Here is a 56,442-nt window from a genome sequence, read left to right as displayed (position 1 = left end):
AAGCTTTCGCGGCGCTTCAATCGCTCGGCCAGATCGTGAAGGCTTGCCGGGAAATCGCCGGTTTCCCAGTTCGCGCCGGCAATGAGCTGAAGGAATGGCATGCCTTCGATCTCGCGCGGTTGCTTGCCGAGCGCGAAGGCGAAACGCGGCGAGACGGCGCGGACCCGGCGGGTGGTGTCGATCTGCCAGAGCCAGTCGGCCTCGCCTTCCTCGAATTCGCGCAGCAGCAGCGAGACCACTTCGTCCCGCTCGACCATGCCCGCTTCGGCCACTTTGCCGGTAAGGAACTGCCGGGCGGACTGGATGGCGCCGGCCACGACCACGGCGATGAAGGCGGAAGCGACCAGCGCGACGTCGTAGAGGCCGAGCGCGAGGAAACAGGCGATGGCGGAACCGCCGGCAAGCCCGGTGAAGACGAGTGTGCCCATCGGCACGCCCGGGATCAGCACTGCGAAAGCCGTCATCAGCATCGCCAGGACGGTCCAGAGCTTCACTTGCACGTCCGCAGCCAGGAACGGCCCGAAGCCGCAGACCGGGATCGACCAGACCAGGCCCTTGACGATGGTTGCCGCCAGATAGGCGCGGGCCTCGCCGGGCCGCAGGTTCCGTCCCTCGGCTGCGGAAACGGCGTTGTCGATTCGGGCACCGTACCAGGCCGCGGCGCAGACGAGCACGGCCCAGCCCAGGATCAGCCGGGGATCAAGGCGCGGCGCCAGCAGTCCGGCAGCGGCCAGCATGGCGGCGAATTGCGTGACGAATCGGGCGACAGGCGCGCGGGAGAGGCACGAATATTGAATGCCGCGCAGGCGCGCCCAATCCCCCTCCGCCGGCTGGGTCAGCCCAAGGATAGCGGAGACTGGCAGCTCCTTCGGGAGCGGTTGAGTGGGTTGCGACCGCTTTCTCACGCGGAGAGCCTATCGTGTGAAGGTTAGCGCGGAGTAAACCATCAGGCTGTTTTCGGGCGTCGTGCAAGATGGCCGGCAGCCGGGAAAATGCGCGCTGCCGCCATGATGGCCGCCGGGCTTCGGCACGACCTGCGGCAAGGTCGAGCCGAACCGGCCTCTATTCGACGGTCACGCTCTTGGCGAGGTTGCGCGGCTGGTCGACGTCCGTGCCCTTCACGCAGGCGACGTGGTAGGCCAGCAGCTGCACCGGCACCGCATAGACCAGCGGGGCGATGAGCGGGTGGACGCGGGGCATCTCGATCGTGGCGATGCAGCCTTCGCCGGCTTCGGCAATGCCTTCGGCGTCAGAGATCAGCACGACCTTGCCGCCGCGTGCGCGCACTTCCTGCATGTTGCTGACGGTCTTCTCGAACAGCGGGCCGGAGGGGGCGAGGACGATCACCGGCACGGCTTCGTCGATGAGGGCGATGGGGCCGTGCTTCATTTCGCCCGAGGCATAACCTTCGGCGTGGATGTAGCTGATTTCCTTCAGCTTCAATGCACCTTCCAGAGCCAGCGGATAGTCGGGGCCCCGGCCGAGGTAGAGCACATCGCGCGCCGGTGCGATCAGATGCGCCATGGCGGCGATCTCTTCGTCGAAGGCAAGCGCGGCGTTGAGGCTGGCAGGCGTTTGCAGCAGGTGGTGGACGACGTCCATCTCCTCGGCCCGGTCCATGCGCCCGCGCTTGACGGCGAGGTGCGCGGCCAGCGCCGCCAGCACGGCGAGCTGGCACGAGAAGGCCTTGGTGGAGGCCACGCCGATTTCCGGCCCGGCATGGGTCGGCAGCAGCAGGTCGGCCTCGCGCGCCATCGTGCTGGTGGGCACGTTGACGACAACGGCGATCGTCTGCCCGGCCGCCTTGCAGTGCTTGAGCGCGGCGAGCGTGTCCGCCGTCTCGCCCGATTGCGAGATGAACAGGGCAAGGCCGCCCGGCTCCAGCACGGGGTCGCGGTAGCGGAATTCGGAGGCCACATCGATGTCGACCGGCAAGCGGGCGAAAGTCTCGATCCAGTATTTCGCCACCATGCCCGCATAGAAGCTGGTGCCGCAGGCGACGATGGTGATGCGCTTGATCGCGGAAAGGTCGAAATCGATCTGCGGCAGGGCGACCGACTGGTCGACCTGGTGGATGTAGCTGCGCAGCGTCTGCGCCACCACGGTCGGCTGCTCGAAGATCTCCTTCTGCATGAAGTGGCGGTAATTGCCCTTCTCGATGGCGACGGCCGAGGCACCCGAGGAGACGATCTCGCGCTCCACCGGGTTGTTGTCGGCATCGAAGATCTGCGCGCCTTCGCGGGTGATGACGACCCAGTCGCCCTCGTCGAGGTACGTGATGCGCTGGGTGAGGGGGGCCAGGGCGAGGGCGTCGGAACCGAGGTAGGTCTCGCCTTCGCCGTAGCCGACGACCAGCGGCGAGCCGAGGCGGGCGCCGATCAGCAGGTCGGGGTGCTGGCGGAAGGCGATCGCAAGCGCGAAGGCACCGCGAAGCTGCGGGAGGACGACTTTCACGGCCTCTTGCGGGGAAAGCCCGGCCTCGACCTGTTCGGACACGAGGTGGGCCACCACTTCGGTGTCGGTCTGGCTCTCGAAAGTGCGGCCGCGCGATTCGAGGGCTTCGCGCAGCGGCTTGAAGTTCTCGATGATGCCGTTGTGGACCAGCGCCAGGTGCTCGGTGGCGTGGGGGTGCGCGTTGGCGGCCGTCGGCGCGCCGTGAGTGGCCCAGCGGGTGTGGGCGATGCCCATCAGGCCCGGTGCGGGATCCCGGGCCAGCTCGTTCACGAGATTGACCAGCTTGCCCTGCGCGCGGCGGCGGATCAGCTGGCCGTTCTCAACCGTGCAGACGCCCGCGCTGTCATAACCGCGATATTCCATGCGCCGAAGACCGTCGACCAGCCGATCCGCGACTTCTTCCTTGCCGACGATGCCGATGATTCCACACATTGTGCTTGCGTTACCTTAGTTCGAGCCGAAACTGACGTGCCGTTACACCGATAATGGTTGGCGTTTGGTGGCGCCACCATGAAGGCTTGGTAATGTGTGCAAATCGGATGGGTTTTCGGATGTAATCCGAAGCGGTCAATCGTCCCCGCCGATCATCGCCGCAAGGCCGCCTACGGCGCCGAGGCCGAGCATGGTGCTCTCCCCGCGGTTCTGCCCGCCGTAAGGCACGGCGGCAGCCATCATCCGCCCGGCCAGGCGCGAGAAGGGCAGGGACTGGATCCAGACGCGCCCGGGCCCGCGCAGCCGCGCGAAGAACACGCCCTCGCCGCCGAAGATCATCGACTTGACCGAACCCGCCCGGATCACGTCGAAGTCGATGCCCGCGGTGAAAGCGGCAACGCAGCCGGTATCGATATGAAGTTCCTCGCCCGCGGCCAGGGTGCGTTCGATCACGGTGCCGCCCATCTGCACGAAGACCCAGCCATCGCCTTCGAGGCGCTGCATGATGAAGCCTTCGCCGCCGAACAGACCGGTCATGATCTTCTGCTGGAAGTGCACCCCGATCGAGACTCCGCGCGCGGCGCAAAGGAAGGCGTCCTTCTGGCAGATCAGGCGGCCGTCCACGTCATCCAGCTTGATCGGCAGGATCGAGCCGGGGATCGGCGCAGCGAAGGCCACGCGGGCCTTGCCGCGGCCCTCATGGGTGAAGACGGTGGTGAACAGGCTCTCGCCCGTGACCAGCCGCTTGCCCGCGCCGAGCAGCTTGCCCATGAAACCGCCGCCCTGCTGCTCGGAACCGTCTCCGAACACGGTCGACATGGCGATCGAGGAATCCTTCCACACCATCGCTCCTGCCTCCGCCACCGCGCTTTCGCCGGGATCGAGCTCGATCTCCACGAACTGCAGCTCGTGGCCCTTGATCTCGAAATCGACATCGTCCGCGATCGCGGAATTTCGGCTGTGGCTCCAGGGGTTGTTGGACATGGATACTCCGTAGGCGGGAAAGATTCGGTGCCTGATATCTGGGTTTCGTGAAAGTTCTTGTCAAACCGCGTCCGTCGGATAGTCTGCAGGCTTCGACGAACACTGTTCCGACGACAATCGACCGGCAAAGACCGGCACACGATCGGTGTTCCTGGAGAGGATGTTCCTGGAGAGGATCGGCCGATGAACTTCATCAAGAAGTCGGTTTCATTTACTTCTATCGGTCTGGCCGGTGCTTTTGTCGGGATGGTCGCTACGGCTGGTTCCGGAGCTGCTTTCGCGCGTGACATCGGCGGCAGTGCCGCGGTGGTGAACACGGCGCTTCATGTCGAGAGCCAGAACGGCGTCAGCAAGGGCTTTGCCCTGATCCGTGCCGGCAAGCCCGCGCAGGCGGTTAAGATGTTCGATTCGGTGATCCTGGCCAGCGAGCAGGCGCTGAGCGGCGATGCCCGGCCGCGGCTCTGCCAGTCCCAGGCTGCGGATGCGCCGGTGGCCGCGGGCAAGGCGGTCGCGGTGAGCAGCGCCGTCTGCGATGCGCACTTCGGCAAGGGCTTCGCGCTCGTCGATCTCGGCCGTGGCGACCTTGCCGAAGGCGAGCTGCGGCGCGCCACGGAGCTGGCGCCGGACAATGCGCATTTCGCCAACGAATATGCGGAACTGTTCAAGTCGCGCCGTGAATGGCAGCGCTCTTACGATCTGTTCTCCCATGCCTGGGCGCTGGTGGACAAGGACACCAAGGGCACTGACGCATCGGTGGCGGCGCGCGCGCTGCGCGGGATGGGCTACAACAAGATCGAGATGGGCCAGTTGGACGATGCCGCCAAGCTGTTCCGCCAGTCGCTCGATTACGATCCGAGCAACGCCGGCGCCAAGAGCGAACTGGACTTCATCGCCCAGAAGCAGGCCATCGGCGCCTGATCGGCCGGTTTCCCCGCTGACATGACGACGGGCGGTCCATGACCGCCCGTTTTCGCATCAGCCTGCCGACTTTTCGGCCTTTTTCTTCTTCATCGCATCGTGGAAACGGTCGGCCCAGCCGGGCTTGACCAGTTGTTCGCCGCGCACCAGCCGCAGCTCGCCGTCAGCGACGTCGCGGGTGACCGTGCTGCCGGCCGCGACGATGGCGTCGGCACCGATCTTGACCGGGGCGACGAGGGCGCTGTTCGAGCCGATGAAAGCGCGCTCGCCGATGACGGTCCGGTGCTTGAAGTAGCCGTCGTAATTGCAGGTGATCGTGCCTGCGCCGAGGTTGGCCTTGGCGCCGATCGTGGCATCGCCCACGTAAGTCAGGTGGTTGGCCTTGGCGCCTTCGCCCAGTTCGGCGTTCTTCACTTCGACGAAGTTGCCGACCTTGGCGCCCTTGCGCAGCACCGCGCCGGGGCGCAGCCTGGCGTAGGGACCGATGGCGACGCCGCTTTCGAGGGTCGCGCCTTCGAGGTGCGAAAAGGCGTGGATGACGACATTGTCCGCCACGGTCACGCCGGGGGCAAAGACCACGTTGGGCTCGATGGTGACATCGCGGCCGAGCACGGTGTCCCAGGCGAAGAACACCGTTTCGGGTGCGATCAGGGTCACGCCGTCCGCCATGGCGGCGATGCGGCGCCGGGCCTGCCAGCGGGCTTCGGCCTCGGCCAGTTCGCCGCGGCTGTTGATGCCGCCCACTTCATCGGGATCCGGCGTGACGATCACCGCGCAGGCGCGTCCTTCGAGCGTCGCCACATTGACGATGTCGACCAGGTAATATTCGCCCTGGGCATTGTCGTTGCCGACGCGGGCGAGCAGGTCGAACAGGTCTGCCGACTTCACTGCCATCAGCCCGGAATTGCAGAGGCGGCAGGCGCGCTGCTCTTCGGTGGCGTCCTTGTATTCCACCATCATCGCGATGCGCCCGTCGTCATGGGCGAGCACGCGGCCATATTGCAGCGGCTCGTCCGGCTCGAACCCGAGCACGACGACAGCCGGCGAATCGTCGGCATGGAGCCGGTCGATCATCGCGCGCATCGTTGCGGTGCTGACGAAAGGCACGTCGCCGTAGAGAATCAGTACGTCGCCCGCGAATCCCGAAAGCGCCGTTTCGGCCTGCTGCACCGCATGCCCGGTGCCGAGCTGGGGTTCCTGAACGGCAATCGCGGCACGGCCGCCAAGGGCCTTTTCCAGCTGTTCGCGGCCGTGCCCGGCCACCACCACCTGCCGCTCTGGCGCCAGCGCCGCTGCACTTTCGAGCAGGTGTTCCAGCATCGGCCGCGCGGCTATGGGATGGAGAACCTTGTGCAAGTCACTCTTCATGCGAGTGCCCTTGCCGGCAGCGAGAACGACGATAGCGAGGGGCGTTGAATGTTCGACCATGTGCATCACTTGCCAGCAAATTGTTGCGGTTTCCACAGCGACAAGCCACTGATCGGGGAATGACGGACTTCCCTTTCGATATCGTCGGTTTCGATCTGGACGGAACCCTGCTGGATTCGCTCGGCGATCTGGCCGTAGCCCTCAACCATGCCTTGTCTCTGGAGGGGCGCCCGGCGATCCCCTTCGATGCCGTGCGCGACCTTGTGGGCGGCGGCGCCAGGAAGATGCTGGCCCGGGGGCTGGAAGTCACCGGCGGTCCGGTTTCGGACGAGCGGCTGAGCGCGCTGCACCAGGCGCTGATCGATTTCTACAGCGACCATGTCGCCGTGCAGACCCGGCTCTATCCGGGCGGAGAGGCCATGCTCCAGGGGCTGGCGGCGCGCGGCGTCAGGATCGCGGTGGTGACCAACAAGCTGGAGCACCTGGCCGTGAAGATCTTCGCGGAGCTGGGCCTTTCGCATCATTTCTTCACGGTGATCGGCGGCGATACGCTCGGCCCCGGCCGGGCCAAGCCGAAACCGGATCTGATCGAACTCATGCTGGAGCGGGCCGGCAGCGCCGACAGGCCCATCCGCGCGGCCTTCGTCGGCGATACCACATACGATACCGGCGCGGCGGCCGCGGCAGGCATTCCCTGCGTGGCAGTGAGCTTCGGCTTCAACGATCGCCCGGCGCAGGAGCTTGGCGCGGCCGCCGTGATCGATCACTTCGACGAACTGATCCCCACGCTCGAACGCATCGGCGCGGCCGCGGAAGCGGTGTGATCGCAACGCCCCGCCGATAAGCGGGGCGCCGGCGGCCCTGGGCATGCCGGGCGGCTTGTCCGCTCCCGGCAATCGTGCGAGCCCTCGCTCGACAAGAGCGGGAGAGAAACGCGATGCCGACGCCGGGTGAGAAACTGCGCGCGCTGATCGAGAACGGTGAGCACTTCGTCGCGGCCGAGGCCTATTCGGCCCTGACCGGGCGCATCGTCGAGCATGTCGGCTTCAAGGCGGCCTATCTCGGCGGCCACGCCTGCTCGGCGTTTCACTATGCGGTGCCGGACAACGGCGTATTCAGCCAGGTCGAGATGATCGAGCAGTCCGCCCGGATCGCGCAGGCCATCGACATCCCGCTCATCGTCGACGCGGATACCCTGGGCGAGACGGTGGCCGACGCCTATCATTTCACGCGCCGTTACGCAGCGGCCGGGATCGCGGGCTACCATGTCGAAGACGAGGTCAATCCCAAGCATTCCAAGCATGTGAACGGTCTCTGTTCGGTCGAGGACATGCAGCTGCGAATCGAGGCCGGGGTGAAGGGACGGGGTGATTCCGGTCTGGTCATCATCGCGCGCTGCGACGAACTCTATACCAGCGCCAATGGCGGCGGCGGGGGCGGATCGGTCGAGGAAGCCATCCGCCGCGGCCACGCTTATGCCGAGGCCGGCGCCGATGCCATCGTCTTCGCCAGCGCACCGCCCGAGCAGCAGGCCGAAGTGATCCCGCACATGACCATCCCGGTCTGCACGCTGGGCTTCAACCTGCCTGACACGGCCTTCACCCTCTCCACCGCCTGGGGCTGGGTCTCGGCTGCAGTGGGCCATCTTGCCATGGCCCGCGAGCTGATGGAAACCGGCGCGGTGAAAAGCGCGATGAACGCTTTCACCAACTTCCCGGAAAAATACGACCTGATCGACCAAAGCCTCTACGACGACCTCATCGCCGAATGGGCGGAGCGCACCGGCCGGCCCACCCGCCCCAACCACGCGCGCTAGAGGACGGGGCTGCACTGGCCTTGCAGTTCGGGCGGGCGGTTAAGGCCCGATCCCTCAAGGCCTGGGCGATTCGACGCCCTCGGGCAAGGCCAGGACCTCCAGGCCCTTGTTCGGATCGAGATAGCGCTGTGCCATCGTCTGGAGGTCTGCGGCCGTGATCCTGGTCAGCCGCTCGCGGGCCTGGGTGAAACGGGCGATGCGGTCGGGCTGGCTCTGTGCGCGGTCGACCAGCGAGAGCCAGGTCGCATTGCCTTTCAGGGCGTTCTGGTAGGCTTCGAGCAGGGGTGCGCGGGCGCGCTGCAGCACGTCGTCGCTGACGGGCGCGGCGCGGAGATCGAGCAGGACCTTGCGGATTGCCTCGCGGCTGGCGGGAACGTCGGCAACGTCGATCGAGGCGGCGATGGCGAACGTGCCGTAACCCTTCCAGTAATGCGACAGCGAGCTGCCGGCCGAGGGTGAATAGGCCTTGCCCAGGGCTTCGCGCAGACTGTCGGTCAGTTCGATGCGGACGACACGCTCGAGCATTTCCAGCCTGAGCGTGTCGAGCGGGTCCGAATCGTCGCGCGTGGGCCAGGTCAGCCGCAACAGGGCCTGATCGGCAGGGCCGGTGTGGCGAACCACCCGGGCGCTGCGGTCTGCCGTGAAGGTGCGCGGCGGCTGTTCGTCATAAGCCTGGAACGCCGCTTCACGCGGCGGGAGAGCGCCCAGCGTCCCGGCCACGAAGGCGATGGCCTTGTCCTCGTCGAAATCGCCGACGAGGCCCACTTCCACGGCGCCATGGGCAAGGCGATCCGAAATGCTCTTCTGCAGCCGGGCATAAGTCAGCCGCCGGTAGGTCTCGACCGGCTGGAGGCTGAAGCGCGGGTCGTTGTCGGAAACGATGCGGCCAAGATCCGCGCTCATCGCCGAGGAAGGCGTGGCGCGAAGCCGGGCGAAAGTGTTGTTCACCTGCTGGCGGTACTGCACTTCACCCTCGGCGCGGTAGCCGGGATCGGTGACCAGGGCGGTGAGCAGCTGGAGTTGCAGTTCCAGGTCGCGCGGGGTGGTGACCGTCTGCGCGTCGAAGCTGGCCGTGCCGCTCGACAGGCCGAAGCCCAGCGTATGGCCCGCCATGATGCTGTCCAGATCGTCGCGGCTGTGCTTGCCGAGGCCGCCCTTTTCGAGCCAGCCCACCATGTCCGTGGCCAGGGGGTCATCCCGCGTCTCCAGCATGTCGCCACCGTCGATGGAGAGGCTGACGCGCACGCGATCCTTTTCCAGTTCGGTCTGCTTGAGATTGAGCATGACGCCGTTGGAAAAACGCAGCTCGCGAATGCCCAGCAGGGGATCGCGGGTATCGCTGACGACCGTGCCGGGCGTGCCGAAGGCGGTATAGCCGAAGTTCGCGGCGGCGGCCGCGTTTTCGCGAGGCACGGGGCCGCGCATGGCTTGCTGCCAGGCGCTGCGCAGGGCCGGTTCGCCGCCGTCCGGGGCCTTGCGGCCTTCGAAGCGGATCAGGGGCTTGTCGAGCGCCAGCGCCTCGCGCCGGACAGCGGCCAGCACGGCCTTGGGCGTGATCCGGGGCGCAAAAGCCTCGAAGCGTTCGAGCCCGGAGGCCGGCGTGGAGGGCACCAGCCGATCGTCGACGAGCGCCAGCGCGATAGCCGCCAGCACCGCATTGCTGCGGGTATTCGCCGAACCGGCCGCATCGACGAGCGAGCTGCGCAATTGGGCGAGCTGTTCGGAGACTTCGGCAGCGCTGAAACCGTGCGCCAGGGCGCGGCGATATTCGCGGGCGACGGCGGCCACGCCGTCCGCCCATTTGCCGTCCACGCTGTCGATGATGAGGCGGGTGGAGCGAGCGGTTTCGAAAACGTCTCCCGTGCCGAAGCCGGCGCCGCGGAATGGGGGCTGGGCACTTCGCGAAAGGCGCTGCAGGCGGCGGTTGACGATGGCGTAGCCGATCGAGCGCAGCAGGTTCTCCTGCCGCTGGGCGATCGTGTCGGGCTCGTCCAGCCAGGCGCCGTTGCGCTGGATGGTCAGCCGTTCCGACAGTGCGGGGTCGATCCAGACGCCGGTGCGCTTGCGATCCTTGGCATCCACCGGCCCGGCATCGGGCTGCAGCTCGGCCTGCGGACCCTGCCAGTCTCCGAAGTGGCGCACGATCCCGGCCTCGACCGCTGCCGGATCGAAGTCTCCGACGATGACCAGGGTGACATGGTCCGGAACATATTCGCGCGCATAGAACGCGCGCAGGTTCTGTGCGTTGGCGGCATTGAGCGTGGCGACGGTGCCGATGGGGAAGCGGCGGGAATAGAGCGCGCGAGGGTAGAAGAAGCGCGTCGAATCGATGGTGTTGCGCAAGGCAAACGTGTTGCGGTCGCGCATTTCCGAAAGGATCACGCCGCGCTCGCGGTCGATCGCGGCTTGCGAGATCGTCAGCTCGCCCGCGGTCTCGCGCATGAGCATGAGCGACGTGTCGAGAAGGGCGGCGTCGCTGCGCGGCAGGTCCAGCTTGTAGACGGTGCGTTCGAAGCTGGTGGAGGCATTGGTGTCCGCGCCGAAAGCCAGGCCGTCGCGTTCGAGAAGAGGGATCATCTGACCTTCGGGCACGCGCTTGCTGCCGTTGAAGGCCATGTGCTCCACGAAATGCGCGAAGCCCTGTTCGTCGTCATGCTCGTCGAGCGAGCCGGCGGCGACTTCCATCCGCACCACGGCGGTTCCGACGGGGGTGGCATTGCGCCGCACGATATAGCGCATGCCGTTGGCGAGGCGCCCGAAGCGGAACTCGGAATCGAGCGGGATGTCGCTCTTTTCGAAGGCCCAGCTGGTGTCGTTGGTGCCGGCTCTCTCGGCGCGCGGCACGGCCTCTCGGGCCGATGCGCCGAGCGGCGCGGCAAAGAGCAGGGCGGCGAGGAGAATCTTCCGCATCGCGCGGGAGTGCCTCACCAAGTCGCTGATAACAAGAGGCTGCGGCCTTCCGCGATCCTGGCGAGGCGGACAACGGGCAAACGAAAAGAGCCCGGCGCGCCTTGCGGCGGCCGGGCTCTTTTCAAGGTCCTGCGAGACTTACTTCCCGCGCAGCTTGCGGTGCTTCGACAGGTCGAGCACTTCGCTCGGGCCGTTGTCGTCCTGCAGCAGGCCGAGGCGGCGGGCGACTTCCTGGTAGGCCTCTTCCTCACCGCCGAGGTCGCGGCGGAAGCGGTCCTTGTCCAGCTTTTCGCCGGTGAACATGTCCCACAGGCGGCAGCCGTCGGGGCTGATCTCGTCCGCCAGGATCACGCGGCTGTAGTCGCCGTCCCAGATGCGGCCGAATTCGAGCTTGAAGTCCACGAGGCGAATGTTGATCGCCGCGAACATGCCGCACATGAAGTCGTTCACGCGGATCGCCATCGCCGAGATGTCCTGCATCTCTTCGTTGGTGGCCCAGCCGAAGCAGGCGATGTGCTCTTCGGCGATCATCGGATCGCCCAGCGCATCGTCCTTGTAGTAATATTCGATCAGCGTGTGGGGCAGGGGCTCGCCTTCAGGAATGCCCAGGCGCTTCGAGATCGAACCGGCCGCCACATTGCGCACCACGACCTCGATCGGGATGATCTCGACCTGGCGGACGAGCTGCTCGCGCATGTTGAGGCGGCGGATGAAGTGGTTGGGCACGCCAATGTGATTCAGGCGCGTGAACACGTACTCGCTGATGCGGTTGTTGATCACGCCCTTGCCCTGGATCGTGCCCTTTTTCTGCGCGTTGAACGCAGTGGCATCGTCCTTGAAATACTGAATCAGGGTGCCGGGTTCAGGGCCTTCGTAGAGGATCTTGGCCTTGCCCTCGTAGATCTGGCGGCGACGGGACATGCGTGTTCGTCCTTGAAACTGTATAAAGAGCAAACCCCGGCTTGTAGGACGTCGGGCGACCGCGGGCCGGGGCGTTCGAGCGGGCATATAATGGAAGCAGGGGTAAAAGCAAACCGGTTGGGCCCGTCCGGCAGGGGCGCCCATCGGCGGATCGCTCCTGAGCTATCCGTACGCCGGGGTCAGCGGCCCGATCCGGCGATTTCCGCCAAGAGATTGCGGGCCGCCTCGCGTACCTGACGCCAGGTCGTCTCGAAGCCTTCCGGGCCGCCGTAATAGGGATCTTCCACGTCCTGCCCTTCCAGTCCGGGCACATGGTCCAGCAGGAGCGAAAGGCGGGCGGAATGGCCGGCAGGGGCGATGCGCCTCAGATTCGCAAGATTGCTGCCGTCCAGCGCGACGATGCGGTCGAATCTGCGGAAGTCGTCGGCTTTGACCTGCCTGGCGCGATAGGATGAGATATCGATGCCGTGGCGTAGCGCCTCGGCGCAGGAGCGCGGGTCGGGGCCTTTGCCGATATGCCAGGCGCCGGTCCCGGCGGAGTCGATATCGAGGTCCAGTCCCGCTTCGTCCGCCGCCTCGCGAAGCGCCGCTTCGGCAAGCGGGGAGCGGCAGATATTGCCGAGGCAGACGAAAAGGATGGACGCTGGAGGCACTGCAGACATGGCGCCTAGCCTACAGGCGGTCGGTGCCGATCTCAAATGCGTTTGGAGGCTGGTCCGGGGTCAGCGATGCCCGAACAGGCGTTCGAGGAAAGTGGGCTGGTCCATCGGCTGGATGGGGCCATGGAAGCGGCGGCGCAGGCCGGGATCGAGCGGCGCGCGCGGCGTCCAGATCCGTTCCGAGCGATAAGTGCTGTCTTGCGTCAGGGCCATTGGCGGCTCCATTTCTAGGGATCATTCCTGAGAATAAACCCTAGGACGCGCGGAAAGTTTCCTTTTCCGCGCGCCGCGGAGCCGTTGTCCGAGGTTCAGCGGGCGAGGGCGCCGGCCTCTTCGGCGAGTTGGCGGACCATGGCGCCGACTTCCCGGCCCAGGAAGGGCTTGCCCAGCATAGGCCGCTCGCTGTGGTCCTTGGGCAGGTGCTGGCGGTCGTAGCCGCTGACGAAGGCGAAGGGCGTGGACCTTGCTGCCAATTCGTCCGCCACGGCGTCGATTCGCTCGCCATTGAGATTGCCGTCCAGGAGGGCGAGGTCGGGGCCGGTTTCGCGGATCATGGCAATGGCCTGTTCGCAGGACGTGGCAGGGCCGAGAGCGATGGCGCCCGAGTCCTCGATCTCCATCATCAGTTCCATGGCCACCAGCGGCTCGTCCTCGACGATCAGCACCCGCAGGCCCTGCGGGCTCGGGCGGTGTGCCGCCGCATCGACGGCCAGGGCGTCGGCGGCCGGGGCGTCAGCGGCCAGGGAGATGGCAGACTGAGGGCCAGCGGCCTCATGGATCGCCGCGGCGGGCGCGCCGCCAGCAGTGTCGGTTACCAGGAGCGGTGGCGGTTCGAGTGCCGCATCGTCGGCCAGCGGCAGCACCAGGTGCCAGCGCACGCCTTCGGGGGCATATTCGGCGCTGATGCGGGCGCCGTCGGCAGCCATGCTGCTTTCGATCAGGGTCGAGCCGAAGCCCCGGCGCTGCGGCGCGACGACCGGCGGACCGCCCCGTTCGCTCCATGTGAGCGAGAGGACATGGCGCGTCAGCGACCAGTCGAGCGCGACCGTGCCGGTCTCGTTGGACAAAGCGCCGTACTTGTGCGCGTTGGTGGCCAGCTCGTGGAGGATCAGCGAAAAGCGCAAGGCGAGTTCGGGAGGCAGGTCCACGTCGGGTCCGGCCAGGCGCAACCGTTCCTCGCTCACGGCGCCGATCGCCACCTGGTCCGCGATGAGCCGGCGCAGGCTGGCGGGTTCCCAGGTCGTGGCGCTGAGAAGCGAATGGGCGCGGGCGAGAGACTGCAGGCGCCCACCGAACGACTGCTGGAATTCCTCCGCCGAACGGGCATGGCGAAACCCCTGCGAGGCGATGGCCTGAACCGTGGCCAGCGTGTTCTTCACGCGGTGGTTCAGCTCGCCGATCAGCAGGCGCTGCGTTTCCTCGGCGCGGTGACGCTCGGTCACGTCAAGCAGTTCGATCATCACGCTGGCCCCGCGCGAGCCCGTGCCCGCCAGCGAGGAACAGTACCATTCGCCTTCGCGCAGAGCCTTGTCAGCCCGCAGGAAGCGGTGCTCCTGCGTCTCGCGGCGGTCTTCCCCGCCGAGCAGGGCGCGCATGCCTTCGACGAAGCGCGCGCGGTCGGTCGGGGCCAGGAAGGGGGCTTCCTCCACTTTCAGGCCGAGCACGTCCTGCGCGGAGAAGCCGATCTCGCGCTCGGCGCTGCGATACCAGCTGACGATCCGCAAGTTGGCGTCGATCTCCAGCACGGCGAGCGGCGAATTGTCGCCGTGCGCGCGCAGGCGACCGAGCGCGAGGCCGAGTTCGTCGCGCTGGCGCGCGATCTCGCGGCGCTGGCGGGCGAGTTCGACGAAGACCGCGACCTTGGAGTTCAGCTCGACCATGTCGAGCGGCTTGAGCAGGTAATCGACGGCCCCGGCTTCGTAGCCACGGAACCGGCGGCGTTCGTCGGTGGCGAGCGCGGTCAGGAAGATGATGGGCACGGAGCGGGTACGCTCTGTACCGCGCATCAGTTCGGCCAGTTCGAAGCCGTCCATCTCGGGCATCATCACGTCGAGCAGGGCCAGCGCGAAATCGTCGCGCAGCATGGCTTCGAGCGCCTCGAAGCCGGACGAGACGGTGACGAGTTCGACACCCGGCTGGTCGAGCGCGGCTTCCAGGACGAGCAGGTTCTCCCGGATATCGTCCACGGCCAGGATCTTTAGCGGCTCATTCAGCAAAGGCGGCCTCCTGGACGTCGTGTTTGGTGCGTCGCCAGATCTTTTCCATTGGCGCGAATTCGGCGAAGCTATCGCCCTCTGCGGAGAAGTGCACGGTTTCCTTCGAGCCAAGCCCCAGGAATCCGCCGGGCGGAAGGGACTGCGCGAACAGGCCGAGCGCGCGGTCCTGAAGCGCCCTGTCGAAATAGATCAGCACGTTGCGGCTGGACACCAGTTGAACCTCGGAGAACACGGCGTCGCTCGCCAGATTGTGGTCGGCGAAGACCGCGCGGCGGCGCAGGGTCGGGTCGAACCGGGCCACGCCGTAGTTCGCGGTGTAATAGTCCGCAAGCGACCCCTGGCCGCCTGCCTCGTGATAATTGCGGGAAAAGCCTGCGATCCGGTCGATCTCGTAAACCCCGGCCTCCGCCTTGGCGAGGGCGGCGGGGTTGATGTCGGTGCAGTAGAACAAGGTGCGCTCTTCCAGCCCTTCCTCGCGGAACAGGATGGCCAGCGAGTAGAATTCCTCGCCATTGGCGCAGCCGGCCACCCAGACCTTGATCGAGGGCCAGGTGCGCAGATGCGGGATGACCTGTTCGCGGATCGCCCGGAAATACTCGGGGTCGCGGAACATTTCGCTGACCTGGATGGTCAGGAAACCGATCAGGACGTTGAGGCTCTCGGGATCGTGGAGAATCCGGTCGAGCAGGCTGGATAGGTGGGGATAGCCGAAATGGGATTGCGCCCGCTGCAGCCGGCGCAGCAGCGAGGCGCGGGAATAGTCCCGGAAATCGTACTGGTATCGCCGCCAGATCGCCTCGATGAGGAGGTCTACCTCGATATCCTCCACCGCTTCGACGGCGCGCCGTCCAAGGGGTTTCATCGCGGCATCCACACGCGGACGAGGCTGAGCAGCTTGTCGACGTCGAGCGGCTTGGAGAGATAGTCGTTGGCGCCGGCTTCCAGGCACTCGCGGTGGTCGCGTTCCATGGCCTTGGCGGTGAGGGCGATGATCGGCAGGCCCTTCCACTGCGGGTTCTTGCGGATTTCGCGCGTGCAGGCGAGGCCGTCCATTTCCGGCATCATCACGTCCATCAGCACCAGGTCGACACCGACCCCGCCGCTGTCGCGGATATCGCTGTCCGCGACGCGGGCGAGTTCGTTCAGAGCCTCGATGCCGTTGCGGGCGATGCGGACGTGCACGCCGTGCGGTTCGAGCACCGAGGTGAGGGCGTAGATGTTGCGGATGTCGTCTTCCACCACCAGGATCTGGCGGCCTTCCAGCGCGGCATCGCGGCCCAGCGAGCGGGCGAGGAGCTGTTGCTTCTCGTCCGGCATCTCGGACACGACCTGGTGCAGGAACAGCGTCACTTCGTCGAGCAGGCGCTCGGGGCTCTTGGCGCCCTTGACGATGATCGACTTGGAATAGCGCCGCAGCCGCATTTCTTCCTCTTCGGAGAGTTCGCGGCCGGTATAGACGATCACCGGYGGGAAACCGACGCTCTCGTCGTGGGAGAGACGTTCGAGGAGGTCGAGGCCGGACATGTCGGGCAAGTTGAGGTCCAGCACCATGCAGTCGAAGGTTTCCTCGCCCAGGCGGGCAAGGCAGTCGGCGGCGCTCTGGACGTCCACGGTCTCGACATCGCGCGAGGCGAGGAGGAGGTGGATCGCCTCGGCCTGGCGGGGGTCGTCCTCCACCACCAGCACGCGGCGCAGGCGCTGGTCCATGCGGGCTTCGAGGCCCTCCAGCATGCCTACGAGGGTGTCGCGGCTGACCGGCTTGAACAGATAGCCCACCGCGCCGCTGGCCAGCGCGGCATGGTCGTCGTGATCGGCAGAGACGATGTGGACGGGGATGTGGCGCGTGCGGGTGTCGCGCTTGATGCGGTCGAGCACGGAAAGCCCGGTATGGTCGGGCAGGTGCATGTCCAGGATCACCGCCTGCGGCAGATATTGCCGGGCGAGCAGGGCGCCTTCGTCGGCCGTGCCCGCGATCAGGCATTCGAAGCCTACTTCATGCGCCAGGTCACTGAGAATCCGGGCAAAAGCGGGATCGTCCTCGACGATCAGGATGACGCGGGAATCGCCCGAAAGCGTCTCGCGGTCGTCGGAAGGAGCAGGGCCGCGGCGGGTCGCGGGGGCCGTCGTCTGCGATGCGGCCGGGGTGGGCGTGGGGCTGGACCGGCCCGGGATCAGCGGGGTGCTGGCGGTATCGCCGGGCGTGAAGGTCTCGGGCAGTTCCAGGGTGAACATGCTGCCGGTGCCGGGCGTGCTGTCCACCGTGATGGTGCCGCCGAGCAAGTGCGCCAGTTCGCGGGAGATCGACAGGCCCAGCCCGGTGCCGCCGTATTTGCGGGCGATGCCGCCGTCCGCCTGGCGGAAGGCCTCGAAGATCGCGTCCTGCTGGTCCGTGGGAATGCCGGGGCCGGTGTCGCGCACCGCGAAGGCGATGCGGCCTTTCGCGGCCCGCGCGACGACGAGCGAGACTTCGCCCTGCGACGTGAACTTGATGGCGTTGGAGAGGAAGTTCTTGAGCACCTGCTCCAGCCGCAGCGGGTCGGTCTCGATCTCGGTCACGCCCTCGGCCGCATGCATCGTCAGTGACAGGCCCTTGCCCGAGGCTGCGGCGGAGAAAGTGTTCTCCAGCTTGCCGAGCATGGCGTCCATCGGCACGCGGTGCGGTTCCAGTTCGAGCCGCCCGGCCTCGATCTTGGAAATGTCGAGCACGTCGTTGATTAGCGTCAGCAGATCGTTGCCGGAAGACTCGATGGTCTCGGCATAACGGACCTGCTCGCCCGAGAGGTTGCCCTGGCGATTGTCGGCCAGGAGGCGGGCCATGATGAGCAGCGAATTGAGCGGCGTGCGCAGTTCGTGGCTCATATTGGCGAGGAATTCGGACTTGTAGCGGCTGGCCTGTTCCAGCTCGTCGGTCTGGCTGCGCAGGCGGGTCTGCGAACGGGTCAGCTCGTCGCGCTGGGCTTCGAGCGACTGGGCCTGTTCCTCGAGCTGCGAATTGCTGCGCTCCAGCTCGGCCTGCTGCTCTTCGAGCTGGGTCTGAGAGTGAAGCAGCAGCTTGCTCTGCGCTTCCAGTTCGTCGTTGGTGGCGCGCAGTTCCTCGCTCTGGTTCTGGAGTTCCTCGGCCTGCTGCTGGGTCTCCGAAAGCAGGTGTTCCAGGCGGGCGCGATACTTGGCCGAACGCAGGGTGATGCCGAGCGAACTGCCGACGAGGTCGAGGAAGGCGGCGAGGTCTTCCGGCCGCGCTTCCGGCGTGTCGAGGAAGCCGAGTTCGAGCACGGCGTTGACCGTACCGTCGACGTGGGGCGCGCCCAGCACCAGCCGGGCCGGCGTTGCCTGGCCGAGCGCGGTTCCGAACGAGAGGTAGCCGGCCGGAACGCGGGCGATGGTGGTGGTGCGGCCGTGGCGCATGACTTCGCCGAGCAGGCTCTCGCCCGGCTCCATGCGCTCGGGGACGGTGGCTCCGGCCGGCACGCCATATGTGGCGATCTTGCGGAAAGCACCATCGTCCTTGACGTAGAGGGCGCCGGCGATCGCGCCGAAGCGCTCGGCCAGGAAGGAGAGGGTGCGGCTGCCCAGCTCGTCCAGCGCGATGCTGCCGGCCGTGGCCCGCGCCAGGTCCGTCTCGCTCTCGCGCAGCCATTGCTGGTGACGGTTGTCGTTACGGTAGCGGATGAGGAAGAAACCGATGACCGCCAGCAGGATATTGGTGATGCCCGACAAGGCGCGGTTCGTCATCGCCACTTCCAGGCCCAGCCCCTGCGGCGCCATGAAATAGGCGACGATGGTGCAGCCGATGCCGGAGATGGCGGCCAGCAGCGGCGTCACCGGGCGGCGGGCGACGAAGGCGATCACCGTGGGCAGCAGGTAGAGAACGCTCACCCCCGTTCCCAGGGGAATGGTGGCGTCGATCAGAAGGCAGAGCCCCAGGGTGAAGATAATGACGAGCGCTAGCTGGACGTGAGGACTGAAAGCCTTGCTGGGCGACATTATGAATCTCAAGGGGAAACGCCGGCTGCAGGCGGACCGCTCCTCCCCCCAAACTTCAAGGGCGGTCCCCGGATCGGGAGGTTGAACGCAGGCAGGGTTCCATCGGTTCCCGAGGGAACGTGATAAATCTTGTATTACCCAAGATTTTCGAGGTTTCGTGAAGCGCAGCGGCGCAGGGTGAGTGAGGGTTTCATTAAGTAAGTTCCGGTAGGGCGTGCTGAAATCCCGACGAACTTCGCCGAAAGACTGGTCCTCCGATGCGCAGAATCACTCACCAGTTGCACCGCCTCCTCAAGGACATATCCGGCAATATCCTGCCGATGGCGGCCATCGGCATGGTCGTGGCGGCGGCGATCGTGGGATCGGCCATCGATCTCAGCCGCAACTTCAAGGTGGAGAACCAGCTCCAGGCCGCCTGCGACTCCGCGGTGCTGGCGGCGCGGCGCACCGTGGCGACGGACGCGGATTCGACGACGCCGGTCAACGGACTGGCGCCGTCCGTCCACACCGTGGCAGACAACTACTTCAAGACCAATTTCAACGATTCCACTCTTGGCACGGGCACCACGAACTTCGAGGTGTCTTCCCCGGACAAGGGCCAGACCGTCGAGGGCACGGCGGCAACGGTGCTGGACACCGTGGTCATGCGCCTGTTCGGGTTCAACAATTTCGCTCTGAGCGTGAAATGCACATCGTCCATGGGCATCGGCAATGCCGACGTGATGATGGTGCTGGATACCACCGGCTCGATGGCGGAATCGCTGAGCGGATCGACCCGCATCGCCGCGCTGCGCAGCGCGATGAAGAACTTCTACACCACGGTTTCCGGCGCGACCAAGGAAACCAATGCCCGTGTGCGCTACGGCTTCGTGCCCTACAGTTCGTCAGTCAACGTCGGCAAGCTGCTCAACGCCGTGGACAAGAGCTACATCGCCGACAGCTGGAACTACCAGTCGCGCGTGCCGATCTTCCTGAACGTCGCAAATGGGACGAARACGGGGACGAAAGACACTTACGAGGACGAAAAAAACACCACGTCACGAGGTTCGAGCTACAAGAACCAAACTCAATGCAACAACAATAAGCCCGCGAATCAAAGCGCTTATTCCAATGTCAATTCGTCCACCACCGAGACGACCACTTCCGGCACGACGCCGAATATCACGGTCACCGTTGTGACGAAGCAGCCGCAGCAGATGCTGACCTATGAGTGCAAGAGCAATAATGGGACGTATTACTTATATACGACTACTTATGCTCGCACAAAGGTGACCACTGACACTTACAAAAACGCCACGAATTCCACAAATGTGAAGGGTTCTACCTTCGATCATTGGGAATATCGTCAGGTCACCGGCGTCGATACGTCCAAGTTCAAGACGTTCGGCTCGACCCCCGTGCTCAACGGCAATAACGGCGCGTCCGTTTCCTACACCTGGGGCGGTTGCATCGAGGAGCGCAGCACGTCGAACACGGCGAACTTCAGCTACAACTCGATCACGGGCCTCAGCCCGTCGACGGCGCTGGACATCGATATCGACAGCGCGCCAACGTCGGATGCCAAGACCAAGTGGGGCCCGCTCTGGCCGGAGATTTCCTACCGCCGTGCGGGCAGCAGTTCCAGCACCTGGACACGCAACACGACGACGGATGGCGCATCGGCCGGAACCTACTGCCCCGCCGAAGCGAAGCTCCTGACCGAGATGGACCAGTCCAGCTTCAACACTTACGCGAACTCGCTGACGGCGGTGGGCGGCACTTACCTCGACATCGGCATGATCTGGGGTGGGCGGATGCTCTCGCCCGACGGTATCTTCAAGGACACGGTGAACCTGGAGCCCACCAACGGCGGTGAAGTCGCCCGGCACATCATCTTCATGACCGACGGCCAGATGGACACGTCCAACTATGTGCCGACGGCCTGGGGCATGGACTGGTGGGACCTGCGCACGACGGCCGGCGGCTCGGAAAGCGATGCCGACGCGCGCCACACGTCGCGCTTCCTCGCCGTCTGCGAGGCGATCAAGGCCAAGGGTATCCGCGTCTGRGTGATCGCCTTCACTTCGGGGCTTTCCACCGACCTGAAGACCTGCGCCTCCGACGACAGTTCCTATGTCGCCACCAACGCCACCGATCTCAACACCGCGTTCCAGGAAATCGCCAAGCAGGTCGGCGAACTGAGGATCACCGAGTGATGCTGCGCCGCCTGTCGCATTCGGCTGCCGGAGCGCTCCGGCGCCTCGGGGCCGACTGCCGGGCTGATACCCGGGGCGTGACCGCGATCGAGTTCGCCGTGGCGGGCCCGGTCCTCATCATCCTGCTCATGGGTATCTTCGATCTGGGCCACATGGCTTACATCCGCGCCGTCCTCCAGGGCGGCGTACAGCAAGTGGCCCGCAACGGCACGCTGGAGACTGCCGAGACGGAAGCGGGCGATGCCTACGTCAAGCGACTGGTCGACGGTGTAGCGCCGGGAGCCAAAGTGGAAATCACGCGGTCGAGCTATTTCGACTTCACCGACATCGCCCGGCCGGAGGCCTGGAACGACAAGAACAACAACAGCATCTGCGACAATGGCGAATCCTACACGGACGAGAACAAGAACGGCCATTGGGACGCCGATGTCGGCAAGAGCGGCAATGGCGGCGCGAACGACGTGGTCGTCTACACCGTGAAGGTCACGTATACGCCCGTGTTCCCCGTTCCCGGACTGACCGACGGGAACACCAAGCGCACGCTCTCGGCCACGGCCGTCAGGAAGAACCAGCCTTACGCCCTTCAGCAGGCGGTAGGCTCGGCAGCAGGGACCTGCCAATGATGGCATCGCCGAACAGGCCGAAGAACTGGCCGCGCGATGCCGCGCTCCTGCGCCGGCTGCGCGAGGACCAGAGCGGCGTCTCGTTCATCGAACTGGCGCTTATCCTGCCGGTGCTGCTGACCCTGGGGCTTTACGGAACCGAAGTGGCGATGATGGCCATGACCAACATGCAGGTCGGCGAAATCGCGACGTCCGTGGCGGACAATGCCTCCCGCCTCGGGCAGACGGACAACAGCACCGTCAGCCCGACGGTCAAGGAAGCGCAAGTCGATTCGGTCATGTGGGGCGCCCTGAAAGAGGGCAGCAGCTTCGATTTCGAAACCAATGGCCGCGTCGTCCTGTCCAGCCTGGAATACGACAGCGATACCAAGCGGCAGTTCATCCACTGGCAGCGGTGCCGCGGCGATCTGGACCGCAAGTCAGCTTATGGTGAGGCGGACCCCAACAAGACCGGCCCGGTGCTGGACGGCATGGGTGTGAAGGATCACAAGATCTACTCGGTGCCCAATTCCGCAGTGATGTTCGTGGAAGTCTACTACCACTACCAGCCGCTGTTCGGGACGATGTTCGTGAAGGACCAGGTGTTCAAGCACGAGGCGGCCTTCCTGATTCGCGACGACCGCAGCCTCAACCCGAGCGGCACCAAGAACGGCATTACCGGAACCGGCAGCCAGTCGCTCTGCACCTGAGGCGAAGGCCCTTGCAGGGATGTTTTCAGATCTGCGGAAAAACGAATTGGTCGGGGAGACAGGATTCGAACCTGCGACATCTTGCTCCCAAAGCAAGCGCGCTACCGGGCTGCGCCACTCCCCGACCCTTCGGTCGTCGATGTTGATCCGGGACCAGAAGTCCCGGTGCCGTTGGTGGGCCCGGCAGGATTCGAACCCGCGACCTAGCCGTTATGAGCGGCCAGCTCTAACCGCTGAGCTACAGGCCCCAACTGCCACGCCCGGCTCCATCGACGAGGCCGGACGAGAAGCCCGTTAGCTTGGCAATTCGTTCTGCGCAAGCGCTACGCTGGACATGATGTTGGCAACATTGCTCGGTTTTACACCGCGGCGTTCCAGATGCGCGAAAAGTGTGCGCCACCAGCCGTAAAGCGCGTCCAGATCCTGCGCGTCCCGCACGTAAGGCGTATAGCCGGGAACGAGCGAGGGGCTGTGGAAGGAGAAGACCAGCACCGGCAACCCGGCATCAATGGCCACGTCGACACCGCGCAGCGCTTCCTCGGCCGTGATTCCCTCCGGCGTCAGGGGGATGCGTTCCAGCAGTCCGGCACGGGCGAGGGCGCCGCGCAGCTGCGGCATGCGCCAGAGCGCGGGGTAGATCGTGTTGCCCAGCTGCCGCAGCGGTCCCCAATAGACGGTGGTCAGCGGCAGCTCTAGCAGCCGCCGCGCGCTGTCCGTCCAATAAGGTTGCAGCGGATGGGTGCGATAGTTCGGGCCGCCGGAAGCGCTGTAGTCGAACCGCGCGCGTACCGAAGTGTCGATGGCGATGCCGAATTCGTCCAGGATCTCGGCAGTGCGCGGGCCGAGCCCGTAGCGTCCGGCCCGGTAGATGCGCGGCGCCGTGCCGAACGCCTCGACGATTCGGCCGTGAAGGCGGGCGAACTTCTCGCGCTCCAGTTCGAAGCCCAGGTTCCCGGCGTAGGAGTTGAACTCGGTGACGGCCTCGTCGAACGGGGGGTTCACCCAGGGGTGAAGCTGGACGCCCACTTCCGCCCGCCCGGCCGCGACCGCTTCGCCGATGGCTTCGGGTGCCAGCGGCGAATCGGCGACCGGATAATCCACGAGATAGATCGGCACGACGCCGAACTCCTCGCAGAACTGCTGGAACGTGCGCAGTGCCGGGACGGAAAGCGTGCCATGTCCGTGCCGGTCGAGCGGCGCGTTCCAGTCGAACTCTTCCTCGGTATCGACCGTGACGATGAAACGCTGGCCGAATCCCTCGCTGAATTGCGCAAGGGCATCGGCGCGCGGCGGCAGGAGGAGGTTGGTCCCCGGCAAGACAGAATATTCCCTCAATCGGGTCGCATCCGACAGAACGACAATATGGACGAAGCGGCTCCGGGACCAGGCAGGCTGGCCTGCGAATCCGCAAGTACGGCAGGAACGGGCTAGAGGAAAAGTGTTCCGCTTCGGTAAAGGGGCGGGACGAAAGTCTTCCGCCGCACGGTCTGGAACCCTCTCCGCAAGCGGCTCAGAGCGCGCGGCTTTCGGCGTCCTGCGCGCGGCCCAGCGCCGATGCCGCGAAAGCGGGGAGCGACAGCCGCAGCTCGTCGCCGTCGCGCTGGAGGCTGCCGCCGGCAGCGTCGGCTTCGGCCGCTGCCAGGCGCAAGGTGAAGCCGATGCCGAACATGCCGGTGGAAAGCGACTGGCCGCGCTCGCTCACCGGCGTTTCGAACAGGCTCTGGGCATCGCGCGCCAGCAGCAGCGAGGGCAAGGTCACCCGCATGGCCACGCGCCCGTTCTCCACGGCGAGCCGGACCGGCAGCAGTTCGTGCGGCGCGGTCATCCCGGCGAGGACGGCGAAGACGCGCCATATCATACGCTCGATCTCGGTCCGCTCGATGGCGATCGGCAGCGCCGGCCCGCCCGTTTCGGGAAGGACGAAACCGCTGCCGCGCGGCTCGGTCCAGGCCTTGAGGCGCGCAACGGTCTCGGACAGGACGGCGACGAGGTCGCTTTCGCCCGATTCGATGCCGAGGGCGCCCGATTCAAGCTTTACCAGCCGGTCGAGTTCCTCGAATCCGGCCAGGATATGGGCACAGTCCCCGGCGATGGCCGCGGCAAGGGCGCGATATTCGTGCGGAGCAGGGCCGTAGAGCTGCTGCTGGATGATCTCCGCGGCGACCTGGATGGCATTGGCCGGCGTGCGCAGTTCGTGCAGCACTTGGCGCATGCGGTCCGCCTCGCTGGGTTCGGCGGCCGGGGCTGCGTCGACGGCGGCGATCTTGCCGGGGCGGCGCAGGCGCCCGGCATAGCCCGTGAATCGGCCGCTCGCGGGGTCGAAGTGGGGCACGGCATCCACTTGCCAGGCACCGCTGACGGCGGGCGCGCCGGTGATCTCGATGGCAACCGCGCGGAGGGGTTGGCGATGCCGGATGGAAAGTGCCAGGCCGGGAATATGCATCGAGGCCATCTGCACGGACGGCAGCGGCGCTGCAGGATCGAGCGGCTCACTCACCATCGGGTCGAGCGCCGCGAGGTTCAGGCCGATCAGCGCGCTGGCATGGGAACCGTCGGCCCAGCAGACGCGGCCTTCCGAATCCGTCGCGAAATCCATGGCGGCGGGGGCGCTGGCACTGGGCGTATCGCCCAAAGGCAGGCGAGGAGAGCCGCCGGCAATGCCCGGTGCGTGATGCTCGCGTGCCTTGCGGAATTCCTCGATGCGGCGGACGATCGCGCCGATGCCGTCGCCGCCTTCCAGGCCGGCCCCGCCGCCGCTGGCCTCCAGCCCGCTGCGCAGCGCGGCCGATCGGCGCGAGGTGGCGGCCTGTTCGAAATCGGCGAAGGAAATCGGCTCGGCGCCCCGCGGGTGCTCCGTCTCCGGTTCCTCTTCGGCGTCCGAAAGCTCGGCTTCGTCGAGCAAGTCGAAAGGCTCGCCCTCAACGAGCGTCTGAGGCGGGGCGTGGCTTTCGCTCGCGGCCTCGCTCGGAAACTGAATTTCGAAAGTGGAAACGGACACTTCCAGGACTTGCGCGTTCGGCGCGGGCGGCAGGCCGCGATCCTGGATGCCCAGGCGGTCGAGCAGCGCGCCGACTTCCGGGCCGAGATCGCGGCGATGGCGCAAGATGCCGCGGGCGCGCACGGGCAGGGCGGGCACGAGGCGAAGCCAGCCCGCTTCGTCCAGTCGCGCCGTGCCGATGGCAGCCAGGGCGACCTCGGGCTCCGCTTCGGCGAACAGGGCCAGCAGACGGGCATTGGTCAGCGGCTGAAGCGGCTGGCGCACCAGCCGCGCGCGGTCTGCCGCGCCGATCTGTGCGCCGAGTTCCTCGACCCGGGTAAAGCCGGCCTCGATGGCGTCCGAACGGGCGTCCTCGGGCAGGCGCCCCAGGATGTCGATCAACTGCCGGTACTGGATGCGCGCCAGCGCGTCCCCAGAGGACGGCAGGCGCAGTACCGTGGCAAGGCGATCGTCGAAATGCATTCCGGCTCCATAGGCGGTCTGCAAGCCCTTGCGAAGCCGCCCTATCCCTAATGTTACCCGAAGTAGGCCCTTAGAGGTTAAGTCAGGGTCACCAAGGGGCGAACTTTACTTCGAAAAATGCAGCGGCGCCCGTGTTTCCTGTCCGCCCGGTATGAGGCTTTGCCGGTCTTCCATGTTCCGCCGATGGGGGGAAGGAGCCGGAAAGGCCTGCAAATCCGGCCGCCGGCCTATGCGAAAACGCTCTCTAGCAAACTGTGCAGACGCTGTAAGTCGGCAGATTGTAGGCGTTGCAATGCGGGACGATTACGCTAAGGGATAATATTATTACAGGGGTGTCAGCGTTTTCGAGTGGATATTGCATGCCGGATCACGCTGCGCGCCCGCAAGGAAAGTTTCGCATGATTAATCTCGATGACATCGATCGCCGCTTGCTTGCAGAGTTGCAGGACGAGGGCCGCATCACCAATGTCGAACTCGCCCAGCGCGTCGGTCTCACCGCTCCGCCGTGCCTGCGCCGTGTGCGCAGCCTGGAGGAATCGGGCATCATCCAGGGCTACCATGCCGATCTGGACGCTTCGAAGCTGGGCTTCACCATCACCGTCTTCGCGCTGGTCAGCCTGAAGAGCCAGGCCGAGGAATCGCTGCGCGCCTTCGAGGACCACATGAAGGGTCTGCCCGAAGTGCGCGAGTGCCACATGCTCAACGGCGAGATCGACTTCATTCTGAAGATCGTCAGCCGCGACCTGCAGAGCTTCCAGGAATTCCTCACCAGCAAGCTGACGCCCGCACCGAACGTGGACAGCGTCAAGACCTCGCTGACGATCCGCACCGCCAAAAGCGTGCCGGGCGTTCCGCTGGAAGCCTGAAAGCGAATCACCGCGTGGCAATGACGAAAAAAAGGCGCCGCGTCCTGCTCCTGGGCGCGGCGTTGCTGTTGGCAGCCGGGAACCTCTGGTGGTTCACACGGGGAAGCAGTCAGCCCGAGCCGGACTTCGTGCTGGGCGCGACGTTCGAGAATGCGCGCATCGCGGCGCAGGACCTGCCTTCACTGCCGCGCTACGATGCCGCCAAGGGAACGTGGCTGGCCCGCGGCCGGCCGGTCACCGCGATAAAGGATCACATTCGCCCTTATCGCGCCTCCGATTCTGTCACTAAACGGAGCCCCACGTCCTATGTGGCGATAGGGGTGGAGGCGAGTGCCGGTCCCAGCCAGCTTCACCCGATCTTTCTCGATCTCGTCCGCGCGGGGATCTGCGATGTTGCCGTCGTTCAGGACGGCATGTCGCCCGATCCGCGCGGGGAGGTGGCTGTCTTGATCCAGCATGTCGTGTCCGTCAGGGACGGCACGGGCAGCGCGGTGAAATGCCCCGCGCCTCAGAGCGCGGCAGCGCCCTCCAGCGCCAGCAGATAGCTCTTCGCACCGAAACCGGCGACGGTGGCCTTGGCCGCCATGCCGACCCATGACGTGTGGCGGAATTCCTCGCGGGCGTGCGGATTGGAGAGGTGCACCTCGATCACCGGCACCTTGATAGACCGGATCGCGTCATGCAGCGCGATCGAGGTGTGCGTATAGGCGCCGGGATTGATCAGCACCGCATGGGCGCCTTCGTCCTCGGCTTCGTGCAGCCAGTCGATCAGGTGGCCTTCGTGGTTCGACTGGCGCATGTCGATGGAGCAATCCAGCGTCTCGCCGCGCTCCACCAGCATGGCGCCGATGTCGTCCAGCGTCTGCGAACCGTAGATGCCGGGTTCGCGCTTGCCCAGGCGGTTGAGGTTCGGTCCGTTGAGGACGTAGACGAGCTTGCTGGCCATTTCGCGATTTCCCGGTGCGGTTGCTATCCGGGCGCGGCTCTAGAGCATTTTCAGGCCCGCTGGAAACACCCCGAGGCGCCGAACCGGCAAAGAAGCGCGGCGTGTCAGCGGGGTGCGGGCATCTGGTCGCCGATGGGGCGGCCGTCCGCCTGCGTACCGACGGGAGGCTGCGGCGCGCTGCCGCCGAAGTCGGGTGCAGCATCCTGCCCACTCTCCGGCGGCGTTTCCGCCTCCGACTGGTCGGCATCGGCGTCGCCCTGATAGAACTTCGCGAGTTCGGCGTCGTTGGCCTTGAGCCGCGCGGAGGCTGCCGCGCTTTCCGCCTGCCGCCGGGCGGAGGCTTCCTGTTCCGCGGAACTCTTCGCCGCGGCCAGCTGCTTTTCCAGCTCTTCCTCGCGGCTCGGCCCGCAGGCCGCCAGCACCAGGGCCGGGCTCAAGACCAGTGCAATGGGCAAGACATTCCGAAACACGCAGTGGCTCCCCGYCAGACATCGCCGTGAGACCGCAAAAGTGACGGTCCTGCCGGGATCTCTAGCGGGGAAGGTTTGGCTTAATCTTAACGGGCGAAAATCTAGCGATCCGAGCCCCTGGCCTTGCCCCACTGCCGCATCGCCGAATATCCGAGGTATCCGGTGCCGAAGAGGGCGTAGAGGGGCTCGGGGATACCGTTCAGATAGGCCGACATGCTGCTGCCGATGGCTTCGGCGGTCCGGGGGCTCAGGGCGCCGATCAGGCCCATGGGCAGCGACCACAGGATCATGAGGTAGATGACGTAAAGAAAGCTCGGCCTGGCCCGGCTGGTCCAGGGATCGCGCGACTCGGCTTCTGCGACGATCGGCGAGAGACCTGCCTGAAGAATCTGCAATTCCTGAGAATTTTCGAGTTTCAGCAGTTCCAGCTTGGCGCGGTCCCGTGCATCGGGATCGGGGATCACCTTGTCGATGATCTTCGAAACCGGCGCGAGTATCGAATCGAACAGGGGCATTGGCGGGCACTCCCTAGGATGGTGGCCCGCAACCAGATAATCGAAGCGATCGATGTAGGAAAATGCTGCCAGTCATCGCCGCAAGCGGCGGTTCTCGCAGGATGTGAGGCGGGGAGGAACTGCTCCAGCCGCCCCGCGGATCAGACGTCGGACGGTATCGGCCGGTCGAGATAAGTGGTTTCGCCCTGCCGGCGCGCTTCCCAGGCATTGGTGCGCTCGCGGGCATAGGCCTTCTGCACGCGAACCCGGCTGATGCCGTATCGCTTGGCCAGATCGCCGTAAGTCGCGCCATCGATCACGGCGACGTAGATCGCGGCATTGCGCTCTTCGCTGGAGCTAGGATTCTCAGAGGACATCGACATTCTCCCGCGTTCTGCGCCGTGCTGGTTGGTCACCCGTCGCAGGCGATTCGCCCTCGGCAACGTATCAAGCCTGGGTTCCGATCCCAATCGGACGCGGTCTTGTCCGAAACGAAATGAGGGCTGAAACGAAAACGCCGTCTCCCGCACGAAGCAGGAGACGGCGTTTTTCATTGGTCGGGACGAGAGGATTCGAACCTCCGACCCCCACACCCCCAGTGTGATGCGCTACCAGGCTGCGCTACGTCCCGACCGGAGCGCGGCCTATAGGAGGCCTTTTTCGAGAGCGCAAGCGTCTGAATGACACTTTCTTCACGGTGCTTGAACGGCACTTGTGGATACCTATTTGGCGACGGCTTCGGTGAGGCCCACGGGGGATGGCGGCTTTCGGCAGGAAGGCCGCGCGTTGCCAGTGCTTCGCTTTGTTGCTAACCGCGCGCATCCGGCAAAGTCCATGAATGGATTTTCCCGGCGAGGCGTGCGGCAGATCGGATGCCGCGTATTGCCGCGCCGGCACGAACACGACGAGAAGGCCCTTCAGTTCAATGCAAAGCTCGATTCTCAACCAGCTCGCCGCCGCCGCTCCTGCCGGCGCGCCGCCGGCATGGATCCAGTACCTGCCCTTCGTCGCGATGGCGGTGATCTTCTGGTTCCTCATCCTGCGTCCGCAGATGAAGCAGCAGAAGGAGCACAAGAACAAGCTTTCGGCGCTCAAGAAGGGTGACGAAGTGCTGACCGGAGGCGGCCTCGTCGGCAAGATCGTCAAGATCGACGACAACTACGCCGATATCCAGCTTGCGCAGGGCGTCGTCGTAAAGGCGGTCAAGTCGACCATCGTCGATGTGATCCCGCCGGCCGGCTCGAAGCCCGCAAACGACTGAATTTCCGGCATCGCCGGGCTGAACCTGGCGATTCCCGATATCATGGAGCGCCCTGGACCGGGCGCTCTTTCGGAGAGAAGCCACAGGCTATGCTCGAATTTCCTACCTGGAAGAAGCTCTGGTACTGGGCGCTGACGATCGTCATCGCCCTTTGCGCCGTGCCGTCGCTGGTCTCGCTGACCAATGCGCGCTGGCCCGCATTCCTGCCGGAGCCAAAGATCAATCTCGGCCTCGACCTGGCCGGCGGCAGCCGCCTCCTGCTGGAGGCCGACCGCAAGCAGGTCGTCCAGCAGCGCCTGGAAGGCATGGAAGAATCCGTGCGCACGCGCCTGCGCCAGGCCAGCCCGACCATCGCCATCGGCGATTTTTCCAGCAACGGCGGCCAGCTGGCCTTCACCGTGCGCGACGCTTCGCAGGTGGATGCCGCGCGGGAAGCCATCCTGCCGCTGACCTCCGGCGCGGGCCTGACCGGCCAGCGTGACTGGGACATCACCGTACAGGACGGCACGCGCTTCATCCTCGTGCCGACCCAGGCCGGTATCGACCTGGCAATCAGCAATGCGATGGAAACCGCGGTCGAAGTGGTCCGCAAGCGCATCGACGCGCTCGGCACCAAAGAGCCCGACATCCGCCGCCTCGGCGGTACCCGCATCGACGTGCAGGTGCCCGGCCTCCAGGACCCGCAGGCGCTGAAGAACCTGCTTGGCCAGACCGCCAAGCTCGAATTCAAGCTGGTCGACGAAACGGCCGTGCCCAGCGATCTGGCCAAGGGCATCGTGCCTCCGGGCGACGAGATCGTGCCTTACGCCGATCCCACTTCGCCGGCTGCCGGCGGCGTTCCCGCCATTGCGGTGAAGCGTCTGGGCGGTATCAAGGGCGACGAACTGACCGATGCCAAGCAGGCCTTCGAACCGAAGACCAACGCGGCGGTCGTCTCGATCACCTTCAATCAGCAGGGCGGCGAGAAGTTCGCCAAGCTGACGACCGAGAACGTCAACAAGCGCTTCGCCATCATCCTCGACGGCAAAGTGCTCTCCGCGCCCAGCATCAACGAACCGATCCTGGGCGGCAGCGCCCAGATCTCGGGCAGCTTCAACGTCCAGTCGGCCACGCAGCTCGCCATCGCCCTGCGTTCGGGCGCGCTTCCGGTCGATCTGACCGTCGTCGAGGAACGCACCGTCGGTCCCGACCTCGGCGCCGATTCGATCCAGAAGGGCGTCGTCGCCATGGGCGTCGGCTCGCTGCTGCTGATGGTGTTCATCTTCCTGACCTATGGCCGCCTCGGCGCCTATGCGAACCTGGCGCTGGTCATCAACGTGCTGATGATCCTGGGCGTGATGGCGGTGCTGGGCACCACCCTGACGCTTCCCGGTATCGCCGGCTTCGTGCTGACGATCGGTGCGGCCGTCGACGCCAACGTGCTCATCAACGAGCGTATCCGCGAGGAACGCCATCGCGGCCGCCGCGTAGTGCAGTCGGTCGAGCTGGGCTACAAGGAGGCGAGCCGCGCCATCTTCGACGCCAACATCACCAACGCCATCTCGGCGGTGCTGATGTTCGCCTTTGGCTCGGGTCCGGTCCGCGGTTTCGCGGTCGTCCTCATGATCGGTATCGCGACTTCGGTGTTCACCGCCGTCACGATGAGCCGGATGTGGGTTGCGGGCTGGCTGCGTCGCACCCGTCCCAGCGACCTGAACGTATAAAGGTACTGGCGCATGAAGCTCCTCAAGCTCATTCCCGATCACACGAACATCCACTTCCTGCGCTGGCAGTGGCCGTTCTTCATCACCAACCTGCTGGCGATGGCGGCATCGATCGTGCTGCTGTTCACGCATGGCCTCAACCTGGGCGTCGACTTCGTCGGCGGCCAGATGATCCGCGTAACGTTCGAGCAGAGCGCCACGGCGCCGGTCGGCAAGCTGCGCGACAGCGTGGATTCGCTCGGCTTCGGCGAGCCGGTGATCCAGACGTTCGGCAAGCCCAACGAAGTCTCGGTTCGCATGAAGCTGCCGGAAGGTGCGGAGGACAACCCGAAGCTGGCCGACGGCATGGCGCGCAAGATCACCGAAAAGGTGCGTCATGACTTCGCCGATGCCCGTGTCGACGGCGTCGACTCGGTCTCGGGCAAAGTCTCCGGCGAGCTGTTCCACACCGGCATGCTCGCCCTCGGCCTGGCGATGATCTGTATCTCGATCTACATCTGGATCCGGTTCGAATGGCAGTTCGCCGCCGGCGCGCTGTTCGCGCTGGTGCAGGACATCCTGCTGACCGTGGGCATGTTCTCGCTGACGCAGATGGAGTTCGACCTCAACATCGTCGCCGCGCTGCTGACGCTGCTGGGCTACTCGCTGAACGACAAGATCGTCGTTTACGACCGTATCCGCGAGAACATGAAGAAGCACCGCCGCATGCCGATGAGCGAACTGCTCGACCTCTCGGTGAACGAGACGCTGTCGCGCACGATCGCGACCTCGCTCTCGGTGCTGATCATGCTCGTCTCGCTGCTGCTGCTCGGCCCCGACGTGATCTTCGGCTTCACCGCCGCCATCACCCTGGGCATCTTCATCGGTACCTACAGCTCGATCTTCATGTCCGCGCCGATCCTGATCTGGCTGGGCGTGAAGTCGGACTCCTTCGTGAAGACGGAAACCGATATCGACCGCCAGGAACGCCTCGCCCGCGAGGGCGGCGCGCGGCCCTGAGCCGAAGCACCTCACGTTGACGAAAGGGCCGTTCCTGCAAGGGAGCGGCCCTTTTCGTATCAGGCCGCAGCGTAGACCGGCTCGCCCGAAAGCACGTCGCGCCAGAAGCGGACGAGGTTCTGGGCATTCACGCCCCAGGAGAATCTGCTGACGTTCGCCGAAACGTCCTGCTGGCTCGGCGGATCGGCCAGGATGTCGCGCACGGCATCGGCGATCGCTTCGGGGGTGCGCTCGGCGATGATGCGGCCGGCGCTTTCGTCCTTCACCACCTCGCGGGCGCCGCCGATGTCGGGGATGACGATCGGCGTGCCGCAGGCCAGTCCTTCCACCCAGACATTGGCGAGGCCCTCGCTGGCCGAAGGCAGGACCAGCACGTCGGCCGCGCAAAGGACATGGGGCAGCAGGTCATGGCCGACGAGGCCGAGGAACTGCACCCGGTCGGCCACGCCCAGCCAGTCTGCCAGGGCATGGAGCGACTTGTCGTCCTCGCCCGTGCCGGCAAGGGCGAGACGCGCGCCGGGCAGGTGAGTGAGTGCCTCGATCACCAGGCGCTGTCCCTTGCGGGGGATCAGCGAGCCGGGCGTGACAATCAGCGGCCCTTCCGACCAGATCCCGAGGTTGGGCATCGCCGAGACGAGCGCCCGGGCGGCGCCGCGTGCCACGGGGTGGAAGCGCTCATGGTCGAGGCCGGTGTAATGAACGCCGATCCGCTCGGCGGGCATGCCCAGGGCGATCATGTCGCTGCGCAAGGCCTCGCTGACCGCCAGCATTCCGGCGGCCTGCTGCGCCGCCCGCTGCATCTGCCTGAGCGCAACGGGGCGCTGTCCCCAGTAATGGATGTCCGCCCCGCGCGACTTGATGGTGAGCGGCAGCCCCAGTTCGCGCGCGATCAGCGCGGCGGCGGGGCCGTCCGGGAAGAAGAACTGCGCATCGACCAGGTCGAACGGCCGCTCGGCATGAAGGCGGCGGACGAGCGGCAGCACGGCGCGGGCGATCCGGCCGGGATTGGTGTCGCCGCCGATCTTCGGGATCAGCGTGAACTTGGGATAGTGCACTTCGAAGCCGGCGCTGCTGCTGGATTCGGGAATGTGCCTGAGCTTGTCGTAGGGATGGCGGCGCGACAGCGGCCAGGGCGGAATGCCGATGGGGCTGACCATGGTGAGGTCCACCTCGCCCCCGGCGACGATCGTCCGCATCTGATTGCCGACGAAGACGCCGAAGGACGGCTTCACCGGATTCGGAAACAGCGTGGCAATGGAGAGGATGCGCATGGCTTCCCTTTAGAGGCGGAAAGTTAGAGCTTTCTGACGAGCATGTCCGCAACGGCCAGCCACTGGGGATGTTCCACCGGTACGGGCGGCTGGCCGCTGATCGGGGGCAGCAGGACCAGCGCATCGCCGCCGCTCTCGATCAGCCTTCCGAATGCGAATCGGCCGCCGGGGAGTGGGGCGAGCACGTCGCGGTTCAGCAGGCGCGAAGCCTGGTGCAGGGGCGTCTGTCGCAGCCAGACCTGGTCTCCGGTGCGGTATTCGCCGCAGGTCGCCTCCACTTCCATCACCATCCACGGCAGGTCGGCGGCAAGATCGCTCGGCAGCAGGGCCTCGCGCCGGAGACGCGGGCTTTCGGCGCCGCCTTCGGAGAGGAGGGCCACGACCATGACCGGCTCGCTGGCCTCGCTGCGCAGGAGGCTCTCCGGATCGACGCCCAGCGCCTGGGCGATCCGGTTCATCCAGACGAGCGAGAGATTGCGCATGCCCGTCTCGAGGCGGCCGATGGTCTGCGCGGTCGTGACGGGCCGGCACGCGGCAGCGACATCGGCCAGGGTCAGGCCCTTTTGAAGCCGGATGTCGCGAATGCGGTTTATCATCGAGAAGCTGGCCCCTTGCCGATCCGGCGCAGCCTTGGCAGAGGGCTAACCGATCTGGTTTCCCTCATCGCCGCGGCGAGCCGTCTTGGCAAGGGACGGCGGGCAGGCGCGGCGGCTTGCCCGCCTCCCGCGCCTAGGCACCAGGCTCCCTTATCCCTCGACCAGTTCGGCCAGTTCCAGCCAGCGTTCTTCCGCGGCTTCCTTTTCGCCGCGCGACTTGTCGATGGCGGCGGTCAGGCTGGCGAATTTCGCCGGATCGCGGGTGTAGAGCGCGGGATCGGCCATGGCCGCTTCGTCGCGGGCGATGGCGGCTTCCAGTTCCTCGATCCGCTTGGGTAACAGCTCGTAGTCGCGCTGGTCCTTGTAGGACAGCTTGCCCTTCCTGGGCGGCGGCGGAGCGGCGGTATTGGCGCTCTCCTTCGCCTTGGCCTTGCCGCTCGCGGTGCGCTGGCGGCGCTTGGCCTCCCAATCGGCATAGCCGCCGGCGATCACATCGATATGGCCGGTGCCGTCGAGGCCGAGCGTGACGTTGACCGTGCGGTCGAGGAAATCGCGGTCGTGGCTGACGATCAGCACCGTGCCGTTGTAGTCCGCGATCACTTCCTGAAGCAGGTCGAGCGTTTCGAGGTCGAGGTCGTTGGTCGGTTCGTCCAGTACCAGCAGGTTCGATGTTCGCGCGAATTCGCGGGCGAACAGCAGGCGCGAGCGCTCGCCGCCCGAAAGCGTGCCCACTTTCGCCTCGACCAGACCGGGATCGAACAGGAAGTCCTTGAGATAGCCCTGGATGTGCTTGCGCACGCCCACCACGTCGATCCAGTCCCCGCCCTCGGCCAGGACGTCGCGAATGCGCATTTCCGGGCTCATGCGGCTGCGCTGCTGGTCGATGACGGTGGCGTCGAGCGTGGCGGCGCGCGTCACGGTGCCGGAATCCGGCTGCAATTCGCCGATCAGCAGCTTCAGCAGCGTCGTCTTGCCCGAGCCGTTGGAGCCGACGATGCCGATGCGGTCGCCGCGCTGGATGCGCAAGTTGAAGTCCTTGATGACCGTGCGGGCGGCCTCTCCGGTTCCGAACGTCTTGGTGACGTGCTCGGCGACGATGACGGACTTGGTCTTGCTGTCGTCCGCCACGACGGCGAGCTTGGCTGCGCCCTGCGGCCCCATCATCGCCGCGCGCTGGGCCCGCATTTCCCAGAGCTTGGCAAGGCGCCCCTGGTTGCGCTTGCGCCGCGCGGTCACACCGCGTTCCAGCCAGTGCGCCTCGATCTTGAGCTTGGCGTCCAGCTTCTGGGCCGCGCGTTCCTCTTCGGCGTAGACCTCGTTTTCCCAGGCCTCGTAGCCGCCGAAGCCGATGTCCCTGCGGCGCATGCTGCCGCGGTCCAGCCAGAGCGTCGCATTGGTCAGGCGGGTCAGGAAGGTGCGATCGTGGCTGATTACCACGAAAGCGCCGTTGTAGCGCTGCAGCCAGGATTCCAGCCAGTCGATCGCGGCAAGGTCGAGGTGGTTGGTCGGCTCGTCCAGCAGCAGCAGGTCGGGCTCGGAGGCGAGGGCACGGCACAAGGCGGCGCGACGGCGTTCACCGCCGCTGGCGCTCTTCGCCTCGCGCGAGAGGTCGATGCCGAGCTGATCGGCGATCGATTCGACTTCGTGGCGCGGCGGGGCATCGTCGCCGTGAATGGCGAAATCGAGAAGGGTGTCGAACCCGGTGAAGAATGGGTCCTGTTCCAGCGTGACCACGCGGGTACCCGGCTGGACCGAGCGGGTGCCCTTGTCCGCATCGACGCTGCCGGCAATCAGCTTGAGCAGCGTGGTCTTGCCCGCGCCGTTGCGCCCGATCAGCGCCAGCCGGTCGCGCGGGGCGATGTTGATGTCGAGGTCCTGGAAGAGCCAGCCGGAGCCCTGGATCAGGCCGAGGCCTTCCCAGCTGAGAATAGGTGCGATTGCCATGGCTCGGCGCCCTACAGGGCCGGGCGGGGGGCTGGCAAGCCGCACGGCGCGGCATCGCGAGCGTGGACTTTCGGCCACACCTCCGATCCGGCGCTGCCTTCCTGCCACATTCAGGACTTGTTCAAGGCAGCGGGCTTAGGCAGCAAGTCGATATGAAACAGGCTCTTTCTTTCCTGGCGGCCCCTGCCGCGCTGGCTCTTGCGGCCTTCGGGTCGGTCGTGCCCACGCTGACTGCGCATGCAGCCGATCCCGGCGGCGAGCAGGGTGAGGTGCGCCGCGAACGCAAGGCCGGCAACATCCTGTCCATCCGGGAGATCGAGCAGATCGTTCTGCCGCGCATGTCCGGGAAGCAATATCTCGGCCCGGATTACGATTCGGCCGCCATGGCCTATCGCCTGAAGTTCATCCAGAGCGGCAAGGTCTACTACGTCGATGTCGACGCGCGCACGGGGCGGGTGATCGGCCAATCGCGTTGAACGATGCCGCGTAGAAGCGCAGGCCCGTCGATCCGCGGGAACCAACGCGGGGGCCGTCGCTTGACGCTGCCGGGCTTTCGCCCCATTTGAACTCCGCCCCCACCGGCCCACTTTCATTGGGCCCGCCCTCTTAGGGAGAGACCGAATTGCGCATCCTGATCGTCGAGGATGAACCCACGCTCGGCAACCAGCTCAAGACCACGCTGGAACAGACCGGATATGCCGTAGACTTGTCCGTCGATGGCGAGGACGGCCACTTCCTGGGTTCGACCGAGGAATACGACGCCGTTATCCTCGACCTTGGCCTGCCGGAGATCGATGGCCTTACCGTGCTGGGCATGTGGCGCAGGGAAGGGCGCAATTTCCCCGTCCTGGTCCTCACCGCCCGCGATTCCTGGTCCGACAAGGTGGCCGGGCTCGACGCCGGTGCGGACGACTATCTGGCCAAGCCCTTCCAAACCGAGGAACTGATCGCCCGCCTGCGCGCGCTGATCCGCCGTGCCTCGGGCAACACTTCCAGCGAATTGACCGCCGGCGACGTGCGGCTGGACACCCGTTCGGGCCGCGTCACCCTGGCCGGGGAGCCGGTCAAGCTGACCGCGCAGGAATACAAGCTGCTGTCCTACCTGATGCACCACAAGGGCAAGGTCGTCAGCCGCACCGAACTGATCGAGCACATCTACGATCAGGATTTCGACCGCGATTCGAACACGATCGAGGTCTTCGTCACGCGCATCCGCAAGAAGCTGGGTGCCGATGTCATCACGACGATCCGTGGCCTTGGCTACAGCCTCGACGACCCCGCAGAACCCGGCCGCGGCTGACGTGTCAGCCCCGGAACCGGGCCTCCCGGAAGCGGGATCCGGCACGAAAGCGTCCCGTGCGGCGGTTGCCGGCGTAGCGGGGGCCGGTGCGGCGGGGGCCAGCGAAGCCGGGTCCAACGCGCCGGGAACCGGCGAAAGCGGCGGCGCCCAGGTGCGGGCCGCCAATACCGGCTCGCTCGCGCGCCGCATGATGCTGATCGCGGCGGGATGGATCTTCATCCTGCTGCTGGTCGGCGGACTGGCGCTCGACCGGACGCTGACCGGCCTCATCACGCGCAATTTCGACGAGCAGCTCGGCTACATGCTCACCGGCATGATCGGCTCGGTGGAAATCGGGCCGGACGGCGAAGTCTTCTTCATCCGTCCGCTGGGCGACCAGCGCTTTCTGGAGCCCAATTCCGGGCTCTACTGGCAGATTCGCGCCAAGGGCCATGAGGATTTCCCGTCGCGTTCGCTCTGGGACCGCAGCATCAACGTGCCGCCCGAGCATTTCGACGCCCAGCAACACGTCTATGACAGCCCGCAGTTTCCGGGCGAGCCTCTGCGCGTGATGGAGCGGGCGGTGATCCTGCCAGGCAGCGATGCCCAGTGGATGTTCACGGTCGCGGCCAGCCGGGTCGATCTGAACGACCAGATCAAGATGGTGCGCGGCATTCTCGTCTACAGCTTCGTCGCGCTGGGCTTCGGCCTGCTGCTCATGGCGGGCATGCAGACCTGGTACGGCCTGTTCCCGCTGCGCCATGTGCGCCGCGCAATCCAGAAGCTGCGCACGACCGGGGCCAGCCGCGTCACCCAGCCGCTGCCGCAGGAAGTGGAACCGCTGGTCGACGAGCTGAATGCACTGCTCGCCCATACCGAAAGACAGGCCGAGGAAGCGCGCATGCATGCGGGCAACCTCGCTCACGCGCTCAAGACGCCGCTTACCGTGGTTATGAACGCGGCCACGGCCAAGGCGCCCGACCTCTCGGACACCGTGATTCGCGAGGCAGCGGTCATGCGCCGCCAGGTCGATCACCATCTGGCACGGGCGAGGGCGGTCGGCCGCCGCGCCGTCGGGCAATCGCGCGCGGAAGTCTGGCCGAGCCTGGAGGCCGTGCTGCGCGCGGTGGAGCGGCTCTACGACCAGGCGCGGCTGGACCTGGACGGCAATCACGACGCCGTCGTGGCCCTCGAAAAGCAGGATCTCGAGGAGATTCTCGGCAACCTGATCGAGAATGCGGCCAAGTACGGCGGCGGCAGCGTGTTCGTGACGGTGGACCCCGATCGCACCTCGCGCTTGTGCGAAGTGTGGATCGAGGACGACGGCATGGGCATTCCCGAAACCGAGCGTATCCGCATCTTCGATCGCGGCGCGCGTCTCGATACCGGCAAGCCCGGGACCGGGCTGGGCCTTGCCATCGTGCGCGATGTCGTGGAAATCTACGGCGGCACCGTGGAACTCGACGAGAGCGAGGACCTGGGCGGCTTGCTGGTCAAGCTCAAGCTGCCGCGGGTCGATGCCTAGTTTCTCGATCCCATCCGGCGCTCGGCTTCCAGTGTCCAGCGTCGGACGGGATTCTCGTGGGAACCGGCGCAGAGGCGGTTGCGGCTCCGTTCATTCATCCCCATTGGCGCGGTTTACCAGATCAAGGACCTTTTCATGACCGATTCCATCAACCTGTCGCTGTCGTCGGACGAGATCGAAATCATCGTCGACGCCCTCGAAGCCGATCTCGAAGGCTATGTCGAAGCTGCCAAGGAAGCGCGCGGCAACAACAACCGCGAGGACGTGGCGACCTTCACCGAAGCGGCCACGCGTATCCAGACGCTGATGTCGAAGCTTCAGGATCTGGTGGAAGACTGACCTTCCAGGCCAGCTTTTCCGTCAGGAGCTGCCGTCCCGGGCCATCCCGGGACGACGGCTCCCTATACGGATCCGATTCCCTGAAAGCCTGGGCTCAGGCCTGGTTCTTCGCGCGCTCGTGGTGGCGGATCACTTCGTCGATGATGAAGCGGATGAACTTCTCGCCGAAATCGGGGTCGAGATGGGCATCTTCCGCCAGCTTGCGCAGACGCACGATCTGGCGTTCCTCGCGGCCGGGGTCGGAGGCGGGAAGGTCGTTCTTCGCCTTGTAGGCGCCTACCGCCTGGGTGATCCGGAAGCGTTCCGCCAACATGTGGATCAGAGCGGCGTCGATATTGTCGATGCTCGCACGGAAACCGGCGAGTACGAGGTCGGCTGCGGGAGTGTCCTGGGTCATCGCGTGGTCCGCTAGCACGGGTTCGCCGCCTCTTCCAGTCGGGGCGTTCGACCGTCCCGTGGCATTCGCTCTTGCGTTACGGACGCCGAACGCGCAATGCGCGGGTCGATGAGTGCCGATGTCATTCCCCTGCGCGCACGCGGGTCGCAGCCTACCCTCGCTCCCATGCTGGCGCTCACCGCTCCCGGCATGAACAGCGTCAACGCCGTCATTCTGGACCGGATRCAGAGCGAGATTCCGCTCATCCCGGCGCTTGCCGGGCATCTGATCTCGGGCGGTGGCAAGCGCATGCGCCCGATGCTGATGGTCGCGGCGGCGGAGCTGTGCGGCTATCAAGGGACCCGCCATCACAAGCTGGCCGCGGCCGTGGAATTCCTTCATACCGCCACGCTGCTTCATGACGATGTCGTCGACGGTTCGGACATGCGCCGCGGCAAGGCCGCCGCCAATATCGTCTTCGGCAATCCCGCGACGGTTCTGGTGGGCGATTTCCTGTTCACGCGCGCCTTCGAATTGATGGTGGAAGACGGCAGCCTCAAGGTCCTCAAGATCTTCTCCAAGGCCAGCTCGATCATTGCCGAGGGCGAGGTCGATCAGTTGACCGCCCAGCGCCGGATCGAGACGAGCGAGGAGCACTACCTCCAGATCATCGGTTCCAAGACCGCTGCGCTCTTCGCCGCCGCCACGCGCATTCCGGCGATCGTTGCCGAAAAGAACGAGGCGGAGGAGCACGCGCTCGACGCCTACGGCCGCAATCTCGGCATCGCGTTCCAACTGGTCGACGACGCCATCGACTACGATTCGGAAGCCTCCGAATCGGGCAAGGACAAGGGTGACGATTTCCGCGAGGGCAAGATGACCCTGCCGGTGATCCTGGCCTATGCGCGCGGCAATGCGGAGGAACGCAAGTTCTGGGAAGACGCCATCGCCGGTTTCCGCACCGAGGATGAGGACCTGGCCCACGCCGTGGAACTCATCAACCGCCACGGCTGCGTGGAGGCGACGCGGGAACGCGCGCGTCTCTATGCCCAGCGGGCCATCGATTCGCTCTCGATCTTCCCCGCCGGCGCGGCGCGGGAGGCCATGTGCGAAGCGGTCGAGTTCGCGGTGGCGCGCCGCTACTGAGCCTGGGGCTTTTTCATCTTCGTTAACGGACGCCGGGCAGCATCTGTCCGGCGTTTTCGTATGTGCCCTGCCGATAGTTATCGTTGGCGTAACCTTAATGTCGCTGGAAATCTTGCGACGAGGCTGCCGGGTAAATGAGTAAAGCGTCGATCTATTAGGTTGATACTATAGGACAATGGCTATAGGTTCGCGGCGTTACGAGTTCCTGCCTCGGGAGATCGTCGTTGGTTCGAAGTGGTCGATCCTCATTTCGGTTCCTTCTCGCGGGCATCCTGCTTTGTGGGCTTGCCGGACTTTCCGAGGCGAGGGCGCAAGGTGCTCCGGATGATGCCTCTGGCGGTCAGGCCGGCGTCGTTTCTGTCGATACCGTCGATGAAGAGCGGGTGCAGATGCCCCCTCCGGCCGGACGCGGCGGCACCGGCTGGACGCTGATCGTCAGTCCTTATGTCTGGGGCGCTTCCATTGGCGGCGACCTTGGCCTGGCCGGGTTGCAGACACAGGCGCATTTGCCCTTCGGCGATATCTTCCACCATCTCGACCTTGCGGCCATGGGGACCGTCGAAGCGGTGAACGGCCGCTGGGGCGGATATCTCGATGCCCAGCATGTGAAGACCTCGCAGACCGAGCAGGTGCTCTCGCTGCCCGTGGATCTCAGCATCCGCACCACGCGCGTGGCGGGCGGGCTCTACTACAAGGCCTGGATCGTTCCGCTTCCTGGCGAGACGGCCTTCGGCAATCCCCGGAACGTCTCTTTCGAACCGACCGTGGGCCTGCGCTGGACCGACCTGAAGGCCAGCGCCGCCGTCGCGCCCCTGGCCCTGCAGACGGCGAAAGGGGCGAACTGGGTCGATCCCTTCGTGGGTCTGCGCATGAATGCCGATCTCTCGCGGCGCTGGAATCTGTTCGCCCAAGCCGACGTGGGCGGCTTCGGCGCCGGCTCCGACATCAGCGTCAATGCTGTCGCCATGCTGGGGTACCGCACGCATGTCTTCGGGCAGCGCACGATCCTGCGGGCAGGCTACCGGCTCATTTACGAGGATTACGACCAGCCCGATTTCACCGGGCGCGGCAAGTTCGTCTGGGACATGCAGCAACGCGGCCCGCTGATGGGACTGTCGATGCTCTTCTGATTGCTCCGTTGCCACGAGGAGAATTGCCGATGCGCATGACGACCACATTCGGGCGGGCGCTTTGCGCGCTGGCCTTGCCGGGCCTGCTGACCGCGGGTGTCGCCGCCGATGCCTGCACGCGGGCAGTCTATCTGGGGCCGAACGACAACGTCATCACGGCCCGCTCGATGGACTGGAAGAGCGACATCGTCTCCAACTTGTGGATCCTGCCGCGGGGCATGGCGCGGACCGGCGAGGCAGGGGCCAATTCCATCAAGTGGACTTCGAAATACGGCAGCGTCGTCGTCAGCGGCTATGACGTCTCCAGCACGGACGGCGTCAACGAGAAAGGGCTCAACGCCAACATGCTCTGGCTGGTCGAATCGGAATATCCGCATTTCGATGGCAAGGGTAAGCCGGGGCTGACGATCGCGGCCTGGGCGCAATATGCGCTCGACAACTTCGCGACCGTTGCCGAGGCCGTGGCGGCGTTCGAAAAGGAGCCTTTCACGGTCGTCACCGACAGTGTGCCGGGCGAGAACCGCCTGACGACCGTGCACCTCTCCATGTCGGACGCCACGGGAGACAGCGCCATCGTCGAATATATCGGCGGCAAGCAGGTGATCCACCACGGTCGCCAGTTCCAGGTCATGACCAATTCGCCGACGTACGACGAGCAACTGGCACTCAATACCTACTGGAAAGGCATCGGCGGCACGACCATGCTGCCGGGCACTAACCGCGCGGCCGATCGCTTCGCGCGAGCTTCCTTCTATATCAACGCCATTCCCAAGGAGCCGGACCCCAACAAGGCGCTCGCCGCGGTGTTCAGCGTGATCCGCAATGCCTCGGTGCCTTATGGCATCAACACGCCGGAAGAACCGAACATCTCATCCACCCGCTGGCGCATCGTCTTCGATCACAAGCGGCAGCTGTACTTCTTCGAATCGGCTTTGACGCCCAACACCTTCTGGGTCGACCTGAAGAAGATCGATTTCTCGAAGGAGACGGGCAAAGTGAAGAAGCTCGATCTCGGTCCAGATCAGGATCACACCTTCTCGGGCGAGGCGAACAAGGACTTCGTCGACCATGCACCGTTCCGGTTCCTGGGTTTGACGGGCTGAATTTCCGCTATTTTCAGGGATGTTGGGCGGTGGCGGGACCCCGGCATCGCTCGCACGGTGGGCTTTTCGCGCAACAGTCCACCGTGCAATGAAGTTGCAATAAGGCCGCAATTGCGGTGGCAGGGGAAGCACCCTATTCAGGCCGCGTCATGCCCTCCGAATCCGAGCAGGCGCCGTCGGGTTATCAACCCGGCTCGCCGCGCCAACGCCTCGTATCATCGTTCCTCTCTGCGGGGCTGATCCTTCTTGCGCTGTTGCTGGCCATCTACCAGACGGGCCTCGTTCCCGAACTTGCGAAGAAGACGACCGCGCTGACCACGTTCGACGTCGTCGACCATGATCGAGACAAGGGCGGGGACAAACCGGCCCAGCCCAAGCAGCGCGAGGAAAAGAAGGTCGAGCAGAAGCAGCAGGCCGCGGTGGTGCAGGAAAAAGTGCCGACGCCACCTGTCGAAACGCCGGTGGAGAAGAAACCGGCTTTCACCTTCCTCAAGATGTCGAGCCAGGACTTCGCCGCGGCGGATATCGGCAAGATGAAGGGGCAGGGGCTGGCGCAGGGTGCTCCGGCACCGGGCGGTTCGGGCGGGACTTACGGCCCCGGCGAAGGCCCTGGCGGCGCGACGCTCTACAACGCGGATTGGTTCCGCCGACCCACCGATGCGCAGCTTGGCGGGTACTTGCCGGAAAAGCGGCCCAATACCGGCTGGGGCATGATCGCCTGCCAGACCATGGAACATTACAAGGTCGACAATTGCCAGATCCTGGGCGAATCGCCGCGCGGCTCTGGCTTCGGCCGGGCGGTGCTCAATGCGGCGTGGCAGTTCGAGGTTCTTCCGCCGCGCATCAACGGCAAGCCGCAACTGGGGACCTGGGTGCGCATCCGCATCGACTACGGGACCAAGAGCGACATCTGAACGGGCCGCGAAAGCGGATGGCGGACTGAACCGGACCTAGCCGCCCGGCCAAGCCGCCCGGTCAGGCCATGTGCCAGGTCTTGGAAGAGGTCTCAATCCGGGCCAGCATATCATCCAGCGACATGGGCCGGGCGATGTGGAAGCCCTGGGCCAGCGAGAACCCGGCGATCCGGGCGCTGAGGAGCTGGTCTTCGGTCTCGATCCCTTCGATCACGCATTCCAGCGAGAGCGCGCGCGCAAGGTTACGGATTGCCGAGATCAGGCGGCGGCCCACGGTCTCGTCGAGCCGGGGCGCGAAGCTGCGGTCGATCTTGACCATGTCGAGCGGCAACTGGTGCAGCGAAGAAAGGCTCGAATAGCCGGTGCCGAAGTCGTCCAGCGCAATCCGGGCGCCGGTGGCGCGCAGGCGCTCCAGGACGATACGAGCGGTGTCGAGTTCGGCGATCAGAGTCGTCTCGGTGATTTCGAAGAGCAGGCGACGGGCGTCGCTGCCGCTCGTTTCGATCCGTTCCAGCAAAGTGCCGATCGTCTCGGCGTCCGAAATGTCGTGGCCCGACAAGTTGAACGAGACCGAGATGGGGTGCGGCAGGCGGGCCAGGGTATCGAGCGCATGATCGAACAGGGTCGCCGTCACTTCGCGGGCACGGCCCACGCGTTCGGCCGCGGCGATCATCATTTCCGGCGCGATCACGCCCAGCGTGGGCGAGGTCCAGCGGGCGAGGCATTCGAAGCCGACTGGCTGGTTGCTTTCGGTGGCGATGATCGGCTGATAGGCGACCGAGAGTTCGCGCGAGAGGTCCGCGCTCTGCATCGCCGCATCGAGTGCCTGCTCGGAGCGGATCAGGGTTTCCAGGTGATCGGAAAAGCGCACGCACTGGCCGCGCCGGTGATTCTTGGCATGGTAGAGCGCAAAGTCGGCGCGGTCGTAAAGCGAATGCGCGGTGCGCGCGCTTTCCGGATAGATCGCAATTCCCGCCGATCCGCCGACAGCCATCGTCACTTCGCCGATCCGGGCCGGGCTGCGGATGGCGGCGCAGAACTTCTGCGCGATCGCCTCCGCCTCGTCGGGGCCGCCGGGCACGATGAAGCCGAATTCGTCGCCGCCGAGGCGGGCGATCGTCACGCTGGGATCGCACTGCGCAATGAGGCGCGTGCCGATGACCTGGAGCAGCCGGTCGCCCTGGGCATGGCCATAAGTATCGTTGACGGGCTTGAAGCGGTCCAGATCTATCAGGCCGACGCAGAAGACCCTGTCTTCGCCGCTTTCCAGCAGGTTTTCGAGTGTGGCGAAGAAATAGCGGCGGTTGGGCAGGCCGGTAAGCGCGTCGGTCTGCGCCAGCCGGGCGTTCTCGTCACCCAGCGCCTGAGCCTGCCGGCGTTCGGCGCGCAAGTCGCGCTGGGCGACCTCCAGTTCGACGAACGAATCGTACGTGTCGCGCAGGATCTTGAGGATCACGGCCGCCACCAGCGCGATGTTGATCGCCACGGCGGTGAGCGTCGCCGAACCCGTCGTCACGCAATAGACGAGGAACATGCCCAGTGCCGTCAGGCAGATCAGCAGGGCGGCGGTGGGTAGGAACGTCAGGCAGAACACGCAGCCGAGCACGGTGACGGACACGAAAACCGCGACATGGCCATGCTCGTAAGGGCCGCCGTAACGGTCGAGGCAGAGCGACCAGACGGCGAAAGCCATGGCGAAGACCAGCGCCAGCCAGATCGCCCGGCGCATGCGCCGCAGCGCGACATCCGCTTCCAGATCGCGCTGGCCGATGGGGCGCAGCCATACCAGCATGCGAATCAGGCAGCAGGCGATGAGGACGGCGGGGATCGTAAGGGTGAGAAATCCGGGAGCCAGCGCACGATGCGTATAGGCCAGGATGGCCGCATTGACCGACAAGAGTCCGTAGAGCGGCGGGATTCGTTCGCGCAGACGCAAGTACTGCGCCACGGGCAAGGGGTAATGCCCGGCGCGGTGCATCTTGTATTCGATTACATTGGCGTCAGGCAAAACGTGAACTCCTGAGAGTTTTGCTTAGGTATGATTCCTTGATGAAGAGTAGACGTCTTCAACAATTTCATCCGTTTCGGATCCGGGTCCAGCGAGGCTGGAGCCTTTCCCGCTCCCGCCACGCGCACTAAGGAGTCGTGCGTGAGCGACCTTCCCATCCAAGCCGTATTGCCCGAAGTCCTGTCCGCATTGCGTGACGGTCCTCACGCTGTGCTGATAGCGCCGCCGGGCGCCGGCAAGACGACCGCACTGGCTCCGGCACTGCTGGCGGAGCCCTGGTGCACGGGCACGGTGATCCTGCTTTCGCCGCGCCGCGTGGCTGCCCGTGCCGCGGCCGAGCGCATGGCCGAGCAACTGGGCGAGAAGGCCGGGGAGACGATCGGCTACGTCACCCGTCTCGATGTGAAGCGCTCCGCCCGGACGCGAGTCGTGGTCATGACCGAGGCGATTTTCGTGGCCACCATCGTATCCGATCCGGAGCTGTCCGGCGTCTCTGCGGTGTTGTTCGATGAGGCCCACGAGCGGCATCTCGACAGCGACCTCGGCCTCGCACTCGCCATCGAATCGAGCCAGGTGCTGCGCGAGGATCTGCGCATCGTCGTCATGTCGGCGACGATCGACGGCGCGCGTTTTTCACGCTTGCTGGGCGGAAATGCGCCGGTGATCGAAAGTGCGGGCAAGGCGTGGCCGCTGGCGATCCGCTGGCTGGGCGGGTCGCCCGACCAGCGGATCGAAGATGCCATGACGTCCGCCGTGCTCACCGCATGGCGCGAGCAGGAGGGGGACATTCTTGCCTTCCTCCCCGGCGTGCGGGACATCGACCGGGTGGCGGAGCGGCTGGCGGAACGCCTGCCGGCCGCGCTCGTCCTGCCTCTGCATGGCCAATGCGAGCCGGCAGCCCAGCGCGCGGCGATCCGCCGCGATTCGCAGGGACGCCGCCGGATCGTGCTTTCCACGGCGATTGCAGAAACTTCGCTGACGCTCGAGGGCGTTTCCGTGGTCGTCGACAGCGGCCTGTCGCGCCGGGCTGAATTCGACAAGGCCGCCGGTGTCACCCGGCTGGCGACTCACCGCGCAAGTCGCGCTTCCGCCGCCCAGCGCGCGGGCCGCGCGGCGCGACAGGGGCCGGGTACGGCCTACCGGCTGTGGGAAGAGGCGGCACATCCCGGGCGTCCCGAATTCGATCCGCCGGAGATGCTCACCAGCGACCTGGCGCCGCTGACCCTGTCGCTGGCCCAATGGGGTGCCGGCGATCCGGCGGCAATGGCCTGGCTCGATCCGCCGCCGCCGCCCGCTCTGGATGCCGCGCGGCGGCAACTGGCCGCCCTTGGCGCGCTGGACGGAGACGACCGGATCACGGCTTTCGGCCGCAAGGTTGCGGCACTGCCCATGGACCCCGCGCAGGCGGCGATGATCCTTCATGCCGCCGAGCGCGGCGCGGCCCCCGTCGCGGCCCGGCTTGCCCTGCTGCTGCAGGAGCGTGGGCTGGGTGGTCGCAGCGAGGATCTGGCGCAGCGCCTCTCGCGCTGGGATGGCGATCGTTCGCCGCGGGCGGAAGCGTCTCGCAAGCTTGCGGCGGGCTGGGCGCGCCGGGCCCGCGCGCTGATCGCGGGGGAGGACGAAAGGCAGGACGTGACTCCCGGCGTTCTGCTGGCGCTGGGGCGGCCGGACATGGTTGCGCGCCGCCGCGATACGAGTGGTGAGAACTGGCTCTCCGCCGGGGGCAGGGGCTACGTGCTCGACCCGGCCTCGCCGCTGGCCTCGCGCGAATGGCTGGTGATCGGCGACGCCCAAGGCCAGGCCAAAGGCGCGCGGATCCTGTCCGGCGCATCGCTGGAGGCGACGGACGTGGAGCAGGGCCTGACCGACCGGATCGAGCGCCGCTCCGTCCTGCGCTGGAACGAGGCCGAGGGGCGGGTGGAGGCGCGGCTCGAACGGCGGCTGGGCGCGATCACGCTGGCCAGCGGCCCCGATCCGGCGCCCGATCCGGTGGCCATCGCCGCGTTCCTGCTCGAACGGGTGCGGGATAAGGGGCTCGACCTCGTGCCTTTCGGCAAGGGCACGCTCTCGCTGCTGCGGCGGGCGCGCTACGCGGGGATCGCGGCGCTTTCCGAGCAGGCCCTGCTGGCCGATCTCGACGCATGGCTGGGGCCTCTGCTCGGACGGCGGCTCGATGCGATCGACAAGGGCGCTCTGGCCGAATCACTGCGCAATCGCCTGGCCTGGGACGACCAGCAAGCGCTGGAGAAGCTGGCTCCTCCCGAGTTCCGCAGTCCGGCGGGAAGCACGCATGCCATCGATTACGAGGACGAGGGCGGCCCAAGCGTGGAAGTGCGGGTTCAGGCCCTGTTCGGCCTCGACCGCCACCCCACGTTCGGCCAGCCGCCGCAGCCGCTCCTTCTCAAGCTGACGTCTCCTGCCGGCCGTCCGATCCAGACAACCCGCGATTTGCCGGGATTCTGGCGCGGATCCTGGCGCGATGTGCAGCGCGACATGAAGGGACGATATCCCCGACATCGCTGGCCCGACGCGCCCTGGACCGAGGATCCCAGCCTCAAGACGCGCAACGCATTCGAGAGGTCAAAAGGAGAAGCATTCGGGAAGACGTGATTTGCGCTTGATTCTCTCCCTGATTCGGAGGCAAAGCGCTCGGCCATGAGTGCACGCATCTATCAGCGCCCGAAGAACGCCATGCAGTCCGGCAAGGCACTGCTGGACCAGTGGGTCCTCGAGTTCGCCCCTTCCGAAGCGAAGAAGCCCGATCCCCTGATGGGGTGGGCCGGTTCCGGCGACATGCAGCAGCAGGTCACGCTGAGGTTCCCGGACCTGGAAGAGGCCAAGGCCTATGCCGCGCGCTACGGTATCGAGGCCGAAGTGCACAGCACCCCGCCGCGCCGCCTCAAGATCCAGGCTTACGCCGACAACTTCCGCTGATCCGCTGCGCTGCGGCGCACGTTTCTGAGCAAATCGGCCCGCGTTTCCGGCAAGGATACGCGGGCCGCTGCCGTTATGGCGTCGGCACGGCTCGCCGCCGTCATGGCCCGCACGAAGCCCCTGTTGAAAAGCCCGACAATCCGGGCTGGACAAACCGGGCGCGTCTCTCCATATGCCCGCCCGGGAGTCGGGTGGACGTTTGCGTTCGCCAACCTGGTCAGGTCCGGAAGGAAGCAGCCACAACGGATAGCGGCGGGTCGCCCGGCTCCTTCAGCCCACATCATGCAACATGATTGCCGGACCCGCCGATGCCCAGCGCTTCGGTTGGGGCATTCGGCTCTGGGCTGTGGAGCAAATTGCTTTTCCCCTGACATTCCCGTCCCCAGTCCCTAGTTTACGCGCGATGGACGATTCACGCGACATGTTCGGCGATACCCCCCCTTGGGACGACAAGGAGGAGGAGGCGCCCGCACCGACCCAGGCCGAGCTGGAACAGGCCGGTCAGGCGTCGATGTTCGGCGAGCCCGAATCCGGGCCTGATGCCGCGCCTGTCGCATCGACGCCGGCCCCGGCGGAAGCGAAGCCTGAGGCTGCGGTGTCCAAGCCTGTCGCCAAAGCCGAGCCGGCCCAGGCCGAACCGGTCCAGGCGGAACCGGCCAAGCCCGAATCCGGCAAGCCCGCGGCCGCTCCGGCGCAGCCCTACCGGGTGCTGGCGCGCAAGTATCGTCCGCAGACTTTCGCCGAACTGATCGGTCAGGAAGCCATGGTCCAGACCCTGGCCAACGCCATCAAGCGCGACCGGCTGGCCCATGCCTTCCTGATGACCGGCGTGCGCGGGGTGGGCAAAACGTCCACCGCGCGGCTGATCGCAAAGGCGCTCAACTGCATCGGCCCGGACGGGCAGGGCGGCCCGACCATCGATCCCTGCGGCCAGTGCGAGCCCTGCCTGGCGATTGCCGAGGGTCGCCATATCGACGTGATCGAGATGGATGCCGCCTCGCATACGGGTGTCGACGACGTGCGCGAGATCATCGAGGCCGTGCGCTATGCCGCGGTTTCGGCGCGCTACAAGATCTACATCATCGACGAAGTCCACATGCTTTCCCGCAACGCTTTCAATGCCTTGCTGAAGACGCTTGAGGAACCGCCGGCCCACGTGAAGTTCCTTTTCGCGACCACCGAAGTGGACAAGCTGCCGGTCACGGTGCTGTCTCGCTGCCAGCGCTTCGACTTGCGCCGTATCCCGGCGCCGATGCTGGCCGCGCATTTCGCCCGGGTCTGCGGCCTGGAGGGCGTGGAAGCCGAGGACGAGGCGCTGGCCATGGTCGCCGCCGCCGCCGAAGGTTCGGTGCGTGACGGGCTCTCGATCCTCGACCAGGCCATCGCCCATGCCGATCTCGACGGCGAGGGGCAGGTCCTGGCCGAGAAGGTGCGCGACATGCTCGGCCTTTCGGACAAGAGCGTGCAGCGCGGCCTCGTCACCGCGATTCTCGACGGCAAGGGCGGCGAGCTGCTCGAACTCGTGGCGCGCCAGTTCTCGCTGGGCGTCGAGCCGATCGCGATCATGCGCGGGCTGATGACACTGGTTCACCGCATCGCCGTGGCGCAAGTCGCCGGCGGCGCGCACGATGCCCATTCGGCCGAAGAGCGCGAGGCGATCGAGGGCTGGGCGAAGTCGCTCAAGGCCGGGCAGGTCCATCGCATCTGGCAGCTCCTGCTCAAGGGGCACGAGGAAGTGAAATCCGCGCCCGATCCGCTGGTCGCCGCGCAAATGGCGCTGCTGCGGATCCTGCATGCCTCGGACATGCCGGACCCGGGCTCGCTGGTGAAGAAGCTGGAAGAACTGGCCGCGCGGGCCCCCGCTGCCGCGCCGGTGCCTGTCGCTTCCGGTGCGCCGGAAACAGGCGGCGCTGGGGGCGAGGGCATGGCACAGGCCGCTCCCGTCCCGGCCGCGCCTGCCCCGGCGCCCAGTGTGGAGATGATCGCGCGCCGCTGGGAAGAGCTGATCGACGATGTCGAGCATATGGGCGAGCTTTCCAGCGCTAATACCATGCGCATGCAGGTGCGGGTAGTCGAGCTGGGCGCCAGCCTGCTGCGCTTCTCGCAGCCGCCCGGCTTCAGCGAAGACATCACCGGCATCCTGCGCGCCTGCCTGACCAAGGCCACCGGCGAGCGCTGGGAGGTCTACAAGGTCGGCGAGCAGGGCGCGCCCACGCTGGTGGAGCAGGCCGAGGCGAAGAAGAACGCGGAAAGCGATGCCGTGAACCGGCATCCGTTGATCCTGGCCGCCAAGGCCGCTTTCCCGCAAGCCGAAGTTATCGAAGATGATCGTCCGATTGCCGTTGGCGGCGGCGGACGGAACTGGAGACATTGAAATGAAGTCGATGGAAGAGATGCTCAAGGCGGCCCAGCAGGCGGCCGAGACCATCCAGAAGCAGATGGACGAAGCGCAGACCAAGCTGGACGCGATGGAAGTCGAAGGACTTTCGGGCGGCGGACTGGTCAAGATCCGCTGCTCGGCCAAGGGCCGCGTGATCGGCGTGTCGATCGACGACAGCCTGATGCAGCCGGGTGAAAAGCAGATCCTCGAAGACCTGATCGCCGCTGCCTACAATGACGCGCGCGTCAAGGCGGACTCGGTCGCCGGTGAGGAACTGGCCAAGGCCCAGCAGGGCATGGGCCTGCCGCCCGGCTTCAAGATGCCGTTCTGATCCATGCGATGCCTTCCTGCGCCCGCTGGTCCACGCCGCCACAGGCGAGCGAGCGCAGGCGCAGGAACCGCGATTTCCACCAGGGTTGACGAAACTCCGGCTGAATCACGCTATATTGGATCAGGGGCCCGGTGTTTTCTATGAACCGGGATCTAGGGAAGGGTGAAGTGGTGCGGTTAGCGCTTCCACAGTCTTTCGGCGTCAATCCCATTGCGTGAGGCGCCAGAGACCCCATATCGTCCCGCGAAGGCCGGGGGGCTCACAGCCTACCCGCGTGTGTGTTGAAATGGATATGACCTTGAACCTGCTTCCCCTGCTTCCCTTGCGCGACATCGTCGTGTTCCCCGGCATGGTCGTGCCGCTTTTCGTCGGACGCGAGAAATCGGTGGCCGCGCTCGAAGCGGCGATGGCGGGTGAAAAGGATATCTTCCTCCTCGCGCAGCTCGATCCCGGTTGCGACGATCCCGACCGCGACGATCTTTACGACACCGGCGTGATCGCCAGCGTCCTCCAGCTGCTCAAGCTGCCGGACGGCACCGTGCGCGTCCTCGTCGAAGGACAGGAACGCGCGAAGCTGGAAACGCTGCGCTCCGAGCAGTCCGCCGAGGGCGAGATGCTGGTCGCGCAAGTCGAGCGCGTGGAGCAGGTCGAAGCCGACGGCACCGAAACCGCCGCGATGATGCGTTCGGTGGTCGAGCAGTTCGGCGAATATGCGAAGCTCAACAAGAAGCTTTCGCAGGATGCCGGCGACCAGCTCGGTGACATCGAGGACGCGGCCAAGCTGGCCGACACCATCGCCGCGCAGCTTTCCGCCAAAGTGGGCGATAAGCAGGCCGTGCTGTCCGAGCCGGACCCGCTCAAGCGCCTGGAAATGGTCTTCTCCTTCATGGAAGGCGAACTCGGCGTCCTGCAGGTCGAGCGCAAGATCCGTGGCCGCGTGAAGCGGCAGATGGAAAAGACCCAGCGCGAATATTACCTCAACGAGCAGCTGAAGGCGATCCAGTCGGAACTCGGCGGCGGCGACGGCGAGGAAGCGAACGAACTTCAGGAGCTTCAGGAGCGCATCGAAAGCACGCGTCTCTCGAAGGAAGCGCGTGAAAAGGCCACGGGCGAGCTGAAGAAGCTGCGCTCGATGCAGCCGATGAGCGCCGAAGCCACGGTCATCCGCAATTACCTCGACGTGCTCCTGGGCCTGCCCTGGGGCAAGAAGAGCAAGCTGAAGCGTGACATTTCCTCCGCGCAGGAAATCCTGGACGCCGATCACTACGCGCTGGACAAGGTCAAGGATCGCATCGTCGAGTACCTGGCCGTGCAGGCGCGTACCAACAAGCTGAAGGGTCCGATCCTGTGCCTCGTCGGCCCGCCGGGTGTCGGCAAGACCTCGCTGGGCAAGTCGATCGCCAAGGCGACCGGCCGCGAATTCATCCGCCAATCGCTGGGCGGCGTGCGCGACGAAGCCGAAATTCGGGGACACCGTCGCACGTACATCGGCTCGCTGCCGGGCAAGATCGTCACCAACCTCAAGAAGGCCGGCAAGTCGAACCCGCTCTTCCTGCTCGACGAGATCGACAAGCTGGGCCAGGATTTCCGCGGCGATCCCGCCTCGGCGCTGCTCGAAGTGCTGGATCCGGAGCAGAACTCGAAGTTCCAGGACCACTACCTGGAACTGGACATCGACCTTTCGGACGTGATGTTCGTCTGCACCGCGAACAGCCTGAACCTGCCGCAGCCGCTGCTCGACCGCATGGAGATCATCCGCCTCGAAGGCTATACCGAGGACGAGAAGGTCGAGATCGCCGAGCGTCACCTCGTGCGCAAGCAGGTCGAGGCGCATGGGCTGAAGAAGGGTGAGTTCACGCTGACCCAGGAAGGCCTGCGCGACCTGATCCGCTACTACACCCGCGAGGCGGGCGTCCGCACGCTGGAGCGCGAGATCGCCAAGCTGGCGCGCAAGTCGCTGCGCCAGATCCTGGAAGGCAAGGCGAGCGAAGTCACGATCACGCCGGAAAATCTCTCCGACTTCGCGGGCGTGCGCAAGTTCCGCCACGGCGTGGGCGAGGAAGAGCATCAGGTGGGCGCCGTCACCGGCCTTGCCTGGACCGAGGTGGGCGGCGAACTGCTGACCATCGAAAGCGTGACCGTGCCTGGCAAGGGCCAGATCAAGGCGACCGGCAAGCTCGGCGACGTGATGAGCGAGTCGATCCAGGCCGCCTTCAGCTTCGTGAAGGCGCGCTCGCCCGCTTACGGCATCAAGCCTTCGACGATCCAGAAGAAGGACATCCACATCCACCTGCCCGAAGGCGCGGTGCCCAAGGATGGTCCCTCGGCCGGTATCGGCATGGTGACCTCGATCGTCTCGACGCTCAGCGGCGTGCCGGTTCGCAAGGACGTGGCCATGACCGGCGAGGTTACTTTGCGCGGGCGTGTGCTGCCGATTGGCGGGCTCAAGGAAAAGCTCCTGGCCGCCCTGCGCGGCGGCATCACCACGGTGCTGATCCCGGAGGAGAACCGCAAGGACCTGGCGGAGATCCCCGAGAACGTGAAACAGGGGCTGGACATCATTCCGGTCGCGCATGTCGACGAAGTGCTCGCCCGGGCGCTGACCGAGCCGCTCGAGGCCATCGAGTGGACCGAGGCGGACGAACTGGCAGCAGCGCCTTCGCAAACGCCGGCGCCGTCTGCCACCGCGCACTGATAGGCTGCGGGACATCCTTTTCATGTCTGAAGAGGGTGTCCCGCGGTAATTTTCGGTTAAACAGATGGGCCTGAAAGAAAGTCTTTTGCGTGACGGCGCTTGTCAGGAGCGTAGTCACCCTGTAACGGCCCCCGTTCCTGCCGCGCATCTTGCCGCAGGATTTTGCTAGAAGGATCTTGAAATGGGTTACCGGGTTGCCGTCGTCGGCGCGACCGGAAATGTCGGCCGCGAAATGCTCAACATCCTCGCCGAGCGCGAATTCCCCTGCGACGAAATCGCAGCGGTGGCTTCGTCGCGTTCGACCGGGACCGAGATTGAATTCGGCGAAACCGGCAAAATGCTCAAAGTAAAGAACATCGAGCATTTCGATTTCACCGGCTGGGACATCGCTCTCTTCGCCGCCGGATCCGGCCCGACCGCGATCCACGCCCCGCGCGCTGCCGCGCAGGGCTGCGTCGTGATCGACAACTCGTCGCTCTACCGCATGGAGCCGGACATTCCGCTGGTGGTGCCGGAAGTGAACCCGGACGCGATCGACGGCTACAAGGCGCGCAACATCATCGCCAACCCCAACTGCTCGACCGCGCAGATGGTGGTGGCGCTGAAGCCGCTGCACGACAAGGCGAAGATCAAGCGCGTCATCGTCTCGACCTACCAGTCGGTTTCCGGCGCGGGCAAGGAAGGCATGGACGAGCTGTTCGAGCAGAGCCGCGCAATCTTCGTGGGCGACCAGGTCGAGGCGAAGAAGTTCACCAAGCAGATCGCCTTCAACGTGATCCCGCACATCGACGTTTTCCTGGACGATGGTTCGACCAAGGAAGAATGGAAGATGGTCGTGGAAACCAAGAAGATCCTCGATCCCAAGATCAAGGTTCAGGCCACGTGCGTGCGCGTGCCGGTCTTCGTGGGCCACTCGGAATCGCTCAACATCGAGTTCGAGGAAGAAATCTCGGCGATCGAAGCCCAGGACATCCTGCGTGAAGCGCCGGGCGTGATGCTCGTCGACAAGCGCGAGGACGGCGGATACGTCACCCCGGTGGAAGCCGTGGGCGATGGCGCCACCTACATCAGCCGCGTTCGCGAGGACTCGACCGTGGACAACGGCCTGGCGCTGTGGTGCGTCTCCGACAACTTGCGCAAGGGCGCCGCCCTCAACGCGGTGCAGATCGCCGAACTGCTGGGCCGCCGTCACCTCAAGAAGGGCTGACGCGGCGGGCTTCGGCCCGAATCGATAAAAAAAGGGCCTGCGGAGCATTCGCTTCGCAGGCCCTTTTTCTATTGGCAGCTCAAGTATTCTGCCTTCCCCGGGGGCGACGGGTCAGCCCTCGGTCTCGTCCGATCTTGCCGCGCCGGCCTTCATCTCGGCATAGGCGGCCTCGCGCGCTTCGCCTTCCAGCGTGAGGAGATAGCCCGAGGCTTCCTTGTAGGTGAGGAACGGCAGGCCGTCGGCAACGATCGGCTCGGTGCGGCTGTTGTAGATTCGTTTCAGCAGGCGTCGCTGCGGCCTGCTCAGCGGCGGGTTTTCGCCTGCCGGTTGCGCGTCGGTGGTTTCCATGCAGCGCTCTATCACGCCCCGGTTTGCAACGGCAATGGCGCGGGCGTGTTCGACGGGTTAGTCTGGCGCCCATGACCCGATCCATGACCGGCGGCTGCCAGTGCGGCCRCATTCGCTACGAGGCCCAGGTCGAGAACGACGAGGCCTATCTTTGCCACTGCCGCTATTGCCAGAAGGCGACGGGCGGCTTTGCGGCGGCGTTCGTGCAAGTGGCGAAGGCCCGTGTCGCCTGGGGGCATGAACCGGACTGGTATCAAAGCTCGGCCATCGCTCGCCGGCCGTTCTGTTCGCACTGCGGAACGCCGCTCGGCTTCGACTTCATCGAGAGCAGCGGCAATATGGACCTGACACTTGGCAGCTTCGACGATCCCGGTTTCTTCCGCCCGACCACGCATTCCGGCTGCGAAAGCTTGCATCCTGCGTGGCTCGATACCAAGGACTTGCCGAGACATTACAGCGCGGAGACGGAAAGCGTCGCCTCGCGCTGGAAGGCGGCAGGACTGGAGGTTCCCTAAGTGAGCGATCTGCGCAAGGAAGTCATCGAAGGT

General features: G+C 65.7%; 50 protein-coding genes, 3 tRNA genes and 1 other RNA gene (2 of these 54 cut by a window edge). 28 read left to right on the top strand and 26 right to left on the bottom strand.

The window, feature by feature from the left end; translation table 11 throughout:
* From AB4Z00_RS16895 to AB4Z00_RS16885, 3 genes are all read right to left on the bottom strand, one after another.
* On the bottom strand, positions 1-737 hold the beginning of the coding sequence (locus tag AB4Z00_RS16895) for a putative bifunctional diguanylate cyclase/phosphodiesterase (RefSeq protein ID WP_442046658.1). Its footprint begins 1,447 nt before the window's first position; 737 of the gene's 2,184 nt are visible here — the first part of the coding sequence; it begins with the start codon at positions 735-737; its stop codon lies off the left edge, out of view.
* Positions 738-1,062: 325 nt separating this feature from the next.
* Positions 1,063-2,886, bottom strand: coding sequence for a glutamine--fructose-6-phosphate transaminase (isomerizing) (gene glmS, locus AB4Z00_RS16890; protein WP_442046657.1), 1,824 nt, complete (start codon positions 2,884-2,886; stop codon positions 1,063-1,065).
* A 135-nt stretch (positions 2,887-3,021) separates the two neighbouring features.
* The gene (locus AB4Z00_RS16885) at positions 3,022-3,870 is read right to left on the bottom strand and encodes a TIGR00266 family protein (protein ID WP_134093105.1); all 849 of its coding nucleotides are present in this window, start codon (positions 3,868-3,870) and stop codon (positions 3,022-3,024) included.
* A gap of 183 nt (positions 3,871-4,053) precedes the next feature.
* Between AB4Z00_RS16885 and AB4Z00_RS16880 the strand changes: the two genes are divergently transcribed.
* Positions 4,054-4,788, top strand: coding sequence for a tetratricopeptide repeat protein (locus AB4Z00_RS16880; RefSeq protein WP_442046656.1), 735 nt, complete (start codon positions 4,054-4,056; stop codon positions 4,786-4,788).
* A 57-nt stretch (positions 4,789-4,845) separates the two neighbouring features.
* On the opposite strand, the gene glmU is transcribed toward AB4Z00_RS16880, so the two are convergent.
* A complete protein-coding gene (gene glmU, locus AB4Z00_RS16875) occupies positions 4,846-6,216 on the bottom strand; it encodes a bifunctional UDP-N-acetylglucosamine diphosphorylase/glucosamine-1-phosphate N-acetyltransferase GlmU (RefSeq protein ID WP_134093104.1) in 1,371 nt (456 codons plus the stop codon).
* A 59-nt stretch (positions 6,217-6,275) separates the two neighbouring features.
* On the opposite strand from glmU, the gene AB4Z00_RS16870 reads away from it, so the two are divergent.
* Positions 6,276-6,980 (top strand): HAD hydrolase-like protein, encoded by a 705-nt coding sequence (locus AB4Z00_RS16870; protein ID WP_442046655.1) that lies wholly within the window; start codon positions 6,276-6,278, stop codon positions 6,978-6,980.
* 113 nt (positions 6,981-7,093) lie between these two features.
* Positions 7,094-7,972, top strand: coding sequence for an isocitrate lyase/PEP mutase family protein (locus AB4Z00_RS16865; RefSeq protein WP_134093102.1), 879 nt, complete (start codon positions 7,094-7,096; stop codon positions 7,970-7,972).
* 54 nt (positions 7,973-8,026) lie between these two features.
* On the opposite strand, the gene AB4Z00_RS16860 is transcribed toward AB4Z00_RS16865, so the two are convergent.
* From AB4Z00_RS16860 to AB4Z00_RS16830, 7 genes are all read right to left on the bottom strand, one after another.
* Positions 8,027-10,882 (bottom strand): M16 family metallopeptidase, encoded by a 2,856-nt coding sequence (locus tag AB4Z00_RS16860; protein WP_442046654.1) that lies wholly within the window; start codon positions 10,880-10,882, stop codon positions 8,027-8,029.
* 138 nt (positions 10,883-11,020) lie between these two features.
* Positions 11,021-11,803: a phosphoribosylaminoimidazolesuccinocarboxamide synthase gene (purC, locus tag AB4Z00_RS16855; protein ID WP_132263291.1), complete on the bottom strand. Its 783-nt coding sequence runs from the start codon at positions 11,801-11,803 to the stop codon at positions 11,021-11,023.
* 179 nt (positions 11,804-11,982) lie between these two features.
* Positions 11,983-12,465: a low molecular weight protein-tyrosine-phosphatase gene (locus AB4Z00_RS16850; protein ID WP_442046653.1), complete on the bottom strand. Its 483-nt coding sequence runs from the start codon at positions 12,463-12,465 to the stop codon at positions 11,983-11,985.
* Between the two features lie 60 nt (positions 12,466-12,525).
* The gene (locus AB4Z00_RS16845; RefSeq protein WP_021235825.1) at positions 12,526-12,675 is read right to left on the bottom strand and encodes a hypothetical protein; all 150 of its coding nucleotides are present in this window, start codon (positions 12,673-12,675) and stop codon (positions 12,526-12,528) included.
* 95 nt (positions 12,676-12,770) lie between these two features.
* Positions 12,771-14,678, bottom strand: a complete 1,908-nt coding sequence (locus tag AB4Z00_RS16840) for a response regulator (RefSeq protein WP_442046652.1) — start codon at positions 14,676-14,678, stop codon at positions 12,771-12,773.
* Positions 14,668-15,540 carry a CheR family methyltransferase gene (locus AB4Z00_RS16835; RefSeq protein ID WP_132263286.1) on the bottom strand — a complete coding sequence of 291 codons (873 nt, stop codon included), beginning with the start codon at positions 15,538-15,540 and terminating at the stop codon, positions 14,668-14,670. Before AB4Z00_RS16835 ends, AB4Z00_RS16840 begins: the two co-directional genes overlap by 11 nt.
* Positions 15,537-18,662: a response regulator gene (locus AB4Z00_RS16830; RefSeq protein ID WP_442046651.1), complete on the bottom strand. Its 3,126-nt coding sequence runs from the start codon at positions 18,660-18,662 to the stop codon at positions 15,537-15,539. Before AB4Z00_RS16830 ends, AB4Z00_RS16835 begins: the two co-directional genes overlap by 4 nt.
* A gap of 257 nt (positions 18,663-18,919) precedes the next feature.
* On the opposite strand from AB4Z00_RS16830, the gene AB4Z00_RS16825 reads away from it, so the two are divergent.
* The 3 genes from AB4Z00_RS16825 to AB4Z00_RS16815 are packed head-to-tail and all read left to right on the top strand — an operon-like array spanning position 18,920 to position 22,169.
* Complete coding sequence (locus AB4Z00_RS16825) at positions 18,920-20,857, top strand: pilus assembly protein TadG-related protein (protein ID WP_442046650.1); 1,938 nt, start codon at positions 18,920-18,922, stop codon at positions 20,855-20,857.
* Positions 20,857-21,480, top strand: a complete 624-nt coding sequence (locus tag AB4Z00_RS16820) for a TadE/TadG family type IV pilus assembly protein (RefSeq protein ID WP_134093270.1) — start codon at positions 20,857-20,859, stop codon at positions 21,478-21,480. Before AB4Z00_RS16825 ends, AB4Z00_RS16820 begins: the two co-directional genes overlap by 1 nt.
* Positions 21,480-22,169 (top strand): TadE/TadG family type IV pilus assembly protein, encoded by a 690-nt coding sequence (locus AB4Z00_RS16815; protein ID WP_442046649.1) that lies wholly within the window; start codon positions 21,480-21,482, stop codon positions 22,167-22,169. Before AB4Z00_RS16820 ends, AB4Z00_RS16815 begins: the two co-directional genes overlap by 1 nt.
* Before the next feature lie 47 nt (positions 22,170-22,216).
* On the opposite strand, the gene AB4Z00_RS16810 is transcribed toward AB4Z00_RS16815, so the two are convergent.
* The 4 genes from AB4Z00_RS16810 to AB4Z00_RS16795 all read right to left on the bottom strand — a co-directional run bounded on the left by AB4Z00_RS16810 (position 22,217) and on the right by AB4Z00_RS16795 (position 25,629).
* Positions 22,217-22,293, bottom strand: a tRNA-Pro gene (locus AB4Z00_RS16810).
* A gap of 48 nt (positions 22,294-22,341) precedes the next feature.
* Positions 22,342-22,417: transfer RNA gene (locus tag AB4Z00_RS16805), tRNA-Ile, on the bottom strand.
* A gap of 46 nt (positions 22,418-22,463) precedes the next feature.
* Positions 22,464-23,486, bottom strand: coding sequence for a polysaccharide deacetylase family protein (locus AB4Z00_RS16800; RefSeq protein WP_132263280.1), 1,023 nt, complete (start codon positions 23,484-23,486; stop codon positions 22,464-22,466).
* 193 nt (positions 23,487-23,679) lie between these two features.
* Complete coding sequence (locus AB4Z00_RS16795; protein ID WP_442046648.1) at positions 23,680-25,629, bottom strand: sensor histidine kinase; 1,950 nt, start codon at positions 25,627-25,629, stop codon at positions 23,680-23,682.
* Between the two features lie 398 nt (positions 25,630-26,027).
* Here AB4Z00_RS16795 and AB4Z00_RS16790 point away from each other — a divergent pair, with 398 nt between their 5' ends.
* Complete coding sequence (locus tag AB4Z00_RS16790) at positions 26,028-26,495, top strand: Lrp/AsnC family transcriptional regulator (RefSeq protein ID WP_031342574.1); 468 nt, start codon at positions 26,028-26,030, stop codon at positions 26,493-26,495.
* 14 nt (positions 26,496-26,509) lie between these two features.
* Complete coding sequence (locus AB4Z00_RS16785; RefSeq protein WP_442046647.1) at positions 26,510-27,040, top strand: hypothetical protein; 531 nt, start codon at positions 26,510-26,512, stop codon at positions 27,038-27,040.
* Here AB4Z00_RS16785 and aroQ read toward each other — a convergent pair.
* The 5 genes from aroQ to AB4Z00_RS16760 form a co-directional block, all read right to left on the bottom strand.
* A complete protein-coding gene (gene aroQ / locus AB4Z00_RS16780; RefSeq protein WP_442046646.1) occupies positions 27,004-27,441 on the bottom strand; it encodes a type II 3-dehydroquinate dehydratase in 438 nt (145 codons plus the stop codon). The genes AB4Z00_RS16785 and aroQ overlap by 37 nt on opposite strands.
* A 104-nt stretch (positions 27,442-27,545) precedes the next feature.
* A complete protein-coding gene (locus tag AB4Z00_RS16775; protein WP_442046645.1) occupies positions 27,546-27,911 on the bottom strand; it encodes a hypothetical protein in 366 nt (121 codons plus the stop codon).
* Positions 27,912-28,012: 101 nt separating this feature from the next.
* Complete coding sequence (locus AB4Z00_RS16770; protein ID WP_442046644.1) at positions 28,013-28,426, bottom strand: holin family protein; 414 nt, start codon at positions 28,424-28,426, stop codon at positions 28,013-28,015.
* 140 nt (positions 28,427-28,566) lie between these two features.
* Positions 28,567-28,782: a hypothetical protein gene (locus tag AB4Z00_RS16765; protein ID WP_132263271.1), complete on the bottom strand. Its 216-nt coding sequence runs from the start codon at positions 28,780-28,782 to the stop codon at positions 28,567-28,569.
* 177 nt (positions 28,783-28,959) lie between these two features.
* Positions 28,960-29,036: transfer RNA gene (locus AB4Z00_RS16760), tRNA-Pro, on the bottom strand.
* A 294-nt stretch (positions 29,037-29,330) separates the two neighbouring features.
* On the opposite strand from AB4Z00_RS16760, the gene yajC reads away from it, so the two are divergent.
* From yajC to secF, 3 genes are all read left to right on the top strand, one after another.
* Positions 29,331-29,666 carry a preprotein translocase subunit YajC gene (gene yajC / locus AB4Z00_RS16755; protein ID WP_086491997.1) on the top strand — a complete coding sequence of 112 codons (336 nt, stop codon included), beginning with the start codon at positions 29,331-29,333 and terminating at the stop codon, positions 29,664-29,666.
* Positions 29,667-29,755: 89 nt separating this feature from the next.
* A complete protein-coding gene (gene secD / locus AB4Z00_RS16750; RefSeq protein WP_132263269.1) occupies positions 29,756-31,369 on the top strand; it encodes a protein translocase subunit SecD in 1,614 nt (537 codons plus the stop codon).
* Positions 31,370-31,381: 12 nt separating this feature from the next.
* Positions 31,382-32,368, top strand: a complete 987-nt coding sequence (secF, locus tag AB4Z00_RS16745; RefSeq protein WP_132263267.1) for a protein translocase subunit SecF — start codon at positions 31,382-31,384, stop codon at positions 32,366-32,368.
* 59 nt (positions 32,369-32,427) lie between these two features.
* Here the strand turns inward: secF and AB4Z00_RS16740 are convergent, their stop codons facing one another.
* From AB4Z00_RS16740 to AB4Z00_RS16730, 3 genes are all read right to left on the bottom strand, one after another.
* Positions 32,428-33,639: a glycosyltransferase gene (locus AB4Z00_RS16740; protein WP_442046643.1), complete on the bottom strand. Its 1,212-nt coding sequence runs from the start codon at positions 33,637-33,639 to the stop codon at positions 32,428-32,430.
* 23 nt (positions 33,640-33,662) lie between these two features.
* Complete coding sequence (locus AB4Z00_RS16735; protein ID WP_442046642.1) at positions 33,663-34,235, bottom strand: helix-turn-helix domain-containing protein; 573 nt, start codon at positions 34,233-34,235, stop codon at positions 33,663-33,665.
* A gap of 150 nt (positions 34,236-34,385) precedes the next feature.
* Positions 34,386-36,179: an ABC-F family ATP-binding cassette domain-containing protein gene (locus AB4Z00_RS16730; RefSeq protein WP_132263261.1), complete on the bottom strand. Its 1,794-nt coding sequence runs from the start codon at positions 36,177-36,179 to the stop codon at positions 34,386-34,388.
* 152 nt (positions 36,180-36,331) lie between these two features.
* Between AB4Z00_RS16730 and AB4Z00_RS16725 the strand changes: the two genes are divergently transcribed.
* The 4 genes from AB4Z00_RS16725 to AB4Z00_RS16710 all read left to right on the top strand — a co-directional run bounded on the left by AB4Z00_RS16725 (position 36,332) and on the right by AB4Z00_RS16710 (position 39,322).
* On the top strand, positions 36,332-36,655 hold the full coding sequence (locus tag AB4Z00_RS16725; RefSeq protein WP_132263259.1) for a PepSY domain-containing protein: 324 nt from the start codon (positions 36,332-36,334) through the stop codon (positions 36,653-36,655).
* A gap of 146 nt (positions 36,656-36,801) precedes the next feature.
* A complete protein-coding gene (locus AB4Z00_RS16720; RefSeq protein ID WP_021232972.1) occupies positions 36,802-37,479 on the top strand; it encodes a response regulator transcription factor in 678 nt (225 codons plus the stop codon).
* A gap of 187 nt (positions 37,480-37,666) precedes the next feature.
* On the top strand, positions 37,667-38,983 hold the full coding sequence (locus AB4Z00_RS16715) for a sensor histidine kinase (protein ID WP_132264152.1): 1,317 nt from the start codon (positions 37,667-37,669) through the stop codon (positions 38,981-38,983).
* A gap of 135 nt (positions 38,984-39,118) precedes the next feature.
* Entirely contained in the window at positions 39,119-39,322 is a 204-nt protein-coding gene (locus AB4Z00_RS16710; RefSeq protein WP_132263258.1) for a hypothetical protein, read from the top strand.
* 94 nt (positions 39,323-39,416) lie between these two features.
* On the opposite strand, the gene AB4Z00_RS16705 is transcribed toward AB4Z00_RS16710, so the two are convergent.
* Entirely contained in the window at positions 39,417-39,719 is a 303-nt protein-coding gene (locus AB4Z00_RS16705) for a chorismate mutase (protein ID WP_132263256.1), read from the bottom strand.
* A 108-nt stretch (positions 39,720-39,827) separates the two neighbouring features.
* Between AB4Z00_RS16705 and AB4Z00_RS16700 the strand changes: the two genes are divergently transcribed.
* From AB4Z00_RS16700 to AB4Z00_RS16685, 4 genes are all read left to right on the top strand, one after another.
* Positions 39,828-40,844: a polyprenyl synthetase family protein gene (locus AB4Z00_RS16700; protein ID WP_442046641.1), complete on the top strand. Its 1,017-nt coding sequence runs from the start codon at positions 39,828-39,830 to the stop codon at positions 40,842-40,844.
* A gap of 389 nt (positions 40,845-41,233) precedes the next feature.
* Positions 41,234-41,974 carry a hypothetical protein gene (locus AB4Z00_RS16695; protein ID WP_442046640.1) on the top strand — a complete coding sequence of 247 codons (741 nt, stop codon included), beginning with the start codon at positions 41,234-41,236 and terminating at the stop codon, positions 41,972-41,974.
* A 29-nt stretch (positions 41,975-42,003) separates the two neighbouring features.
* A complete protein-coding gene (locus tag AB4Z00_RS16690) occupies positions 42,004-43,077 on the top strand; it encodes a linear amide C-N hydrolase (protein ID WP_442046639.1) in 1,074 nt (357 codons plus the stop codon).
* 149 nt (positions 43,078-43,226) lie between these two features.
* A complete protein-coding gene (locus tag AB4Z00_RS16685; RefSeq protein WP_207912816.1) occupies positions 43,227-43,991 on the top strand; it encodes a hypothetical protein in 765 nt (254 codons plus the stop codon).
* 61 nt (positions 43,992-44,052) lie between these two features.
* On the opposite strand, the gene AB4Z00_RS16680 is transcribed toward AB4Z00_RS16685, so the two are convergent.
* The gene (locus AB4Z00_RS16680; protein WP_243654077.1) at positions 44,053-45,999 is read right to left on the bottom strand and encodes a putative bifunctional diguanylate cyclase/phosphodiesterase; all 1,947 of its coding nucleotides are present in this window, start codon (positions 45,997-45,999) and stop codon (positions 44,053-44,055) included.
* Positions 46,000-46,140: 141 nt separating this feature from the next.
* On the opposite strand from AB4Z00_RS16680, the gene hrpB reads away from it, so the two are divergent.
* From hrpB to AB4Z00_RS16645, 7 genes are all read left to right on the top strand, one after another.
* A complete protein-coding gene (hrpB, locus tag AB4Z00_RS16675) occupies positions 46,141-48,609 on the top strand; it encodes an ATP-dependent helicase HrpB (protein ID WP_442046638.1) in 2,469 nt (822 codons plus the stop codon).
* Between the two features lie 45 nt (positions 48,610-48,654).
* Positions 48,655-48,933 (top strand): ETC complex I subunit, encoded by a 279-nt coding sequence (locus tag AB4Z00_RS16670; protein WP_134093082.1) that lies wholly within the window; start codon positions 48,655-48,657, stop codon positions 48,931-48,933.
* A 180-nt stretch (positions 48,934-49,113) separates the two neighbouring features.
* Positions 49,114-49,208, top strand: an RNA gene (gene ffs / locus AB4Z00_RS16665) — signal recognition particle sRNA small type.
* 128 nt (positions 49,209-49,336) lie between these two features.
* Positions 49,337-51,307, top strand: coding sequence for a DNA polymerase III subunit gamma/tau (locus AB4Z00_RS16660; RefSeq protein ID WP_442046637.1), 1,971 nt, complete (start codon positions 49,337-49,339; stop codon positions 51,305-51,307).
* Position 51,308: 1 nt separating this feature from the next.
* Positions 51,309-51,644, top strand: a complete 336-nt coding sequence (locus AB4Z00_RS16655; protein WP_132263246.1) for a YbaB/EbfC family nucleoid-associated protein — start codon at positions 51,309-51,311, stop codon at positions 51,642-51,644.
* Positions 51,645-51,936: 292 nt separating this feature from the next.
* The gene (gene lon / locus AB4Z00_RS16650; RefSeq protein WP_132263245.1) at positions 51,937-54,339 is read left to right on the top strand and encodes an endopeptidase La; all 2,403 of its coding nucleotides are present in this window, start codon (positions 51,937-51,939) and stop codon (positions 54,337-54,339) included.
* Between the two features lie 181 nt (positions 54,340-54,520).
* Entirely contained in the window at positions 54,521-55,546 is a 1,026-nt protein-coding gene (locus tag AB4Z00_RS16645; protein ID WP_132263243.1) for an aspartate-semialdehyde dehydrogenase, read from the top strand.
* 111 nt (positions 55,547-55,657) lie between these two features.
* On the opposite strand, the gene AB4Z00_RS16640 is transcribed toward AB4Z00_RS16645, so the two are convergent.
* A complete protein-coding gene (locus tag AB4Z00_RS16640) occupies positions 55,658-55,894 on the bottom strand; it encodes a hypothetical protein (RefSeq protein ID WP_442046636.1) in 237 nt (78 codons plus the stop codon).
* A gap of 71 nt (positions 55,895-55,965) precedes the next feature.
* Between AB4Z00_RS16640 and AB4Z00_RS16635 the strand changes: the two genes are divergently transcribed.
* Together AB4Z00_RS16635 and AB4Z00_RS16630 are read left to right on the top strand one after the other, a co-directional pair.
* Entirely contained in the window at positions 55,966-56,409 is a 444-nt protein-coding gene (locus tag AB4Z00_RS16635; RefSeq protein WP_442046635.1) for a GFA family protein, read from the top strand.
* Positions 56,410-56,442, top strand: partial view of an alpha/beta fold hydrolase gene (locus AB4Z00_RS16630; RefSeq protein ID WP_442046634.1) — the beginning only. 729 nt of this gene lie beyond the right edge of the window; the window shows 33 of its 762 coding nt (coding positions 1-33); the start codon lies at positions 56,410-56,412; its stop codon lies beyond the right edge, outside the window.

Source organism: Novosphingobium sp. YAF33, assembly GCF_052113265.1.
Taxonomy (GTDB): domain Bacteria; phylum Pseudomonadota; class Alphaproteobacteria; order Sphingomonadales; family Sphingomonadaceae; genus Novosphingobium.
The sequence above is the reverse complement of the archived record's forward strand: the minus strand, read 5'-3'. Positions and strand labels throughout refer to the sequence as shown.

What these genes read in the sequence shown, in the direction of transcription:
- glmS (WP_442046657.1), bottom strand. Translation starts at nt 2,886, where the DNA reads ATGTGTGGAATCATCGGCATCGTCGGCAAGGAAGAAGTCGCGGATCGG.
- AB4Z00_RS16885 (WP_134093105.1), bottom strand. Translation starts at nt 3,870, where the DNA reads ATGTCCAACAACCCCTGGAGCCACAGCCGAAATTCCGCGATCGCGGAC.
- AB4Z00_RS16880 (WP_442046656.1), top strand. Translation starts at nt 4,054, where the DNA reads ATGAACTTCATCAAGAAGTCGGTTTCATTTACTTCTATCGGTCTGGCC.
- glmU (WP_134093104.1), bottom strand. Translation starts at nt 6,216, where the DNA reads ATGGTCGAACATTCAACGCCCCTCGCTATCGTCGTTCTCGCTGCCGGC.
- AB4Z00_RS16870 (WP_442046655.1), top strand. Translation starts at nt 6,276, where the DNA reads ATGACGGACTTCCCTTTCGATATCGTCGGTTTCGATCTGGACGGAACC.
- AB4Z00_RS16865 (WP_134093102.1), top strand. Translation starts at nt 7,094, where the DNA reads ATGCCGACGCCGGGTGAGAAACTGCGCGCGCTGATCGAGAACGGTGAG.
- AB4Z00_RS16860 (WP_442046654.1), bottom strand. Translation starts at nt 10,882, where the DNA reads ATGCGGAAGATTCTCCTCGCCGCCCTGCTCTTTGCCGCGCCGCTCGGC.
- purC (WP_132263291.1), bottom strand. Translation starts at nt 11,803, where the DNA reads ATGTCCCGTCGCCGCCAGATCTACGAGGGCAAGGCCAAGATCCTCTAC.
- AB4Z00_RS16850 (WP_442046653.1), bottom strand. Translation starts at nt 12,465, where the DNA reads ATGTCTGCAGTGCCTCCAGCGTCCATCCTTTTCGTCTGCCTCGGCAAT.
- AB4Z00_RS16845 (WP_021235825.1), bottom strand. Translation starts at nt 12,675, where the DNA reads ATGGCCCTGACGCAAGACAGCACTTATCGCTCGGAACGGATCTGGACG.
- AB4Z00_RS16835 (WP_132263286.1), bottom strand. Translation starts at nt 15,540, where the DNA reads ATGAAACCCCTTGGACGGCGCGCCGTCGAAGCGGTGGAGGATATCGAG.
- AB4Z00_RS16820 (WP_134093270.1), top strand. Translation starts at nt 20,857, where the DNA reads ATGCTGCGCCGCCTGTCGCATTCGGCTGCCGGAGCGCTCCGGCGCCTC.
- AB4Z00_RS16815 (WP_442046649.1), top strand. Translation starts at nt 21,480, where the DNA reads ATGGCATCGCCGAACAGGCCGAAGAACTGGCCGCGCGATGCCGCGCTC.
- AB4Z00_RS16795 (WP_442046648.1), bottom strand. Translation starts at nt 25,629, where the DNA reads ATGCATTTCGACGATCGCCTTGCCACGGTACTGCGCCTGCCGTCCTCT.
- AB4Z00_RS16790 (WP_031342574.1), top strand. Translation starts at nt 26,028, where the DNA reads ATGATTAATCTCGATGACATCGATCGCCGCTTGCTTGCAGAGTTGCAG.
- aroQ (WP_442046646.1), bottom strand. Translation starts at nt 27,441, where the DNA reads ATGGCCAGCAAGCTCGTCTACGTCCTCAACGGACCGAACCTCAACCGC.
- AB4Z00_RS16770 (WP_442046644.1), bottom strand. Translation starts at nt 28,426, where the DNA reads ATGCCCCTGTTCGATTCGATACTCGCGCCGGTTTCGAAGATCATCGAC.
- AB4Z00_RS16765 (WP_132263271.1), bottom strand. Translation starts at nt 28,782, where the DNA reads ATGTCCTCTGAGAATCCTAGCTCCAGCGAAGAGCGCAATGCCGCGATC.
- yajC (WP_086491997.1), top strand. Translation starts at nt 29,331, where the DNA reads ATGCAAAGCTCGATTCTCAACCAGCTCGCCGCCGCCGCTCCTGCCGGC.
- secD (WP_132263269.1), top strand. Translation starts at nt 29,756, where the DNA reads ATGCTCGAATTTCCTACCTGGAAGAAGCTCTGGTACTGGGCGCTGACG.
- secF (WP_132263267.1), top strand. Translation starts at nt 31,382, where the DNA reads ATGAAGCTCCTCAAGCTCATTCCCGATCACACGAACATCCACTTCCTG.
- AB4Z00_RS16740 (WP_442046643.1), bottom strand. Translation starts at nt 33,639, where the DNA reads ATGCGCATCCTCTCCATTGCCACGCTGTTTCCGAATCCGGTGAAGCCG.
- AB4Z00_RS16735 (WP_442046642.1), bottom strand. Translation starts at nt 34,235, where the DNA reads ATGATAAACCGCATTCGCGACATCCGGCTTCAAAAGGGCCTGACCCTG.
- AB4Z00_RS16730 (WP_132263261.1), bottom strand. Translation starts at nt 36,179, where the DNA reads ATGGCAATCGCACCTATTCTCAGCTGGGAAGGCCTCGGCCTGATCCAG.
- AB4Z00_RS16725 (WP_132263259.1), top strand. Translation starts at nt 36,332, where the DNA reads ATGAAACAGGCTCTTTCTTTCCTGGCGGCCCCTGCCGCGCTGGCTCTT.
- AB4Z00_RS16715 (WP_132264152.1), top strand. Translation starts at nt 37,667, where the DNA reads ATGATGCTGATCGCGGCGGGATGGATCTTCATCCTGCTGCTGGTCGGC.
- AB4Z00_RS16710 (WP_132263258.1), top strand. Translation starts at nt 39,119, where the DNA reads ATGACCGATTCCATCAACCTGTCGCTGTCGTCGGACGAGATCGAAATC.
- AB4Z00_RS16705 (WP_132263256.1), bottom strand. Translation starts at nt 39,719, where the DNA reads ATGACCCAGGACACTCCCGCAGCCGACCTCGTACTCGCCGGTTTCCGT.
- AB4Z00_RS16695 (WP_442046640.1), top strand. Translation starts at nt 41,234, where the DNA reads ATGCCCCCTCCGGCCGGACGCGGCGGCACCGGCTGGACGCTGATCGTC.
- AB4Z00_RS16690 (WP_442046639.1), top strand. Translation starts at nt 42,004, where the DNA reads ATGCGCATGACGACCACATTCGGGCGGGCGCTTTGCGCGCTGGCCTTG.
- AB4Z00_RS16685 (WP_207912816.1), top strand. Translation starts at nt 43,227, where the DNA reads ATGCCCTCCGAATCCGAGCAGGCGCCGTCGGGTTATCAACCCGGCTCG.
- AB4Z00_RS16670 (WP_134093082.1), top strand. Translation starts at nt 48,655, where the DNA reads ATGAGTGCACGCATCTATCAGCGCCCGAAGAACGCCATGCAGTCCGGC.
- AB4Z00_RS16660 (WP_442046637.1), top strand. Translation starts at nt 49,337, where the DNA reads ATGGACGATTCACGCGACATGTTCGGCGATACCCCCCCTTGGGACGAC.
- AB4Z00_RS16655 (WP_132263246.1), top strand. Translation starts at nt 51,309, where the DNA reads ATGAAGTCGATGGAAGAGATGCTCAAGGCGGCCCAGCAGGCGGCCGAG.
- lon (WP_132263245.1), top strand. Translation starts at nt 51,937, where the DNA reads ATGACCTTGAACCTGCTTCCCCTGCTTCCCTTGCGCGACATCGTCGTG.
- AB4Z00_RS16645 (WP_132263243.1), top strand. Translation starts at nt 54,521, where the DNA reads ATGGGTTACCGGGTTGCCGTCGTCGGCGCGACCGGAAATGTCGGCCGC.
- AB4Z00_RS16640 (WP_442046636.1), bottom strand. Translation starts at nt 55,894, where the DNA reads ATGGAAACCACCGACGCGCAACCGGCAGGCGAAAACCCGCCGCTGAGC.